We start from the raw sequence: 57,003 nt of genomic DNA on the forward strand, positions 1-57,003 counted from the left end.
GAATCGCATCATCTCGACGTTCCTCCGCGGCGCACCGATTGCCCTCGTCGCGGGCCTCTTCTCGGTGGCCTGCGTGCAGGAGCCGCCGTCCGGAAACCTCTCGCGGCCGTCCCCCGTCATCGACGATCCGACGACGGACTTCGAGAACCAGCCCGGCGTCTTCGCCGGCGACGAGGACAATACCCATAGCCACATGGGCGACCTCGGTGAGGGCGTGTTCAAGGATCCGTTCGAGGTCCTCGCGCAGCGCCAGGAAGAGGGCCCGCCCGAGGTGCGCACGCGCCTGCATTCGTGTCAGAAGCTGCAAAACAATGCGCTTCAGAACGTGCTCACCTCGCTCGGCGTGAACATCGACGCGACCGCGCAGGTGCCCACCGCGGGCCAGCTCTTCAAGGGCGGCGGCGGCGCGCTCGGCGCGGCGAGCTACGACGCGCGCGTCGGCGAGGCGGTCGTGTGGAGCGCGGCCGGCGCGGCCAAGCTCTTCGACATCTTCGTGCAAGCGGCGCCCGAGATCATCGCGAACCTGCCGAACGTCGACCAATGCAAGGTGAACGGCGTCGGGGTCGAGATGTTCGACGCGAACAACCAGTGCAATCGGGACGCCATCGCCTGCATCACGGGTCGCCCCGCGACCGACTCGCACGTCGCGATCTGCAACAAGGTCGTGACGAGCGCCTCCGATGTGGAAAAAGGCAAGCGGATCGCGGTCGGTACGATGATGGCCGCAGCCCATTCGTGCGAGTGACGGAGGAGACCATGGTCGACGAGAAGCTCAAATACCTCCAAGGCAATGCCCGGCGCAACTTCCTGCGCTGGACCACCGCAATGGGCGCCGTCCTCGCCCTCGATCGCGCGAAGGTGCTCGACGTCATCGCAGACTCGGCCGGCACGGCCATGGCCGACGACGCCTGCGCCGCGACGAACCGCTCGGTCCACCTCGTGGCCGGCGACGGCGGATTCGCGTGGTTCCAGCTCCTCTGGCCCCACACGCAGATCGCCAAGGCGAACAACGACAACTTCGCGTTCCACGCCTTCGGCCAGACCGAGGACGCGTCGGACACGGACAAACCGTTCGTCTATGCGCCCGAATCGCCCTGGAAGAAGCTCGACAAGCGCAAGCGCATCTCGGCCTTCATGGCCGGGACGAACCAGACGCACACGCCGACGCCCGGCTCGGCCGCGACGCTCGGCAATGGCGTCAGCATGCTCGCCACGGCGGCCGCCATTCAACGGCAAACCCCGTCGCTCCTGCCGGTCATCGCGATCAACCCGCTGAACTTCGGCGCCGCCCCGGGCGCGCCGGGGGTCGCCACGGTGAACAATGCGGGTGGCATGGTCGATCTCTTCGACAGCGCGGCGTCGCGCGTGACGCTCGCCGTCGAGGAGGACGCGGCGCTGTTCGAGGCCTATTACAAGGCCTTCGTCGGCCTCAATGCGGCGGCCGGCCGCCCGACCTGGGCGCGCCAGCTCCGCGTGGGCAAGACGAGCGCGAACTTCCTCGGGAAAAACCTCTCCGCGCAGCTCGCGCCGACGGCCGACGACCTCACCCGCTACAACATCGGGCAGGGCACGCCGAACCGCCTCGCCGAGATCGGCCGCGCCTTCATCACGACGGCGCGCGCCTTCAAGCTCGGCCTGACGCAGAGCGTGATGATGCCGGCGATGCGCGACGACCCGCACGGGGCGTTCAACGACATGAACAACCTGCGCAATACGGTCGCTCAGCTCGGCAAGATGTTCGACGAGTTCATGAACGACCTCGCGGCCATCCCCGATCCGGTCTGCACGGCGCGCACCCTCGCCGACAACATCGTCATGACGGTGCACGGCGACACGCCGAAGAACCCGCGCGACCGCGGCGGCTGGCCGGACGGGACGCCGAACAACTCGAACTGGCTCTACGTGATGGGCAATGGCTACACGAAGACGGGCTGGTTCGGCGGCGTGCGGGCCGACGGCAGCACGGACGGCTTCGATCCCACGACGGGCGAGAACGTGCCGGGCCAGCAGAGCAATGCGACGAGCGCGGCGGCGGGCGCGGCCGTGGCGTTCGCGGTGGCCAAGGGCGACATGCGCCGGGTGCAGGACTTCTACAGCGGTCCGAGCATCAAGGGCATCGTGAACGAAAATCCGGTGTGACCGGTTGAACGAAAAAGGGGCTCCCGGAAGAACCCGGGGGCCCCTTTTTTCATTTCGTCCGACGCCTTTACGGCATCTTCCCTTTGCTGGTGCTGAGCAGATCGTCGAACGCGAGATCGAAATCGTCGCCGAGGAGCTCCGCGCCGACCGCCTTCGCCTGCTTGGCCGGACCCGGATTCGGCTCCAGCCGGCGAATACGATCCTGCACGCCGCCGCGCGGATCCCGGTAGTTCGGGTCGATCTGCCCGGCGCGCTTGAAGTAATAAAGCGCCTGCTCCGGGTTTTTTCGGGCCTCGTACGCGTCCGCGAGCTCGTACGCGAGCGCGAGCTCCTGCTCCCGGGTCTTCTGCCGCGCCTCGAGCCCGCGCAAGAACGCGTCGATCGCCGCGTCCACGTTGCCGAGCTGCAGGTGGATCATGCCGATCACCGACCGGCACACGCATTCACGCGCGGGGTCACGCGCCGCGACCTCGAATTCGCCGATCGCGTCGGTGTACATACCCATTTCGCGATACGCGACGCCGAGATCGTAATGCGTGGCCGCGTCCGCGTCCGAGATCTGCGCCTGCACGCCAGCCTTGAATTGCTGGAAGATCGTGTCGACGTTGACCCCGGGGAACTCGGGCGGCGCCGCCGCCGCCTCGGGCGCGAACTCGATGTTGTTGATCATGTTCTGGATGTCGGCGAAGCCGTCATCCGCGGGATACTCGCTCTTCTTCGTGAGGATCCCGCTGCCGCCGCCCGGCAGATCCGGCACGTACGACGGCCGGCCCATCTGCTCGAGCTCGGCGCGCTTGTAGAGCAGGAGCGGGTGGTTCGGCAGGAGCGCGAGCTGCTCGTCGAGAAGCGTGCGCGCGTCGTCGAGCATGCCTTGGTTGGCGTAGAAATCGATCTGCTCGAGGACGTCCTCGTCGAGCGTGTGCCCCGTCTGGCTGCGCGTCGGCGCGGGCTGCTGCGGAGGCGGATACGGCTGCGCCGGGTACTGCGGCTGCTGCGCGTAGCCGTGGTGTTGCTGCGCCTGGACACCCGCGAACGGATCGTCGAGCGCGCTGAGCTGCCCGGGCTGCTGTGCGTACGGGTAGCCCTGCTGCTGCGGGTAGACCTGCTGCGGCTGCGGCTGCGGATCCTCGACCTGGTAGCCGAGCGCGCGCAGCATCTGGATCGCCTCGGGCTGCGACGGATCCATGAGCCGGATCTCGTCGAGCAGCTCCGCCGCCCTCCGCACGTCGCCGTCGACGCTCAGGCGCTGCGCGAAGATCAGCATCTGGCGGATCGCGCCTTCCTCGTCGCCGGCCTCCTTGAGCACGTCGACGAGCCGCGATCGCAGCTCGTGCGAGCTCGGCACCATGGCCACGCCGTCGAGCAGGATCGCGATCGCGTTGGCGTAGTCGTACTGGCTCCGGTACGCCTCGGCTTGCTGCAGGATCTGCCGCGCGCGCAGGGCCTCGTCGTCGTGATGCGAGGGCTGGAGCGGGATCGGCGGGACCGACGACTCGGGCGGCAGGTCCTCGTCGTAATCGATCTCGTCGACCTCTTGCACGACGATGACCGAGTCTTCCTCGACCTGCTTGCGCGGCGGCGCGGGCCGCTGCGCCGCGAGCTGCCGGACCGCGTCGTCGTGCGGCGCGCGCGCGAGGAGCGCGTCGACGAGCTCGTTGAACTCGTCGTTTTTCTTCGACTCCTTCGCGAGGCGCGCGGCCTCCTTCAGGACCTCGGTCGCCTTCGGCGCCTGACCGAGTTTGTCGAAGGCCCTCGCGAGCAGGCTCAGCGTCTCGAGGTCCTTCGGGTTTTCCTTGAACGAGATCTGGAGCTTCGCGAGCGCGGTCATCGCGTCGGTCTGCTGCGCGCGCTCCAGGTACATCTTCGCCGCGATCTTGGCGTACTTGCCTTCGGCCTTGATCGTGAGCAGCCGGTCGAGGACCTTCAGCGCGTCGTCGCGCCGGCCCATCTTGACGAGGACGTCCGCCGCTTGTCCGAGCTGCGCGATCGCCGCGGGCGTGTCCTTGAGGCGGCTGTACGCCTCGGCGAGGCGCAGGCGCGGCACGGGGTTGTGCGGGTCGAGGTCGACGACCTTCTTCAGCGGCTCGATCGCCTCGCGATCCTTGTTCGCCTTGTGCAGGCGGTTCGCGATGTCGTCGTACGTCGCGGCCGCGTCGCTCGTCAGGCCGAGCTGCGTGTAGAGCTCCGCGAGGCGCGGCAGCACATAACCGAACCGCTCGAGCAGCTTCGGCGCGCGCTTGTCGATGATCTCCAGGATCTGCCGGTAGACGCGGATCGACTTGAGCGGCTCGGGCGGCTTCTGCTCGATGTAGAGCCGCGCCACGACCTCGTACGTCTCGATGGCCTCGGCGTACTGCTCGATCTTGAGGTGACAGTCGCCGATCTTGAGCAGGACCCGGACGTCCTTCGGATCTTCGGCGATGAGCTTCTGGAACTCGGCGATCGCTTTGTCCCAGCGCTTGCCTTCGACGAACTTCTGCGCTGCTCGGAGCACCTTGTCGCGATCGACCGCCACGGCGATGGGATTCTCCTCGAGAGAGCGACCCGGGGACGACGCAGACGCGACGCTTCGCGCCGCCTCATCCACGATAAATCATCTAACGGAACGACGAGCCGCGCACAAGCGCGGTCACGTGCGAACGGAATATCGACTCGAAAACCGGGTGATCTCGGGCGAGCCGAGATCCCGATTTTTTCAGTTCGGCAGCTTGAAAACCGCGAAGAAGGCGGCGATGACCGCCGACGCCGCGAGGATCGCAGCCATCATAGCAGTCGGGCCGGCGTCCTGCACAGTTCCCCGCGCGAGCTTCTTCGCCCGGCCGCCGATCACGTGGTGGATCCCGATCACCACGAGCGCGAAGAGCAGCTTGGCGTGCATCCAGTGGTGCTCGACGAGGTAGTAGTGCGTGTCCATCAAGAGGCGCGCGACGCCGGTCACGAACGAAAGCACGAACGCAGGCACGCTGAGCAGCCGGTAGATCCGCTCCCCGAGCGCGCCGCGGACCTTCGGGTCCGTCCCACCCGCCGTGAGAGCGAACGCGACCGCGAGGATCGAGCCGATCCAGACGAGGTTGCCCGACACGTGGAGCCACACGAGGGCGATCTGGGGTCCGTTCATCGTGAAACCGCGTTACCGCGTCGCCCGAGCGACGTCGACTTTTCTGCGCCCGAACGCGCACGAACCCGCACGCCGAGGCTGGATTTCCGGGGCTTCGGCTCGACCGACCCAAGGCCGCGCTCTACATTGGTGGCCCGATGACCAGAAGCGCTGCCTATCGTGCCCCGTTCGCGCCGGGCGGAGACAACGAGATCGACGCCGACCTGTGCGGGCGGCTCCTCGCCGTCGCCCTCTCCAAGGGCGGCGAGTACGCCGATCTGTTCTTCGAATACCGCGCCGGCGGCGGCTTCTCCTTCGACGAAGGCATCCTCAAGGCCGCCTCGCGCGGCGTATCCATGGGCGTCGGCGTGCGCGTGCAGCGCGGCGACGCGACGGGCTACGCCTACACCGAGGATCTCTCGTGGGAGTCGATGAAGCGCGCGGCCGAGACCGCCGCGCAGATCGCCACGACCTCGGGCGGCACGACGCACGTCCTGCCGAGGCTGCGCAGCGTGCCGAACCGCTACGATGTGCCGCTCGTCTCGCTCGACGTGCCCGGCATGGAGAAGCGCGCGCTGCTCGAACGCGCGAGCGCCGCGGCCCTCGCCGAGGGCCCGCACATCGTGAAGGCCGAGGCGAGTTTTTCCGAGGAGATCCGCGAGATCCTGCTCGCGACGAGCGACGGCGTGATGGCGCACGACGTGCAGCCGCTCTTCCGCTTCGGCGTGCGCGCGATCGCCGAGCGCGACGGCAAACGTCAGGAAGGATCGAGCGGCGGCGGCGGACGAACCACGCTCGCAGCGTACTTCGCCGATCATTCGCCGGAAATGCATGCGCGGGAAGCGGCGCGCCAAGCGACGACGATGCTCGACGCCGAGGAGGCGCCGGCCGGCGAGATGAACGTGGTGCTCGCGCCCGGCGACAGCGGCATCCTCTTGCACGAGGCCGTGGGCCACGGGCTCGAGGCCGACTTCAACAGAAAGGGCACGTCGAACTACGCCGGCAAGGTCGGCGAGACGGTCGCGAGCCCGCTCTGCACCGTGGTCGACGACGCGACGCTGCTCGCCTCGCGCGGCGCGATCAACGTCGACGACGAGGGCAACGAGCCCGGAAGGAGCGTGCTCATCGAGAACGGCACGCTCGCCGGCTACATGCACGACAGGCTCTCGGCCAAGCACTACAAGCTCGAGCCCACGGGCAACGGTCGGCGCGAGAGCTTCGGCGCCGCGCCCCTGCCGCGCATGACGAACACCATCCTGCTCGCGGGCCCGCACGACCCCGAGGAGATCGTTCGCAGCGTCAAACGCGGCGTCTTCGCCAAGAAGTTCGGCGGCGGCCAGGTCGACATCTCGAACGGCGACTTCGTGTTCTCGTTGACCGAGAGTTACCTGATCGAAGACGGCAAGATCACGCGGCCTTTGAAGGGCGTGAACCTCATCGGCAACGGCCCCGACGTGCTCGGCAAGGTCACGATGCTCGGCACGGACCTCGAGATCTCCGACGGCATCTGGACGTGCGGCAAGGACGGCCAGAGCGTGCCCGTCGGCGTCGGATGCCCGACGATCAAGATCGACAAGATCACCGTGGGCGGCACCAAGATCAGCTGACGGCTCGGCGCGGCAGGCTCACGCTTGCCGCGCCGCAGCATGAGCTTTATAGCGACGCGCGATGTCGCGCCGCTCGTCGTTCATCGTCATCGTCGGGCACGGCCCCGAGCTCGAACGCGAAGAAGGCGCAGCGAGCGTGCTGCGAGGCCTCGGCGCGACGGTGCGCACGCTCGATCTGTGGGACGAACCCACGCGCTGCTTCCAGCGCGAGGACGACGAGGCGCGCGCGATCCTCGTGGAGACGCCGGAGCGGCCGGACCTCGCGGCGTCCGCGCTCCGGGCGCTCCGGCGCGAGGCGCGGCTCGCGGGCGTGCCGGCCATCGCCGCCGTCTCGGTGGCGCAGGTCGCGCGGATGGATCCCGCGAGCGGCTTCGACGATTTCGTCCTCTCGCCGTACGTGCCGGCGGAGCTTTACGCGCGCATCCGCAAGGCCGAGTGGCAGAAGAGCGAGTTCGCCACGGAGGAGCGCGTGAAGGTCGGCGCGCTCGTCGTCGATCGATCGGCGCACGAGGCGTGCATCGACGGCCGCAGCGTGCCGCTCACGGCGAAGGAGTTCGCGCTGCTCTCGTACCTCTGCGAGAAGCGCGGCAAGGTCGTGTCGCGCGAGGAGCTGCTCGTGAAGGTGTGGGGGTCGCGTTATGAAGGGGGTCCGCGCACGGTGGACATCCACGTGCGGAGGCTGCGCTCGAAGCTCGGCGTCGCGCTGCCGCTCGTGACGCTGCGAGGCGCAGGCTACAAGCTCGAAGCGCCGGATACGCCGAACGCGCCCGCGGCCGAGCTGCGGAGGGCGATGCTCGCATGAAGAGGGTGACGATCGCCGTGAGCGTGGGTTGCCCGAGCGGGATCGGGCCCGAGGTCGCGATACACGCGGCGGCGAACGCGGAGGCCGAGGCGCGCTGCGTGCTCGTCGGAGACGCGGAGACGCTTCGGCGCGTGGCGCAGGTGAAGAACATCTGGCCGGCGAGGCTTCGCCTAGTGCACAGCGCGGCCGAGGTAGAGGCGCTCGGGCTCCGCGAGATCGGCCTGTGGGGGCCGAGCACGCAGCTCTCGTCGCCCGCGCGGCCAGGAAAGCCCGATCGCGAGGCGGGCGCGGCGCAGCTCGCCTGGGTGAACGAGGCACTCGCGCTCGTCGAGGAGGGCACGGCCGCGGCGCTCGTGACCGGGCCGGTGTCGAAGCACGCGATCGCCACGAGCGGCGCGCCGGGCGCGGAAGGTTTCTTGGGACATACGGAGCACCTGGCGGCGCGGCTCGGGGCGCGCGAGGTGGTGATGGCGTTTCGCGCGGCGAACATCACGACGGCTCTCGTCACGACGCACCTCCCGCTCGCGGCGGTCCCGGCGGCCGTGACGCCGGAGGCGGTGTCGACGAGCACGTACTGGCTCGTGCGGCTGCTCCAATCGCTCGGCCTGCGGACGCCGAGCGTGGCCGTCGCCGCGCTCAACCCGCACGCGGGCGAAGGCGGGATGCTCGGGACCGAGGAGGAGACGCGCATCCGGCCAGGCATCGAGCTCGCACGCGCGCGGCTCGCGGCGGAGGGGTTTTGCTCGACGGTCGTGGGGCCGATCGGCGCAGAGACTGCGTTCCGCAAGCAAGCGGCGGGGGCCTTCGACGGGGTCGTCGCGATGTACCACGATCAAGCGACGATCCCCTGCAAGCTCGTGGGCTTCGGCGAGGCGGTGAACGTGACGCTCGGCCTGCCCGTGATCCGCACGAGCGTCGATCACGGGACGGGTTACGACATCGCGGGCAGGGGCGAGGCCGATCCCCGCGGGATGAAGAGCGCCCTCGCGCTCGCGGTCCAGCTCGCGAAGGTCGAGGGGCGCGAGGCGCTCACCGCGCGCGTGTCATGACGCGCGGAGCCGCTGCATGAGGTGATCGAGCTGGGGCATGTCGATGCCCTGCTCGCGGCCGAGCTCGCGGATGCTGTCGCCCATGGCGAGGTGCTGGGCGTGGAGCTTCGGTCCGAAGTGACGCTCGACAAAGCGCACGGTCTCGGGCGCGAGGCGGCGCGCGAGGGCCACGCCCGGCTTGATCGTGTACGGCCCGACGAACCGCGTGAGCACGTGCGCCCACGGCGCGACCTTGCCGAGCTTTTTCGCGAGGCCCTCGCACTCCTTGGCGGCCGCGAGCGCGGTTTCGAGGAGGTCCTTGTCGTGCAGCACGCCGTCGATGCCGCGGCCCGCGTCGATCGACGCGATGAGCGGGAAAAACGAGACGGTGCTGGCGGCGTTGAGCGAGGCGACGTCGGGCTCGAAGCGCGTGGGCAAGCCGCCGTTCGTGAGGCGCCGGGCGAGGACTTCGAGCGCGTCGCGGGACATCGAGTGCGCGGGGCCCGAGGCGTCGTCGTCGAGCAACGTCGAGGCGATGCCGGTCGACCAGTACCGAACGACGCCACGATCGTCGACGTCGTCCACGTACCCCGCGACACCCGGCATGGCGCTGACGGCGCGCCGCCCGATCGCCTTCTCCAGCGCGGAGAGCTGCGGCGGCAAGACGGGCGTGAGCACGACGAGCGGCACGCTGGGGCCGCTTCGCAGCGCCTCGGCGAGCGCGTCGTCCTGGTTCTGGCGTAACAGATCGAGCTGATCGAACCGCACCGCGAGCAGCACGAGCGTCGCGTCGGCGGGGATCGTCTCGATGCGGCGCGGCTCTGCGATGACGTCGCGGCGCTTGTCCGCGTTCACCTGCTCGACGACGAACGAGTACGTCTCGGTGAGGCGCGAGGGCCGGACGACGAACGAGACCTGAACGCCCGCCGCGGCGAGGCGTACGCCATAAATGCGCCCGAGCGCGCCCGCTCCGAAGACGATCACGTGCATGGTGAGTCGTTACGTACCGCCGCGGGTCGCACGTGGGAAGACGGTCAAAACAGACGACGCGAATCGACGAGGATCGTGACGGGTCCGTCGTTCTCCACGAAGACCCGCATGTCCGCGCGGAAGCGCCCGGTTTCGACCGGGACGCCGCTCTTGCGAGCGGCCTCGACGAAACGGTCGTAGAGCGCCTCGGCGCCCGCGGGCTCCATCGCGCCGTCGAAGCTCGGGCGTAGGCCGCGGCGCACGTCGCCGAAGACCGTGAACTGGCTGATGACGAGCAGGCCGCCGCCCACGTCGGCGAGCGCGCGGGTCATCTTGCCGCTCGCGTCGGGAAAGACGCGGAGGCCGAGGACCTTGCTCACGACGTAGTCGAGGTCGGCTTGCGCGTCGCCCTTCTCGGCGCCGACGAACGCGACGAGGCCGTGGCCGATGCGGCCCACGACCTCGCCGGAGACCTCGACGCGGGCGGCGAGGGCGCGCTGCACGACGGCGCGCATCGTTCGCTCAGCCGAGGCCGAGCTCGCGCGCGAGGCGGCTCGTGATCGCGAAGTACGTGCTGCGGTCGTAGGGCTTGTTCAGGATGTGGAAGTCTTTCCGGACGAGCCCGACGCAGCCAAAGCAGTACGTGCACTCGGTGCAGTCGACGGAGCGGACCACGTAGGAGCACTGGGTGCAGCGCTCGCACGCGACGCAGTGGTTGCAGCGCACGAGGTCGCGCGAGCTTCGGCAGTGCGTGCTGTCCGAGCAGCGCTGCGAGTCGACGCAGTAGTGGCACCGCGCGAGCGCCTTCGAGTTCTTGCAGAACGTACAATCGACGCAGCGCTCGCAGCCTGTGCACTGCACGCAGCGCTCGTTTTCGGTGCGGGTCTCGTGGGCCTGGAAGAGCTTGCGCAGCTCGGCCTCGAACTCGGCTTTGTTCATTGGGCGGACTGGTTCTGCGTGTCGGGCCTGCCGCTCACTTGCCTGCGGAGCTGGGCGGCGGCGTCGCGGGTGGACTCGTCCTCGGCGAACTCCTCGATGCGGCGCAGGCGCGATTCCAGCACGGCGCGGCGCTTCGGCAGCTCGCCGACGAGGAGCGAGGAGAGCGAGGAGAGCGCCTCGCGCACGCGCGATTCGTCGCTGTGCTCGAGGAGCTTCAGGTGCACGTCCTGGTCGTCGGGGAAGTTGAAGCCGGCGCCGAGGAACTCGTTCGCGGCCTTCGTGATGTGCGGGCGCCCCTCGGCGACGAGGAGCTTCGAGAGGAGCCGCTGCCGCTCCGTGGCGCGCGGATCACTCTGCGGAGGCGGCGCGAGCACGATGCGGCCTGGCTTCGGCGTGGTGTCGCGGCCGTTCTTGCCGTTCTTGCCGCTGTCGGGCTCGGGGTCCCGGCGCGGCGCGAAGAGCGCCTCGAGCGCGGCGCGATGCTCCTTCGCGACACGACTGTCCTGCTGGGTCGTACTGTTCCGGCTCGTGTTGCCGGCCTTCGGCGCCCGCGCGAACGGCGCGAGCTCGGGGTTGTGCCAGACCTTGGTCTCGTCTTTCCGCATCCGCCGCATAAATTCGTCCTTGCTGCCGCCGGAGGGAGATGGCTTGGCAGTGCTCGCGGTTCTTGGTCCCGGGACTGCGTCAGCCCGGAGGCAACGTTCATGCTCGACGTCCGCGCGTCGTTTCGTGCTCGAGCTTCGCTCGCTCACGCGCGGGCTCGCCGTGCGGCGTTGCGCTTGTCTGGTTCTCCAAGAACGCTCGTCTGCTTCGCGCCGACCTTTCCCCCGGTGCGGGCCAACTGCGCGGGCGCCTCGATTGGATTCTGCCCGCCGCCGTCCGAGCGACGGGACGTGCCAGGAACGAGGGCGACGTCCGCGCCATCGAGGCGCGCATGGCGCCGCGATGGGTGCCCCACCTCTACCACAGGCACCCGTGGAAGCCTCAGAAAATTAGGCCCGCGTACCCACCCCATGACACAACGCGAGACACCGGCGTACCCAGCGTCCCCCGCATGGACGGTTGGGCGTCGGTGGAGAGCACGACACATGGTCAGCGGTCGTTACGGTCGGATCAGGCGTAGGGTTGCGTCCACGCTCGCGGCGTTGCTCACGCTCGCGGCGCCCTTCGCCTTCGGCGAGGCGTTCGCGCAGGAAGCGGCGGCGCCGAAGGCGGCGGCGCCCGCGAAGGCGCAGGAGCCCACGAAGACGGAGAAGGCGCCCGAGGAGGCCCAGAAAACCGCCGCTGCGCCGAAGAAACGCAAGAACCGTCGCAAGGCCCCGCCGAAGCGGATGGTGCAAGCCGACACGAAGACGGCCGAGGCCCCGAACAAGGCCGCGTCGACGAAGGCGAAGCCCGAGAGCGCCACGAAGCCCGCCACGCACGAAAAGAGCGCAGGGGCGAGCGCGAAGAAGTCCGAAGGCGCGACCACGACGGCCAGCACGAAGACCGCGTCCGCGAAGAAGACCGAGGCCGCGACGACCACGGCGAGCACGAAGGGCGCGACCACGAAGGGCGCGACCACGACGGCCAGCACGAAGACCACGTCCGCGAAGAAGACCGAGGGCGCGGCGGGCGTGTCGCGCTCGAAGAAGGCGTCCACGCGGACGCCGAGCAAGAAGCGCAAGGGCACGAAGAAGGCGGAAGCCGAGACGGATCGCCCACCCTGCTTCGCGCCGGCGGTGTCGATCGATCGGAACGGCCTCGAAGGCGAGACGTTCTCGCTCGTCGACTGCAAGGGCAAGGTGCTCGACGACGCCCGCGAGAAGCTCAGCGTGCTCGCGCGGCCCTGGGGCACGCCGCGGCCCGAGCTTCCGAAGGTGAAGAAGCCCGATCCGCGCGCGGCGAAGCAGGAGAAGCCGGGCTCGGCCAAGGGCAAGGAGAGCAAGGAGAAGGCGGCGACGCCGGCGCTCGCGGCAGGCGAGATCGCGCCGAACGTGCGGCTGCTCGATCCGGGGCTCCTCGCGCGGGTCGAGGCGATCGCGAAGCACTTCCCGGGCAAGGGGATCTCGCTCGTGAGCGGCTACCGCCCGAAGAGCCGGGGCAGCTTGCACCAGAGCGCGCGCGCGCTCGACATGCGCGTCGCGGGCGTGTCGAACGAGGAGCTCGTCGCGTTCTGCAAGACGATCGCGGACACGGGCTGTGGCTACTACCCGAACAGCTCGTTCGTCCACGTGGACGTGCGCACGCCGGGCACGGGCTCGGTGAGCTGGATCGACGCATCGGGTCCGGGAGAAGCGCCGCGCTACGTGAGCCAGTGGCCGCCGCCGCCGGAGCCCGCGGACGCGCAAGCGACGTCGCCCGTCAACGCAGCAGACGAGGCGATGGAGGAGCAAAGCAAGGAGCAGCCCGCGGCGAAGGAACAGCCGGTCGCGAAGGAACAGCCGGTCGCGAAGGAACAACCGATCGCGAAGGAACAGGCGACTCCGAAGGACCCGCCCACGACGCAGGCGCCGGCGCCCACGAATCCGACGGCGCGACCGCCGGCGGAAAAGGACGAGGATCCCAAGGAAGCCGACCCGAAGGATCCGGTGCCGCCTCCGAAGAAGACGCAGGCGACCCCGCCCGTCGCCGCCGCATCACCGACGGCTCGATAACGCCCAGCCGAGAATGCCGACGGGCACGCGCAGCTTGCCATAAGCCGCCCACACGACCCCGTCGTCCTTGTCCCACCGAACCTGACCTTCGACGCCGAAGAGGCTGAAGCCGAGCGCGAGCTTCGCGCCGGGGCGCGGCTGCACGTCGAGCAGCGCCCCGAGCTGGAGCCACGTGCCCGAGGCGAGCCCGAGCGTCTCGACCTCGATGCCGAAGGTGGCGGGCGAGAAGTCCGAGAGCTCGTAGGTCAGGCCGAGGGCGAGGAAACGAGGCTCCGCGACGGAGCGCTCGTCGACCCGCAGAAAACCTCCACGAACCCGGCCGAAACCCGATAGGTGCACGCGGTCTTCGAAGAGCGCGCCGATGCCGCCCTCGACGTTCGCGTCCCAGGTCCAGAACGGAGCGCGACGCTCGCGTGTGGCGACGTTTCGTCGTTCGGTAGGCGTCGCGTGGGGTTCGTCCGCGTTTGCCGTCGCAACCGCCGAAGCGAGCGCGAGCGTGACGCCCACCCCGACGCACGATCGCTTCATGGCGCGGCCGTCGGAGCCGTCGGAACGAACGCCTCCGACGGGAAGCGGATCTGCGCGAGCACGGCGAGTTTGTCCGCCGCGGCGATACGTTTCCCGCCGAGCGCGCCCCCGACACACGTCGCCTCGACGCCTTTTGTCGCGACCTTGCCGATCGCGCCCTGCTCGACGCGGAACGAGACGCCCACGATCTCGCCGCGCTTTCCGGCTTGCACGATCTCCGGGCAAAGCTCGACGGCCGCGTGCAAGGCCGCGCCGAGCTCCGGGACGAGCGGCGCGATGTCGGTCCCTTTGGACACGGCGACCGCGATTTCATAGTCCGGGATCCCGCGCTTCGTCGCCATCCGGAGGCCGACGGGCTCTCCGTATTCGATCTCGGGCTCCGCCGGCTCCGAGCGACACGCGGAGGCCAAGGCGAACACGAGCGCGAGCCCCACCCACGAGGTTCGGTGTTTCATGCGTGAGCCAATCAGGGCGTCTCGCCGTCGGCGGCGCAGTCGGTCACGCCGCGGTCCGCCACTTTGCAGACGTACACCTTGCGGAGCGCGCCGAAGAGGAAGAGGTCGTTCCGCGTGATCACGACCTTGTCGCCGACCGTCGCGATGCCGCCGTACGAGCAGCCGCCGAGCGCGCTGCCGAGCACGCCGGCCGCCATCAGAAAGCCGAGGGTCTTCTTCATCGCTCTACCTCCACGCGTGGGATGGGCTCGGCGCCGCGCGAGCGGCCGGGCGGATTCGCACATATCACAGACCCCGCGTGTTCAGGCCGAGCGATGTTCGAGGGCAGCGCCGGCCGGAGCGGCGAGCACGTCGGTGAAGGCGCGCTCGAACTCGTCGATCAAGGCGTGCGGCGGCAGGCGCACGATGCGCTCGCGCAGCGCGCGGAAGCCGGCGATTTGCGTGTCGCGGCCGCGGCGGAACATGGGCCAGGGGTCGCCGTGGGTGCTCGCGCAGACGATGATCGATTGGAAGTTGTCGATCTTGTCGGCAATGGTGATGGCCTGGGCGTCCCAGGGGTTCTTCGTGAATTGCTCGAGGTAGCGCTGTTTGCGCTCCTCCCAGGCGAACGACTTCGCCGGCTCGGTCACGGCGAGCACCAGATCGGCGACGCGGCGCCCGAAGAGCCGCGCGATTTCCTCGGCGGTCGCGCCTGTGTCCTCGATGGCGTCGTGCAGCGCGCCCGCCGCGATGACCTCTTCGTCGAAGCCATGCTTGGCGAGGAGGATCGCGACGCCGGCCAGATGGCTCACGTACGGCACGTCGACGCCGGGGTACTTGCGTTTCTGTCCCCGATGCCAAACCGCCGCCTGATCGAGCGCGCGCTTGAGGAGGGGCGTCATGCCTGGAATCTAGTGCCCCCGAGGCGCCTCGGCGAGGGCCGAGCGCGGGTGCCGCGACAACGCCACGCCGCTGTCAAGTCGGGGCGGCTGCTTCGCCCCGTCAGTACATGTGCTGGGTCTGCTGCATCGCGGTGATGCACCCGCGCAGAATCCCCCAGACGAACATGGACAAAAGGGCGAATCCCAGCATTTTCCCGCCCCTCGGGTCGCCTCGAATGATGCGGGTGAGCCCGACGATGGCCGCCGGGCACGAGCAGACGACGATGAGAGCCCAATCCGACCCGCTGAGCTCCGCGCTCTGATTCCACGAAGTCTCCCATTTCTGAACAGGCGGCTCCTTCGGGGGCTCGTACGGGTTCGGCGCGGGCGCATCGTCGGGCATGATGGAACCACTCCAACAGTACGTAAGTAGGCTGTCAAGTTCAGCCTACAGGCGCGTCTTGGACGTAGTTCCGTCAACTCCCATTTCAAACCCGTTGGCAAAGCGGGAACGCGCGTTCGGTTTGTCCTTCCAATCGGGGCCTCGGCGTCGGCGCGCTCCCGCATCAAACCCGTAACAAAATCGCCGCGCACGCTTCCCCCGTCGCCCGGCCGATCGCCGTCGCATAAAGCGACACCTGCCGCCGATACACGGGCCCCGCGCGGTCAATCTCGCGGTCGGTCTTGAAATCCACCACGGTCCAGCCGCTCGGCTCGCGAAACGCGAGGTCGACGATGCCTTCGATCAGCGTCCCGTCCTCGGCCATCAGGCTGAGCGGCGTCTCCCGCCGGCATTCCCCGCGCGCCTCGGCCGCGCGCGCCCTCTCGATGACCGGATGCGCGAGCGCGAGGACCACGGCGCGCACGGCGGCCGCCTCCTCGATCTCGGTCGCGCCGAAGAGCCGCGCCGCGAGCGCCGCCGCCTGCTCCACCATGTCCCGGTCGGCCGAGAGCGGCACCTGCGCGAGCACCGCATGCACGAGCTCGCCGAAACGAGGCCCTCCCGGTCGGCCCACCTCGCGACCGACATCGAGGATCGGCACATCGAGCGCGGGCGCTTCGTTCGACGTCTCGGCCCGCTCGGTGACCGTCTGGACCTTGTAGAGCGGCCGCGCGCCGCGCTCACGATCGGCCGCGCGCTCTCGGACCCAGCGTCGATACGTTTCGAGATCCTCTTCCACGCGACCGACGGGCGCGTCCTTGCGCAGCATGTCCTCGCGGCGCACGCCGAACGCAGGCTCGCGCGCGAGGTCGAGCCGCGTCACGTCCCACCACACGACGTCGTGCCCCTCGGGCAAACGATATCCGCCCGGACGAACCGTCGCCGGCCCGCGTGAAAAACCCTCGGGCCGCGACAAGACCGTATCGTCGCCGAAGGGCGGACAACCCGGCGCCGCGTCGGCGGAAGGCGAGGCGCCGGAAGGTGGCGCGATCGCTGCGTGGATCGGCCCGATCCACGATTGCTCGGGGAAACGCGGATCGTCGCCCACGGCCGGCACGATGACGAGGTCACGCGCGCGTGTCGCGGCCACGTACACGAGCCGCGTGCCTTCGGCCTCGTCGCGGCGCATTTCGAGCGCCTCGTGCTCGACGAGATCCCACGGCGCGACGCTGCCCAAGCGAAGCGCGCAGAGCGAGCGCGACGCATCGACGTAACGACTCACGGCTTGCGCGCCGAGGCGCGCGGTCACGTCGGCGAGCACGACGACCGGGAATTCGAGCCCCTTGGCCCGATGCGCCGTCATGATCCGCACGCCGTCGCCGCCCTCTTCGAGGATCGGCGCCTCGGGCGCGCGACCACGCTCCGCGTCCTCTTCGAGTTGCTCGACGAACGCGCGGAACGACGTACCGCCCGAGGCCTCGTACGCGCGCCCGAGCTCGGCGATGTGCAGCACGTTCGCGAGCGCGCGTTCGCCCGAGGGGCGCAGGGCAAACCCCACGCAGGCGCGCGTCGCGTCGCAGAGCTCGGCGACCGTGGTCTCGATCGGCCGCGCGTTCCGCCCTTCGGAGAGCCGCGCGAGGAGCGAGAGCGCGGCGGCGATCGGCGCGAGGTGCGGCGGAAGCGGGGCCTCGGGGATTCGTTGGGGATGCAACTTCCCGTAGGTGAAGCGGTATTCGAGCAGCGCCTCGTCGCCGACGGCGAAGAGGGATCCGCGCAGCGTCGCGAAGACCGCGAGCTCGTCCTCGGGCCGCTCGATCGCGCGCAGCGCCGCGAGCATCGTCTCGACCTCTTCGCGGGCGTAAAACGACTTTCCGCCGACGAGCACGTGCGGGATGCCGCGGGCTTCGAGGGCCTCGACGTAGGCGCGCGTGACGTCCTCGCCGTGGCTCTCGAAGCGCCGGAAGACCAGACAAACGTGCCGCGGCGCGACCGGGACGAGCTCGCCCGGTTGATCACGCTCGGTCACCTTCCAGCCGCTCTCGTGCAGCAGCCAGTCGAGGTACGCGCCCACCGCGGCCGGCACGCTTTGTTCGACCGCGGCCGAGGTGAGCCGCTGCTTGCCGTACGGCTCGGGCACGGGCACGCACACGATCGACGGCTGTCCCGTGATCGCCTTGCGCGCGGGCCGGAGCGGCACGTACCGCGCGGAGAGCGCCTCGCGATCCCCCACCATCACCGGGGCGAACGCCGTGTTCACGAGCTTCTGGATGCTGGGGACCGATCGGAAGCTCGTGCTGAGCTCCACGAAGAGCGCGCCGCGCCGGACGAGCAGCTCCTTGACCTCCTCGTAGACCGAGAGATCAGCCCGGCGAAACCGGTAGATCGCCTGCTTCGGATCTCCGACGAGGAAGAGCTTCCCGGGCACGGGCCGCACGTCGCGATACGCGCGGACGCTCGGATCGTCGGCCGCGAGCAGCATGAGGATCTCGGCCTGGAGCGGGTCCGTGTCCTGGAACTCGTCGACGAAGATGCAGCGGTAACGCTCCTGAAAGCCGCGACGCACCTCGCCTTGCTCACGCACGAGATCACGCGTGCAGACGAGCAGATCCTCGAAGTCGAGCGCGCCCACCTCGGCCTTGCGCGCCTGGTACGTCGCGACGAGCGCGCCGAGCTCGTCCTGCAAGAGCGCCGCGAGATCGCCGTCGGCCTCACGCTGGAATCGTTCGAGCGAGGCCACGAGCGCCGCGTGCGCCGCGAGCAGATCGGCCCGCGTCGTGTGCGCGCCGTAGCGGGATCCGGCGCCGCGGCGCGGGCGCATGAAGTCGCGCTGCCTACTGAGCGCGCAGAGCTCGGCCTCGATCTCGTCGCGGTCCCAGCGCGGCTCGCCCTCGGCGCGCAGGCGCATGACGAGCGCGCGGGCCGGCTCGGTATCGCGGTGCAGCGGATCATTCGCGTGGAGCGCGCCCTCGCTCGCCTCCGCGAAGGCCGACATCTCCGCGATGATCGCATCGATGGAGCGATCCCGATCGAACGGAGGCCGCTGCCAGCGCGCAGTGAAATGTCGCCAGGCGATGAGCTCCTGTCCGGCGCGGCGAAGCCGCTCGATCGGCCCGGGTCCGTGCTCGCGCCGCCGCAAGAGCCTTCGAACGCCCTCGGGCGGGCGGCCGAGGATCTGTTCGAGCCATCGGTTGAACGCTTCGCCGTAGCGTCGATCCGCCTCGGCCTCGGTCATCACGCGGAACGCCGGATCGACGCCCGCCTCCACGGGGCGCTCGCGCAAGAGGTCCGCGCAGAACCCGTGGATCGTGCTGATCCGCGCCTCTTCCAGGTGCGCGAGCGCCCGCTCCAGGTTCGCGCGTTGCGCCTCGTCCGGGGCGAGCCTCCGTGCGCGCTCGATTCCACTTCGCAGCCGCAGCTTCAGCTCGCCGGCTGCTTTTTCGGTGAACGTGACCGCGACGATCTCCTCGATCTCCGCGCGCCCCTCGGCGAGCACGGCGACCATGCGCAGCACGAGCTCGGTCGTCTTGCCCGTGCCGGCCGCGGCCTCGACGATCATCGTGCTCCCGAGCGCGCCGCGGATGAGCGCGCGCGCCTCCGCGTCGGCGAGCCCCTCGCCTTGCGGCGCTTCGAACGCGATCGTGCCCTCGATCACGGCTCACCTCGGAGCATCCGCAGCCGCATGAACAGCGCGCCGCCGTCGAGCGAGGTCTCGTCCTTGCGCGCCGCGCGCCTCTCTTCGTGCGGCCCGCACACGAGCCTGTAACCACACGTGTCACACGCCCCTGGCCTCGGCGCGGGTGGGAAAAACCCTTTGTCGATCGCGTCATCCACGAGCGAGAGAACCTCGACGGCCTTCACGCGTGCCGCCTCGTCGAGCTCGATCACGTGTTCGACATACCCACCACGCGAGGTGCAGAACGACAAACTTGCGTCCGCCACCGGCTCCTTCCACACCGCCTCGTACGCGAGGCCGTAGAGCACCGGCTGCAGCACCTCGCCGCCGTCGATCACGAGCCCCGGCCGCGCGAAGTTCGCTCCCGTCTTCACGTCGGTCACGCGCGCGTGCCCCGTCGCCGCGTGCCGCTCGACCACGTCGATCGCGCCGTGCAACAAGAACTGACCTTCGATCACCGCAGCCTCGGCCACGCTGCGTGGATCTTCGTGCTCGTGCGGCGGCAGCCCGAACGCGAGATCGTACCGCACCGGCCACACGAGCCAGCTCTGATCGGCCACGCGCGCGAGCCACGCATGAAGCTCCACCCGCGCTCGCTCGATCTCGTCGCGGAACACGCTCTCCACCGGCGGCAGCGTACGCTCCTCGTGCTCACGCGCCGCCGCGTCGAGCCGCTCGTCGAGCACCGCCTCGGCCCGCGACAAACCTTCCGGGCCGAACGGCAACGCCCCTTCCCGCTCCAGCGCCGCGAGCGTCTCGGCTTGCACGCGGTGGAACAACACGCCGCGCGAGATCGGATCGAGCCTGTCCGGCGAGCCACGCCTTTCGCGCGCCGGCAACCGATGGATCGCCGCCAGCAAGAATCGATACGGACACGCCGCGAATTTCTCGAGCGCCGTCACCGCATACGGCCGCACGCGCAGCCGGTTCGCCGCGAGCACGGCCGCCGTGGCCGCGGTCTTTCGCACGATGCCATCGTGATGCGTCACGGGTTTGTCCCACCGCGCCGACCGCGCGCGGAGCGACCGCGCGAGATGCGGATTCAGGTCGAGCAAGTACTGCGCGCGCCCCGCCGCCTCGGCCTCCTCGCCGCCGTGCAAGAGCCGCCCCAGCATCGCGAGGTCGTGCTCGGCATCGTCGATCGCATCCTCGGGCTCCGCCGGCGCGGGCCACGCGAGCCGCGCGCCCGCCGCGCTCGCCGCGTCTCGCTCGAGCGCGTCGTGATCGGGCAGCGTCCCCGTCGTCGCACGCGTGACGTCGAGCCCGTAAAACGAAGGCACGCGCGGCCGTCCTGCCGCCACCTCGACGCGTGGATACGAAAGATGCACCCGCTCCCGCGCGGCCCCCACGGACAAACGCAGCAGCAGCCTCTCGTTGCGGCTCCGATCCGCCTGCGTCCGCAGCGCCTTCGAGATCACACGCCGGTCCGCATCGAGCAGGATCGGATCCTCGCGCGGCGCCTCCGGGAACAGCCGCTCCGCGAGGCCGGGGACGAACACCACCGCGAACGATCGACCCCGCGCGAGCTCCGGCGTCCCGACGAACACCGCGCCGTACCGCCTCCCCGACGGCGGCGTCACGCGTGACCCGAGCCGACCTTCGAGCACGCGCCGCACCTCGTCGAACGACACCGCCGGCAGCTCCGCCATCGGCGCGAGCTCGCTCAGCGCGGAGAGCACGTCCTCCGGCTGCTCCAGCGCCATCCGCGCGAGCCTGCCGAGCTCCTCGATCCACACGCCCCAGCTGCCGTGATCGGGCAGCGCCGCGAGCGCATCCACGAGCGGCAGCGCGAACCGCGTGAGCTCGGAGAGGGCCTCGATCTCGCGCTCCACCGTCTCGATCCGCGGCGAGCTCGGATCCCGCCGTCGCAAGAGCGCGAGCTCTCGCTCGAACGCCTTTCCGAGCGCCGCGAGCCGCTCGGCCCAGCGCTCCTTGCGCCCCACGATCGAGGCCTTCGTGAGCAGCCGCTCCCATCCGATCGGCGCGCTCCGCGCGGGCACACGCGCGCCCTCGCTCGCTGCCGCTTGCTCCCGACGAATCCGCTTCGCCGTCGGCTCACCTTCGAGCAGCGCGCCGAAGAGATCGGCCCGCGGGAGCAAGGGCCGCGGCGCCGCCTCCACCGCGACGATCTCCTTCGGCATCGGCGCGAGCGACAGGTATTCCGCGAAGCGCCGCGGAGAAAGATCCTCCGCACGACACGCGAGCAGCGCGAGGAACGCGCGTCCCGAAGGATCCGGCCGCGCAGCCCCGATCGCGAAATGCGCCGGGATCTTCGCGCGACGCAGCGCGCTCTCGAGCAGCGACGCGTACGTGTCCGGCGCCCGCAAGAACACCGCGATGTCGTCGAACGGCACCCCGCGCCGCGCCTCCACGAGAATCCGCCGCGTGATCTCCACGCACTCGCGCCCTTCGCCCGGCGCCGAGAAAAACGACACGTCGTCGCCCGCCTCCGCGGCCGGAAGCTCCGCCGCGGCGAACAGGTATTGATGCAGCCGCGAGAGCGACGAATGCGAGCGCTCGCTCCGATCCGTCACGACCTCCGAAGCCAGCGCCGCGAGCGCCTCGACCGCGCGATCGTCCCCCGTCGGCGCCGTCGCAAACGCGACCTCCGCCGCGGCCGCGAGCTCCGCGACGAACCTTTCTTCGAGCCGCGACGTGATCGGCACGTCGAGCAAGAGCAGCCGCGCCCTTCGAATCTCCTCCGCCTCGCGCACGGCCACCGTCGCCGCCGCGAGCACCTCCGCGCGATCGGCGATCCGCGCCCGCTCCCGCTGCTCGTCGTAACGACGCGCGAGCTCACGCAGATCCCGACTCCTCGGATCGTCCCCTCGAATCTCGGCGGGCCCGATGCCCTCGATGCGCAGCTCACCGAGCGTCGCCGCGAGCGTGCTCGCGAAGCTCGGCGTCCGCGCGACCGGCGCGAAATATCCGAGCGCGCCCGCTTCGAGCGCGCTCGCCACCGCGCGCGCCACCACCGCCTCCACGCCGAGCGGCGTCGCCGGCGCGAGCCTCCTCCGCGCGAGCTCCGGCGCGGCGAGGCGCGCCGCGAGTTGCCCGAGCGTCAGACGATGCAGCCCGAAGATCGCGCCTCGCGACGATCCCACCCGCGCCGCGAGATCGAGCGCTGCTCCGCGGGACGGACCCACCAAAAGCGCGACGGCGTCGGCCTTCCCCTCCCCGAGGAAAACCTCCGCGGCCCGGAGCCGCTCCTCGCTTCGGGGGGACACGAGCAGACGCAGCACGTGCCCGTCATGCCCGGGGACGGCCGCTTTGTCGAGCGTTCCCTTGCATGCCGTGCCCGAGCGCCTGCCCGCTCGCTCCTACCGCCTCGTCCCTTCGACTTCGATCACACACTCTTCCGCACTGCGCTCATCCATTCGCACCTTCGTTCCCAGGAAGGTCCGGATCACCTCGACTTGCGTCCGCGTGTGCCCCGACGGCGCGATCGTACGAAACGCCCCGCCCTCGCCGAGCGCCATAGGCAAGAGCAGTTGATCCGCGAGATGCTCGCCGACGGGCACACCTGCTTCGAGGTATCGCTTCACCTCCTTCGCGAGCTTCGAAGCCACCTCTTCCGCGCGCACGCCTCGCTCGCCAAACGCCGTAAACACCTCGGTCACGTGCTCGCTCTCCACGTCGGCCACGAGCGCGTTTCCCGGCCCCGGGCTGTTCTTCACGACCTCGGGCCGCGCGCACGAACGATCCCACGGCACCTCCGCGAGGAACGCGTCGACCTCACGCACCCCGACCATGCCCGGGATCTGCGACACGAGCGCGCGAAGCTGCGTCCGTCGTACCTCGCCTCGATCGAGCAGCGAGAGCGAAGCGAGCCGCGGACAGCCCTCCACGTTCACCTCCACGCGACCTCCGCCGGCCGGGTAAAACCCGTACGACACGAGCCGCGCGGAGACGCTCGCGCCCATACGACGCACGATCGGCAAGAACGCGCGCTCCACGAAATCGTAGGGCGGCGCCATCGGGTTGTGCGTCCCGCCCTCGAACACGAGCGACGAGCTGCCGGCCGTCGCGAGCAGCGCCGGCAGCACCGTCTGGAGCACGAGCGTCGCGCTCCCCGCGCTCCCGATCGCGAACCGATACGCCCCGTGCTTCACCGCGCCCGGCCTGAACACGAGCTCGCGCGAGCCGATCTCGTCCCCCGCGACCACCGCGTCACTCACCTCCGCGGCCGCGCGCACGGCCGCGAGGTGTTGACGCATGAGCCCCGGCTTCGACCGCTTCGCGCGGATCGAGTGCACCCGGAACGCCTGACCCGTCACCATCGACAAGGCGAGCGAGGAGCGCAGGATCTGCCCTCCACCCTCGCCCGTCGCGCCATCCAGCGTCAGCATCGCCTCACCCCTTCACGCACACCACTTGTCGCAGCGTGCGCACGACCTCGACGAGGTCGCGCTGCGCTTGCATCACGTCGTCGATCGACTTGTACGCGCCGGGCGTCTCGTCGATCACGTCCTCGTCCTTGCGGCACTCGATCCCGGCCGTCATGCGCGCGTGGTCCTCGAGCGAGAACACCCGCTTCGCCGCCGAGCGCGACATCTTTCGACCCGCGCCGTGGCTACACGAGCAGAACGACTCGCGGTTTCCCAAACCGCGGACGATGAAACTCTTCGCGCCCATGCTCCCGGGGATGATCCCGAGCTCGCCCTCGCCTGCGCGCACCGCGCCCTTGCGCGTCACCCACACGTCCTTGCCGTAGTGGTGCTCCTTCGACACGTAGTTGTGGTGGCAGTTCACGGCCTCGTTCACGAGCTCGAACGCCGGCAAAAGCCCCGTCTTTCGCACAGCCATGATCGTCGCCTCCATCATGAGCGCGCGGTTCGTCCGCGCGAACTCCTGCGCCCACGCGAGCGCGCGCCAGTACTGGCCGAACGTCTCGCTTCCATCGGGGATGTAGGCGAGATCCGCGTCCGGCAAGTTGATGAACCACCGCTTCATGTCCTTCTTCGCGAGGTCGATGAAGTGGCTCCCGATGCGGTTTCCCACGCCGCGCGAACCCGAGTGCAGCATGAACCACACGTGGTCGTGCTCATCGAGGCAGACCTCGATGAAGTGGTTGCCCGTCCCGAGCGTCCCGAGATGACCGATCGACGTCCCGCGCCCGATCGTCGGGTTTTCCTTCACGATCGCCTCGTAGCCCGGCGCGAGCGTTGACCACGCCTTCTGCACGCGCTCGGGCGCATCACCCCACGCGCCGCGGTCGCCGGGCCCGCCGTTGTTCGTGCGCCCGTGCGGCACGGCCGCCTCGATCGCGCTGCGGATCCCCTTCAGATCGTCGGGGAGCTGCGAGGCCGTGAGCGTCGTCTCGACCGCGATCATCCCGCAGCCGATGTCCACGCCCACCGCCGCCGGGACGATCGCGCCGTTCGTCGCGATCACGCTCCCGACCGTCGCGCCCTTCCCGGCGTGCACGTCGGGCATCACGGCGACCCACTTGTGGAGGAAGGGCAGGGTCGCCACGCGCCGGAGCTGCGCTTCGGCCTCGGTCTCGAACGGCACGCCGCGCGTCCAGGCCTTGATCGGCACGCCGTCGGTCTCGAACGTCTGGTGGGTCGTCTCGTTCATGGTCGCCTTGCCTTTCACGTCACGGGTGGACGCGGACCGGAAGAGCACGCCGCGTGCCTGGCTCTCGGGGCCTTTTTCGGGCCCACACATAGACGCCTGGATAAATTCCGATACAGGGGACGAAGAACGTGCTATTCCGTCGCCCACCTTACCATGTCCTCCCGACCTCTCGTCGTGTTCGGCCTCCTTGGCACCTCGCTCGACGCGGGCAAAGGCCCGGCGCGGTGGGAGCGCTGGCGGCCCACGGTCTCGCTTTGCCAGCACGAGGATTTGCTCGTGAGCCGCCTCGTCTTGCTCGCGGAGCCCAGATTCGGCGAGCTCGCCACGCAGATCGAGGAGGACGTCCGCCACGCCTCGCCCGATACGATCGTCGAGCGAATCGCGGTCACCTGGAAAGACGCCTGGGATTTCGAGGAGGTTTATGCGGGCCTGCACGACATCGCGCGCGCCTATCCTTGGAAACCCGAGCGCGAGGATTACCTCGTCCACCTCACGACGGGCACCCACGTCGCGCAGATCTGCCTCTTCCTCCTGACGGAAGCCCGTTATTTCCCGGGCCGCGTCATTCAGACCTCGCCGCCGCGCAAGGAGGGCCGCAGCGGACCCGGCGCGTATACGATCGTCGACCTCGACCTCTCGCGTTACGACCGCATTGCCTCGCGCTTCTCCCGCGAGCGCCACGAAGGCCAGAGCTTCCTCAAGGCCGGCATCGACACCAAGAATGCCTCCTTCAATCGCCTGATCGAGCGCGTCGAGGAGGTCGCCAAGGCCTCGCGCGCCCCGATGCTCCTCATGGGCCCCACGGGCGCCGGCAAGAGCCAGCTCGCCGTGCGCATTTACGAACTCAAAAAAGCGCGACGCCAGATCCAGGGCGAGTTCGTCCCGGTCAACTGCGCCACGCTGCGCGGCGACGCGGCCATGGCCACGCTCTTCGGCCACAAGAAGGGCGCGTATACCGGCGCCGTCGCCGATCGTCCGGGCCTTTTGCGCAAGGCCGACGGCGGACTCCTCTTCCTCGACGAAATCGGCGAGCTCGGCCTCGACGAGCAGGCCATGCTCCTCCGCGCGATCGAGCAAAAGGCATTTTATCCGGTCGGCGCGGACCAGGAGGTCAAGAGTGATTTCCTCCTCATCGCCGGCACGAACCGCGACCTCGGCGCCCGGGCCGCGCGCGGAGATTTTCGCGAAGATCTATACGCCCGTATCAACCTCTGGACCTTCCGTCTCCCGGCCTTGCGCGAGCGCCCCGAGGACATCGAGCCGAACCTCGATTACGAGCTCGAGCTCGCCTCGCGCCTCCTCGGCGTGAACGTCACCATGAACCGCGCCGCCCGCGAGGCCTTCCTCGAATTCGCCGTCTCCCCGCGCGCCCTCTGGAGCGGCAATTTCCGCGACCTCAACGCCTCGGTCACCCGCATGGCCACGCTCGCGCACGGCGGCCGCATCACGAAGGAGATCGTCGCCGAGGAAATCGAGCGATTGGAGCTCTCCTGGACGAGCGGACGCATTCACCTCCAGAATGGCTCTTCCACCGGCGGCGCGGACATCCTCGCCGAGGTCCTCGGTCCCGAGGCGGGGGCGAAGCTCGATCGATTCGACCGCGCCCAGCTCGAAGAGGTCTTGCGTATCTGCCGCGCCTCGCGCACCCTCAGCGAGGCGGGCCGCACGCTCTTCGCCGAATCGCGCAAGGAGCGCACCACGGTCAACGACGCCGATCGATTGCGCAAATACCTCGCCCGCTTCGGCCTCGACTGGCACACCGCGAGCGGACGCTCTTCCTGAATCCGACCCGAGGACCCTTTCATGCCGCTCGTCTCCCAGGACCTCGGTTTTTCCGGCCAGAACCCGCTCGCGCTCGCGGCCCTCTTCACCGTGGGCTTCGTGGCCTCGTCAATCAACGCCGTCGCCGGCGGCGGCTCCCTCCTCTCCTTCCCGCTCCTCGTCGCCTTCGGCGTCCCCCCGCTCGCGGCGAATGCCACGAATTCGGTCGCCCTCTGGCCCGGCTCGCTCGCCAGCGCGTTCGGCTTCCGCGACCAGCTCGCGCGCACGAAGCGCCATTTGCGCTACCTTACGCTCCCCACGATCACGGGCGCGCTCTTCGGTGCCTGGCTCCTCACGCACACGCCCGAGCGCCTCTTCGATTTCGTCGTCCCGCTCCTCGTCCTGCTCGCCACGCTCCTCCTCGCCTTCCAGTCGCGGATCCGCAAGGCCGTGCTCGGCAAGAAGGCGCGCGTCCCCGTGGCGCTCGGAATCGCTCTTCAATTCCTGGTCAGCGTCTACGGCGGGTATTTCGGGGCCGGGATGGGCATCGTCATGCTCGCCGTCTTTGGCCTCTTCATCGAGGGCACGCTGCACGAGCTCAATGCGATGAAGGCCTGGCTCGGCGTGGCGATCAACCTCGTCGCCTCGATGTTTTTCCTCCGCGAGGGCCTGCTCTGGCTCGTCCCCGGCTTCGCCGTCATGGCCGGCGCCATCGCGGGCGGGTATTTTTCCGCGCGCCTCTCGCAGCGCCTCGACCCTGACAAACTGCGCCGGGCCATCGTGGTGCTGGGAATCGCGATGACGGCCTGGTTTTTCCGGGCCGCCTTCTTTCGCTGATCAGGGCGCCTCGGCGGGCCTGCGCACGAGCCTGCGTTCGAGGTGTGAGCCCAGCCCGAGGCCCTCGGCCCCCACGCCGAGTTCCTCCTGATCGAAGAGCAAGACCACGTCGCCGCCCTCGGCCCACGCGACCGACAGCGCAAAATCACTCCCGGATCCGCCGAACGCCTTCGCCGAGCGCACCTCTCCCTCGGGCGACAGCACCGAAAGCCACGCGTCGAGGGTGATCCCGTCGAACGACACTCCATGCTGCCACGTGCGGCGAATCCGCTTCGCCCGGAGGGTCGTCCCGGAGACCTTCATCTCGGCCTCGAATGTCCCGAAAACCGCGATACGTCCGCTCGTGTCCACATCGAGGGCCGCCACCTCGTCATTCTTCTGGCTGCCGAAGGACGTCGCCCACAGGGCCGCGCCATTCCGATCGAGCTTGGCGATCATTGCGTCGTTGCCGCCGTTCGACCGGAGGGCCTTTCCCGCGAGCTTGATTCCGCCGGCGAACCGCCCGCCCACGACGAGCTCGCCGCCCGTCGTCGTCCGGAGCACTTCGATACGCGCCTTGCCTTCGATCGGCATCTCCCACGCCTGCCGTCCGAACGGCGCGAACGAGACGATCCGCGTCGCGCCTGAATCCGCCATTTTCATCTCATCGAGCCCGCCCGCGACGTACGCGACGTGGACCGCCGACGACCCCTCCACCGCAATCCGAGGATCGCGCTCGTCGGTCGAACCTCCCAGCCGGAGCGCCTCGATCGGCTTGCCCTCGGGCGAAATGCGCGCGACGAACACGTCCTGCCCGCCCGCGCTTGCGAGATTCTGGTTCCCTGCCTTCAAGACCCCCGTGAACGTGCCCACGACATAGATGTCCCCGGCCACGTCCACCGCGACGTCCGTCGCCTTCGATTCGCCTCCGAAATCGAACGTCCAAAGCGGGTTGCCCGACGCCCCGCGCTTCTCGACGTGGGCACACCATCGGTTCATTTTCTGCCCGACGGCCACGATATCGTACGCCGCGTCGAATGCGACGGCATTTGCGATCACGTCGTCCCCTGCCAGGTCCCACGCCTTTCGCCCCTCGCGATCGAGCCGCCCGAGCCAGGCATCCCCGGCCCCCACCACGGCCACGCCCCCGCCCTTGTCGAGCGCGATTGCGCGCGGCGACGCGCGGTAGAGATGGCCCTCGCCGAGGGGCCGATCGTAACGCGCGGCCGCGTCGCTGAACGAGGCCGCGACCCAGCGCTGCCGATCGAACGGCAAGACGCAAGGCATGCGCCCGGTGCACGGCCCGGAAAAACCATCGAACCGCGACCCCGGATGCGGGTGCCCGACGATCCGTATGGCCGCGCCTTTCCCCATCACGTCCAGGCAATCGACCCCGCAGCCCTCCTTCAGCATCGAGACCCGCATCTCGCCGCTCCCGATGCCGTTCGTCACGGCAATCAGCGCGGGGGCGGACGGGACCGCCGGCGCGGCACAACCCGCCGCGAGCGCGAGCCATCCCCCGAGGAGCGCGACGCGCTTCATTGCAATGCCCGCACGAGCGCCGCGGCCCGCCCCCGCACGTCTTCGTTCGGATCGTCCTCCGCCATCGGCTCGGCGATCCCGGCGAATTCGCGCCACCGCGCCTGCTCCATCGCGTAAATCGCCGCTCGCCGGACACCCGCCTCCCGGTGATTCGCGAGATCTCCGAAGCAGCCGAAGAGCTCCGGGTCGAACGTGGGCCCGGCCGTCACCGCGAGCTTGTATGCCGCCCAGATCCCCTCGGCCTCGGTCCGCGCCTCGCTGCAAAGCGTGAGGATCTCGGCGCGCTCGTACACCGGCAGGCTCCGCCGGATGAGATCGATCACGGGCTCGCACCGCGGCCCCTCCACGTCGAACCACTTGAGCCCGAGCCGATGATCGTCCACGTATCGGATCCGGCAATCACTCGCGGGCGTCGCCCACTCGTAGACGAGCGGCTGATGATCGAGCGGCTCGATCCGGTTCCACAAAAACCAGTTCCCCTGCGCGAGCTGCCGGACCGCCTCCGTCTGTACCCCGTCCTTGAGCAGAAGCCGCCTCGCCTGCATCCGAATCGCCTCCGAGTGCCGATGGTACAGGCCACACCCCGGACGTCAATCCCGTCGCGGACAGGACGGGCCCACCCAGACGAGACCCCACCCGCGCCGCCCGATTTGTGTTCGTAATGCACTTGACGCCCGAGGCCTATCGGTGCGATTGTTATCGTCTCCTCATGGCACCCGGTGCCGGATCGATCGTCGTCGAGCGTGTCGCCGCAGCGTCCACGGTCGTCAGCGCGCGCGCCTCGGCGCCGCTCAAGGTCCTCGTCCCGCGTCCGCGCGGACCGTCCGTCTGGGCCTATGCGTCGACCTTCGGCGGCGGCCTGCTCGAAGACGACGCCATCACGCTCGATGTCCGCGTCGGCCCGGGCGCGGCGGCGCTCTGCGCCACGCAGGCCTCCACGAAGGTTTACAAGAGCGAACACGGTGGTTGTTCTCGCCAAACCTTGTCGGCCTCGGTCGGCGAGGACGCCCTCTTCGCCGTGCTCCCCGATCCGGTTTGTCCTTTTGCCGGCGCCGTCTATCAGCAGCGCCAGCGTATCGAGCTCGCGCCCGGCGCCTCCCTCGTCCTCGTCGACGGCCTCGTCTCGGGCCGCGCGGCGCGGGGCGAGCGTTATCGATTCGCCTCGTATCGGACCCTCACCGAGGTTGTCCGGGAAAACCAACTGCTCATGCTCGACGCGCTCACGCTCGAGGACCTGCCCGAATCCTCGATCGCCGACCGCATGGGGCGGTTCGACGTGTACACCACGGCCATCCTCCTCGGCCCCCGGGTCGAGGCGGCCGCGGCTGTCCTCGTCGAAAGCATCGGCCGCATGCCCCTCCGCCCGCCGGATCAGGTCCGAAGCCGCCTGCTCGCGACCGCGAGCCCCCGGCCCGGAGGCGCCGTGCTCCGCGTGGCAGGCGAGGAGCCCGAGGACGTCGCCGCATTCCTCCGCGCCTCCCTCGCTTTCCTCGTCCCGCTCCTCGGCGACGATCCCTGGGCGAGAAAATGGTAGCCTTCGAAGAACGCCCTTGACGCGACGCGTCGATATGGTGTAATCGGGGAGAGCAAGGGGGCTCCTCGGTGGATGTATGCACCTCTCTCCTCGCGAGCTCGATAAGCTGCTCCTTCACAATGCTGGCTTTCTGGCCCAGAAGCGCCTCGCCCGCGGGGTGCGGCTCAACGTGCCGGAGAGCGTCGCGCTCATCGCCACGCAGCTCCTCGAATTCATTCGAGACGGGCGGCGCGTCGAGGAGCTCATGGACCTCGGACGCAAGCTGCTCGGCCGAAATCAGGTCATGGAGGGCGTGCCGGAGCTCGTGACCGAAGTCCAGGTCGAGGGCACGTTCCCCGACGGAACGAAGCTCGTCACGGTTCACCACCCCATTGCCGCCGAGCACGGCGACCTGGGCCTCGCCCTTTACGGCAGTTTTCTCCCCGTGCCCGATCGTTCGCGCTTCGCCGCGGCGCCGAGCGGGCCCACGCCGGGGGAGATCCTGCCCGTGGAGGGGACGATCGTGCTCAACGAGGGCCGCTCCTCGATTTCGATCCGGGTCACGAACCTGGCCGACCGCCCGATCCAGGTGGGCAGCCACTACCATTTCATCGAGACGAACCCGTACCTGCGCTTCGACCGCGAAAAAGCCTATGGCCGGCGGCTCGACATCCCGGCGGGCACCGCCGTGCGCTTCGAGCCGGGCGAGACGAAGACGGTCTCGCTCGTGGAGATCGCCGGCGAGCGGGTCATTCGTGGTGGAAATGCCCTCGCCGACGGCCCCGTGAGCCCCGAAGGCCTCGCCCGCGCGATGGAGCGCGTCCGCGCGCTCGGCTTCGCCCACGAACCCGAAGGCTGACTCGATTCGATCGGAGGACGCCATGCCCCGCACCATCGACCGACGCACCTACGCCGAGATCTTCGGCCCGACCACCCGAGACCGCGTCCGGCTCGGCGACACCGATCTGATCATCGAGATCGAAAAAGACTTTACCGTCTACGGCGACGAATGCAAGTTCGGCGGCGGCAAGGTTCTTCGCGACGGAATGGGCCAGCGCGCGGGCGCTGCCCAGCGTGACGCCCTCGATTGCGTCATCACGAACGTCGTCGTCATCGACTGGACGGGCATTTACAAGGCCGACATCGGCATCAAGGACGGCCTCATCGCGGGGATCGGGAAAGCGGGCAACCCCGACGTCATGGCCGGCGTCACGCCGGGGATGGTGTTTGGCCCGACGACCGAGGCCATCGCGGGCGAGGGGCTCATCGTGACGGCGGGCGGGGTCGACACGCACATCCATTTCATCTGCCCGCAGCAATGCGACGAGGCGATCGCGTCGGGGATCACCACGATGATCGGCGGCGGCACCGGCCCCGCGACGGGGACGAACGCGACGACGTGCACCCCGGGCGCGCATCACCTCCGCATGATGCTGGAAGCGACCGACGGGCTGCCGCTGAATTTCGGGTTCACCGGAAAAGGCAATTCGTCCAAGCCCGAGGGCCTGCACGAGCAGATCCAGGCCGGCGCGATCGGGCTCAAGCTGCACGAGGACTGGGGCACGACGCCCGCGGCCATCGATTCCTGCCTCTCCGTGGCCGAGCAATACGACGTACAGGTCACGATTCACACCGATACGCTCAACGAGAGCGCAGCCGTCGAACACTCGATTGCAGCATTCAAGGGTCGCTCGATCCACACGTACCACAGCGAGGGCGCGGGCGGCGGGCACGCCCCGGACATCCTGCGTGTTTGCAGCGAGCCGAACGTGCTCCCGTCGTCGACGAACCCCACGCGCCCCTTCACGGTGAACACGCTCGACGAGCACCTCGACATGCTCATGGTCTGTCACCACCTCGACCGGAGCATCCCCGAGGACGTGGCCTTCGCGGAATCGCGTATTCGCGGCGAGACGATCGCGGCGGAGGACATTCTCCACGACATCGGCGCGATCTCGATCGTGTCCTCCGATTCCCAAGCGATGGGCCGCGTCGGCGAGACCATCACGCGCACCTGGCAAACGGCCGACAAGATGCGCAAGCAGCGCGGGCGGCTCGCGGAGGAGCGCGGCGAGAGCGATAACCTCCGCGTGAAGAGGTACGTCGCCAAATACACCATCAACCCGGCCATCGCCCACGGCGCCTCGCACCTCATCGGCTCGATCGAGGTCGGCAAGCTCGCGGACCTCGTCCTCTGGCGGCCGGCGTTCTTCGGGGCCAAACCCGAGATCGTGATCAAGGGCGGCGTCATCGCGTGGGCGCAGATGGGCGATCCGAATGCCTCGATCCCCACGCCGCAACCGGTGCGCATGCGGCCGATGTTCGCGAGCTTCGGCCGCGCGCCGGGCCGCGCTTCCATTGCCTTCGTGAGCCGCGCGTCGATCGAATCCGGCGTGGCGGCCTCGTATGGCCTCGGCAAACGTATCGAGGCCGTGCGCGGATGCCGCGCGCTCGGCAAGAAGGACATGCGATTGAACGACGCCATGCCACGCATCACCGTGGATCCGGAGACGTACGTGGTGACGGCGGACGGCGTGCGCCTCACGTGCGAGCCCGCGAAGGTCTTGCCGCTCGCGCAAAAGTTTTTCCTGTTCTGAGCGTTCGCGCGCCATGGCCCTCTCGCTCCTCGTCCTCCAGCTCGCCGACTCGGCCTTTCCGACGGGCGGATTCGCGCATTCCGGCGGGCTCGAGGCGGCGGCGCAGCTCGGGGAAATCCATGGGCCTTCGAGCCTCGAACGATTCCTCCTGCACAACCTGGAGCAAGCGGGCGCCGGCGTGCTGCCGATCGTCACGGCCGCGCACGCCACCCCGGAAAGGCTCTCCGATCTCGATCGACGCCACGATGCGTTTTTGACGAACCACGTGGCGAACCGGGCGAGCCGCGCGCAAGGGCGGGCGTGGCTCGCGGCGGCGGCGCATTCGTTCGGAAACACGTCCCTCCGGGAGCTCCGCGCGCGCGCTCGTGAGGACGAATCGTTCTGCGGGCATTTCGCGCCCGTCTTCGGCGCGATCTCGGCGCGGCTCGGGCTCGAACGTGGCGAGGCCCAGCGGCTGTTTCTATTCTTGCACCTGCGGGGCCTCGTCTCGAGCGCCGTGCGCTTGAGCCTCGTTGGCCCGCTGGAGGCGCAGGCGCTGCAACATCGCCTCGCGGGCTCGGTTCTCACGGTCCTCTCTCGGCACGAAAAACGCGGGGAGGACGACCTCACGACGACCGCGCCGCTCGTCGACCTTTTCCAGGGCCACCAGGATCGTCTCTATTCGCGTCTATTTTCGAGCTGAATTCCGGAGAGAAACATGCACGGCCATTCACACGGACATGGACACGATCACGGGCACACGCACGAGCCCATGGCACACCCGGGGCATTTTGACGAGCGCGACCGCCCGCTCACGCGCGCCTTCAACGAGCGCGCCTTCACGGTCGGAATTGGCGGCCCGGTCGGCAGCGGCAAGACGGCGCTCGTGCTCGCGCTCTGCCGCGCCCTCCGCGATCGAATGAGCCTGGCCGTCGTCACGAACGACATTTTCACCCGCGAGGACGGCGAATTCCTCATTCGCAACAACGCGCTGCCGACGGATCGCATCCGTGCCGTGGAGACGGGCGGATGTCCGCACGCGGCGATCCGCGAGGACATCACCGCGAACCTCCTCGCCCTCGAAGAGCTCTCGGCGCGGCACAAGCCGGAGCTTTTGATCCTCGAGTCCGGCGGCGACAACCTCGCGGCGAACTTCAGCCGGGAGCTCGCCGACTACATCATCTACGTGATCGACGTCGCGGGCGGCGACAAGGTGCCGCGCAAGGGCGGCCCCGGAATCACGCAATCGGACCTGCTCGTCATCAACAAGACGGACCTCGCGAGCGCGGTGGGCGCCGACCTCGGCGTGATGGAGCGTGACGCCAAGGCGATCCGAGGCGGCGGGCCCATGGTCTTCGCGCAAGCGACGAAGGGCGTCGGGGTCGAGGCGATCGTGAACCACATCGTCCACGCGTACCAGCATGCGCGTGGCATCGATCACTGAGCCCTCTCGCCGTCTGAGCTCCGGGGATAGGCTTTATCCTGCTGGATAAGCACTCCTTTGTCTGCCGGGCCGTCCGCGGTAAATTCGCTCACCAAATCAGGCCCAAACCCGGCCCTCATGGCGTCCTGGCGGGCTTGGCACGCTGCCTGCTTCAAGGGGGAACACGAAGACGCTAGGATAGCTCAGTGGTAGAGCACGTAAAAATACCTTGGCCGGTATTCTCCGGTGACGGCAGTGATGGCCAGGGTTACTTCCATTAAAGGACGTGGTCGCGGGTTCGAATCCCGCTCCTAGCTCCGCGAAAGGTTCGGGTTCCCCCTCGTTCCCTTCGCGCGCAAGCTCCTCGGGCAGTGAGGTTCGCGGTTCCTTCGTTTTGGGTACGAAAAAGACCCCGCGGCCAGTTTTCTCCCGAGGAGCGAGCGTTTTCTCGACGATGGACGATAGATGCCAGGATAGCTCAGGGGATAGAGCGCGAAAAACACCTTGGTCGGTATTCTCCGGCGACGGCAGTGATGATCAGGGTTACTCCACTGTTCATGGCGAGGCCGCGGGTTCGAGTCCCGCTCCTGGCGCTTGGAAGGCTCGGAAGGAGCTTTCTGCCCGATCCCCGTATTGGGGATCGGGCTTTTTCCGTTTACGGCTTCCTTGAACGCATCAAGCCGCGGCACGGCCGAGCGCCGATTGCAGCGCTGCGGTGAGCGCGTCGGGATCCCGGCTACCCTCGTAGCGCATGCCCTGGATGAACAGCGTCGGCGTACCGTTCACGCCGCTGCGCACGCCCGAATTGAAATCACGCTCGATCTTGCCGAGGTGCGCGTGCGTCGCGAGATCGGCCTGGAAGCGCCCTTGGTCGAGCCCGAGCGCCGCGGCATAGCCGTAAAGGTCGGTGAGCCCGAGCGCGGCCTGGTTCTCGTAGAGCAGGTCGTGCATGTCCCAGAACCGCCCCTGCGCCCCTGCCGCCTCCGCCGCTTCCGCCGCCTGAAGCGCGTGCCGGTGCATCTCCGTGAGCGGGAAATGGCGATAGACGAAGCGCACGGAAGAGCCCATGCGGCGCAAGGCATCGAGGATCGCTGGATGCGCGCGACCGCAGTACGGGCACTCGTAGTCACCATATTCGATCAGGGTCACGGGCGCATCCGTGTTTCCTCGAACATGGTCGTCCGGCCCCGGCAGTTTCAGCCTGTTCATGATGTACCTTCCCGGATGCTGGCAGCGATGCAGGCCGCGCCTCGTGCGAGGGGTTTGGCGAGGCTGACTGCGAGGTGCGGCCGGATGGAGCTTCCCTTCACAGCCGCGTCGTGGCGATCGGCCCGCGGAGCGCGCTCCCCGCGCTGAGACCGATCAAGATCATCGACGTCCCGCCGAGCAGCAAATCGATTCCGACGAGCATACCGAGGGCCCAGGCGGCCGTGCTCGGCCAACCGACGGCGATCAGTACGCCGAGCGCCAGGGAGATGAGTCCATCGAAGAAGAGCCAGCCCCAGGCGGGAATTCGGCGGTTCTGCACGGCCCGGATGAGCTTGACCACGCCATTGGCCGCGAAAAAGGCCGCGAGCGTCAGCGTCAGGGTGAGCGTGCCCGTCAGCGGAAAGGCCGCGACGAGCGCGCCGGCGATCACGAGCAGCACCGAGCCCACGAGCGACCAGCCCGCGCCTCTCCAGCCGTGATTACGGACCGCGTGAAACCCCTGGAAAATGCCGGCGATCACCATGACCCAGCCGAGCACGAACGCCGTGGCCACCGAGGCGATCACGGGCATCAGGAGCAAGATAACGCCGAGCACCATGAAAGCGACGCCGAGCCCGAAAAACCAAGCCCGGTTTTTCCGCACTACGTCCTCGACCTGCCCGACGACCGTTATGCGGGTCGTGTCGACCGGCCCTTCCGGAGGTTGTGTCATGGGAGTACCCTCCTTTTCCTGCGCGGAACAGGGTGCCACCCTCGGCGGGTGTCAAGGAGGTCGCCGCGCATGAGGCGGCCCGGACGATTCCAATGGCGTGCAGACGATCGCGAGGCGAGCCGGCTCAGGGCCCCGGAGGCGGGCCGCCGCCCGGGCCTCCCATTCCACCCGGCGCCTGACACAACGCATCCGCGAGCGAGGATCGAATGACGAGCGTCTTCCACGCGAGCAGCGCTCCGTCCGACATCTTCTTCGTCTGCAACGTGTAATCGGCGGCGGCGTCGGCCGCGATCACCGTGTCGTTCTCGTTCGTCGTGTCGCGCGCGCCGCGGTCCTTGTAAATCGGCTGCGTCGCGACGATCTCGTCGCTCAGCTCGTCTGGGAAGAAGAGCTGGGACGTGACGTATTCGCTCCCTCCGACGCGGACCGTGAAGTGGATGTGGATCGTCCGGCTCGAATACCAGCCCGGGAAGCATGAATCGAAGTCGACCCGGCCATTCGCGTCCGTGGTCTGCACGCCGCGGAACCAGCGGGCCGCGAGGGCCTCCGCGTCGTTGCCCGTGCACATCTCGACCGAGTCGTCGCCCGAATAGAGGCCCGCGGCGGACGTATGCCAGACGTCGACCTCCGCGCCCTCGACGGGCTTGCACGACGCGTCGACGACGCGTAATGCGAGTCGCATCGGCAGGCCGGCCGAGCCCTCGCTGATGTCTTTCCGGACGACCGTCTCGGCATAACAAGGCCCGAGCGTCATCGCGCAAACGAGGGCACACGTCGCGCCCGGGTCGTCGGTGAACGGATCCGGGTAATCGCCGGACATCGAGGCCGTGCCGCCCGTTGCCCATTCGCCGTTTCCAGCGCCGCCCGTGCCGCCGCTGCCGCCCGCGCCGCCGCTGCCGCCCGAACCGCCGCTGCCGCCCGCGCCGCCCGCGCCGCCGGAGCCCGTGTTTCCGTTCGTTCCTCCGCAACCGACGAACGCCGCGAGCGGCGCGGCGCAAAGGGCCGTGCCAATGCCGCGGAGAGCGGCTCGGCGCGTGATGGTTTCCTGAGAGCGGTCCTTCTTCGTGTGGCGAGGCATGCGCGTTCCTCCTGGACTCTTATGTAGATCCGAAATCTTACGAATTCCTTACGCGCCGGGACACGCGCTCCGTCCTCGGCTACGATGGGGCTCGCGTCGCGGGCGAAAGCGATCCAAAAAGAGGAACCATGGGAAAGAAGGTGCTCGTCATCGAGGACGATCAAGAGCTCGGCGCGCAGATCGTCAAGCGCCTCTGCGACGCCGGCTACGAGCCGACCTGGTGGAAAGAAGGGCGGCGTTTGTCCCGAGAGACCTTGCCCGATGTCGACCTCGTCGTGCTCGATCTGATGCTGCCCGGAACGTACGGAATGGACATCCTGAAGGATCTGCGCGTGTTCTCCGAGGTGCCGGTGCTCGTGCTCAGCGCGCGCAACGACACGGCCGACAAGGTCCGCGCGCTCCGGCTCGGCGCCGACGACTACATGACGAAACCTTTCTGGCCCGAGGAGCTCGTCGAGCGCGTGCGCGCGCGCCTGCGCAGGCCCACGCTCGGGCGCGGGGACGTCGTCGAGGTCGGCGCGCTCCGGATCGATCGCGGGCGGCGCGAGGTCTCGGTGCGCGGCGAGCGCGTGGAGCTCACGCGGCTCGAATTCGAGTTCCTCGCGGCGCTCGCCGAGCGGCCGGGCGAGGCCATGACGCGCAGCTCGCTCGCCGAACGCGTGCTCGATCCGGAGCGCGACGGGACCGAGCGGACGCTCGACGTGCACGTCTCGAGGTTACGCAAGAAACTCGGGCGCGGCGCGTTCGTCGAGACGGTGTGGGGGATCGGTTATCGGCTGGGCGACGGGCGCGACGAATGAAGCTCCGCGCGCGGCTCGCGGTCGCTACCATTCTGGTGATGGTCCCCATGACGTTCGCGCTGTTCTGGTACGACGGGGCGGCGAGGCATCGGGCCGCGGAGCAGAACCTCACCGAATTCGTGTTCGGGCAAATGCCCACGTCGCGTGAAGCGTGCGAGGCGGCCCCGTCGTCGTTCGGGGGCGAGCTCAGGCCGAGCCGACCTCCGGGGCCTCCGCGCGGCAATCACCCTCCGCCCGGAGATCCTCCGCCTCCGCCTCCGCCGGGACGGCCAGGGCCTCCGCGGCCCCGCGGCGCGCGGCCGGCGGTCGTGCATGCCTACGACGAATCGCTTCATTCGGCGAACCCCGACGCGCCCGTGATCCCCGAGGCGCTCGCGCGCGCCATCCGGGAGCAAGACGTCGCCATTGCCTCGTATGTCTTGCCAACCTCGTCCGTCGAGATCCTCGCGCGTATGCCCTGGGGCACGGGCCCGTGCGCGTACGTGCTCGCCCGCGGGACGACGGATCCGACCTGGGGCGCGGTGCTGCCCGAATCGAACATTTGGCTCCTGCCCACGGTGGCCGTCTTCGCGGCGATGCTCCTCGCCCTGGGCCCGGTGGTCCGGCGTATTCGCAAGCTCACGGAGGCCGTCGAGCGTTCGGCCTCGGCCACGTACGCGGACGCCGTCCTGATGGAGGGCGACGACGAGATCGGCGTGCTCGCGCGGGCCTTCAATGCGGCGGGCCGCGAGATTCGATCCCAGCTCGAAGAGAAGGATCGGCGCGAGCAGGCGCTCCGCCATTTCCTGGCCAACACGACGCACGACGTGATGATCCCGCTGACGGTGCTGCAGGGTCACCTCGCGACGCTGCGCGAGGACGCGGCCGCGGGAAAACCCGTCGATGTCGGCGCGCTCGTGTCGGCGATGGACGAGGCGCATTACATGGCCTCGCTCGTGCACAACCTCGCGGCCACGGCCCGGCTCGAAGCGGCCGACGTGAAACTCCAGCGTTGCGAGGTCGATCTCGAAGCGCTCGTGAAGCGGGTCGTCGGCCGGCACAAGCCCATTGCGAAGCAGCTCGGTGTGTCGATCGAGACCGCCGTCCCCGGAGAGCCCGTCACCGTCTCGGCCGACGTGACGCTCCTCGAACAGGCGATCAGCAACGTCACGTACAACGCCGTTCGTTACAATCGCCCCGGGGGCCACGTCGCGGTCATCCTGGAGCGCGTCACGAAAGAGTCTTTTCGTCTGCGCGTGGTCGACGACGGCCCCGGCATCCCGGAAGCCGAGCTCTCACGCCTCGCGGAGCGCGGCTTTCGTGGCAACGAGGCGCGCTCGCGTGCGCCGGACGGACAGGGGCTCGGGCTCCACATCACGCTCCGCGCCGCGGAGCTGCACGGCTTCCGGCTGACGCTCCGGCCGTCGGAGTACGGCGGCCTCGAGGTCGAGCTCGAAGGAAAGCTCGACGCTCCCATCGGATAACTGCTTATCCTCCCGTCTACGCTCGATCCTCCACTTCCCTCCCCGAGCGGCCACATCCCCGCGAAACCCGCACGAACGCCGGCCTTTCCCGGCCTCGCGAGGCGCTGGCACGCCCGCTGCAATGCCCTCTCCCCGAGCACCCTCCTCGCGAGGGCCGCTCCCCCGAGCCCCGGGCAGTGAGGGCGGCGGTTCCTTCGATTCCAACGAAACCAACCCGCCGCCCATGGTTCTCCCGGGCTCCTCGGGCGTTTTCATATCCGTGCGGCGCGTGCCGCGCGGGGAACCGGTAGGTTCGTCATGGCGTTTTTCAGCTTCATCAAGAAGGAAAAGGCTCGCGCGAAGGCGGCGTCCCAGACGCCCCCGGCCTCGGGACACTTGAATTTCATGGCCGGCGTTTCGTACGACATCTCGTCGCCGATCCTGCGCCTGCGCCTCGCGGCGTCGACGTGCTTCTTCGGCGAGCCGATGTATTACCACCGTGACGAGAAGGACGCGCGGCCGGTGAAGGCCGCGGCAAACGCGTGCCGGCTGTCGAACAAGGAGGTCGATTACCTGCGCGCGACGCTCGACGCGGTCGACCCGCAGGCGTGGCGCAAGATGTCGCCCGCGGAGCTCATCGAGAGCGCGATCGACGAGGCGCTCGCTCACGACGCCGAGGCGACGCTGGAGGAGGCGGCGCGATTGCGCAATGACGAGCATATCCGCACGACGCCGCAGGTCATCCTCGTGCGCGCGGCGAACCATAACGCCGTGAAGGGCACGGGCCTCGTGCGCAAGTATGCGCCGCGCATCGTGAAGCGCGCAGACGAGCCGGCCGTCGGCCTCGCGTACCAGATGTTCCGGTATGGCAAGCCGATCCCGAATGCGCTGAAGAAGGCGTGGCGCGACGCGATCACGCGCTTCGATACGTACGGGCTCGCGAAGTACCGGCTCGAGGACCACGCGGCGAAGACCGTGGACGTCGTGAACCTCGTGCACCCGAAGAGCGAGGCGGTCCATAAGCTCGTGAAGGGCGAGGCGAAGAACACGGGTCGCACGTGGGAGGCGATCGTGAGCGCGCGTGGGTCGAACCGCACGGCGTGGAAGAAGGCAATGGCGGTCATGGGCCACATGGCGATGCTGCGCAACCTTCGCAACATGCTGGAGGCGGGTATCAAGGCGGACGAGATCGTCCCGTCGCTCCTCGCGGGCGCGAAGGACGGCAAGCAATTGCCTTTCCGCTACTTCTCGGCCTACAAGGCCGTGGAGGAGAAGGCGCCGGGGCCCTTGCTCGACGCAATCGAGAAGTGCCTCGTCACGTCGCTCGGCGAGCTGCCGTATTTCCGCGGTCGCGTGATGGTGCTCGCGGACAACAGCGGCTCGGCGCAGGGGACGACGACGAGCGCGATGGGCACGATGAAGGTCTCGACGATCGGCAACCTGACGGGCGTGCTCGCGGGGATGCGCGCGGACGAGGGCCATCTCGGCGTATTCGGGGACAAGCTGGAGACGTTCGCGATCCGCAAGGGCGCGTCGATCTTCGAGCAATTGAAGCGCGCCGAAGGGCTCGCGAAGGACATCGGTCAGTCGACGGAGAATGGGATCTGGCTCTTCCTCGACCGGGCGATCCGGATGAAGGAGCACTGGGACTCGATCTTCGTGATGAGCGACATGCAGGCGGGCCACGGCGGGTTGTACGGGACGAACCAGGCGCAGTACCGCGAGTACGGCTGGGGCTCGGGCGGGCAATACATCGACGTGGCGAAGCTCGTGTCGACGTATCGCAAGCGCGTGAACCCGAACGTGAAGGTGTTCCTGGTGCAGATTGCCGGGTACAAGGACACGCTCGTGCCGGAGTTCTACGACCGTACGTACATCCTCGGCGGCTGGGGCGAGGGCCTGCTCCGCTTCGCCGCGGAGATGGAGAAGGCGACGTCCGGGCAGGCGGCGTAATCGAGGGGGCGGGGCGCATCTTGTGCCCCGCTCCCCGATCTGCTCTCCTCGGGCGCATGGCTCCTCCGCAGGATCGAAGCTGCTACGTCCTCGAGCTTTCTGTCGGGCCCGGCGGTTCTCGCTGGGCCGAGCTCCACACCTATACGAGTCTCGATCACCTCCGCGCGTGCCTCGACGTCTTCCTCGAGAATGGCGGCGGGACGAGCGCGTACCACGCAATCTATTATGGCGCGACGCTCGGCGTCTGGACGGTCCAGGGCGGCGACGTCGTGGGATTCGTCGACCTGCATCCCTTCATCCAGGTGCGTCACCTCGACAAACCGCCCGTGGCGCTCACGGACGAGGCGGGTACGAGCGCCCTCGTGTACGCGAGGCGCAAGGAGCTGTATGAGAAGGACCGCGAGGGGGCGGACGCCGAGGACGAGGAGGACGAGATCCCCGGCCCGAACGAGTGGGACGATTCCGATCTGATCACGTACGAAGAGATGACGATGGCGGTCGATTGGAGCGGCGTCCTCGCGCGCCTGCCCGCGCTCGAACCGCCGCTCCTCGCCCCCGGCGAGCGCGCGAAGGTCCGTTACGATCGCTGGACGAAATCGCCCCGGGCCATGTACGCCAGCAACAAGAGCGTCAGGTTCGGCTCGCACGATGTCGAGGGCGGCGAGAAGCTCGACCCCCCGTTCGAGATCGAGATGCCCGCGTCGGACGACGAGGACGAGGACGAGGACGACGAATTCGACGATTGAGCGTCACTCCTCGCAGCGCGTCTGCTCCACGGAGGCGCATTTGCCGCCGATGCAGACGAGCGAGGCGCACGCGAGGGTCATGCCGTCGACGGCGCAAGGCTCGCCCGCGGCCGCAGGCAGCACGCAGGTGTAATCGGCGAGGATGTCGCAGAGGCCCTCGGCGCAGGCGAACGGGGTGATGTTCGCGAGCATTTGCTCCTGGCAGCTCGCGCCGAGGCCCGGCGCGGGCAGGCAGCGCTTTTCGGTGCAGCCCTCGTTGTCGCAGGTGCAGGCCGTGCCGAGCGGGCAGACGCCGCTCTCGACGCAGCTCTGGCCCTCTTCGAGCAGCGGGAGCTCGGCGACGATCGGCGCCTCGCCGGCGCATTTGCCGTCGACGCATTCGAGCGGATGCTGGCAGGCGCCGAGCGAATCTCCGCACACGGCGCCGAGCCCGCCGCGCTTCGAGCAGCGGCCCTCGTCGTCGAAGTTGCAATAAAGTCCATCGGCGCAGTCGTAGGCCATGTTGCAGGCCTCGCCCTCGGCGCGCGCGGGCCGGCAGGCATAATCGGCTTCGCTCGCGCAATTCGCAGGGTCCGCGCAGAGGCAGGCCGCGCCTTCGCCGCACGCTTGGACGTGCGCTCCGGCGCACGCCGCGCCCGCGTCGAGGTCGGCCACGCAGACGGAGCCCTCGCAATGGGCGCCGGCCACGCAGGGGTCGTCGCGCAGGTTCTCGAAATCGACCGCCGCCTCGTCACACGCCTCGCCGATCGCCGCGCGATCCTGGCAGGTGCCATCCGAGGCGCAGAATGCATTCGGGCCGCACGAGCCCTCGCTGCAGGGCTCGGGCGCACGCGTACAGGTGCCCGGGCACGTCTCGCCCTCGAACACGCAGGAGAGGCCCGCCGCGCAATCGGAGACGATGCCGCCGCGGCAGCTCTCGCCCTCGGCGCGCGTGCCGACGACGTAATGCGCGCAGGAGGGATCGATGCCGAGGCCCTGCGCGGCGAGCGCCCCGCAGCTCGCGGACTCGATCGCCGCAGCGCATTTCTCGACGGCTTCGGGGTCGACCACGACGTCGGGAGAGGTGAGCACTTCGGCGACCGATTCGCAGCGTTGCGCTTCGAGGCAAGCCTCGACGTCGCCCGGCGTGTTGTTGAGGAAAGGATGCCCGCACGCGACCTGCCGCTCACACGCGGCGCGCATGAGGTCACAGACGAGCGCCACAGGCGCATCAGGTTTGTCAGGACCACCATCCGGGTTGGGCTCGCTGGGCCCAGGGCCCGAGCAGGCGGGGAGGAACGACGCGAGGAAAAGGAAAGCAAGAGAAGATCGCACGAGTTTGGCTCCGCGAAAGGGTTCGTCCCGCCGCATTGCAAAGGGAGGGCCAGGGTGGAATCACCGGCGCGCTTCGGCATTCGAGGCCTCGGTTGTGCCAGGGCTGCTCGACTTGCGCAGGGGTGGCGCCGTCGTTTCGTTCACAGTCCCCGGGCGGGCCCGGATCCACCTCCCCGGCGCCCCGGACGAAGGCCCGCGCGATCTCGCGAGGCGCCTGTAAGGTTCGCGGGGCGCCTCCGTTTCCTCGGGCGAAACGCCACTCGGAGGAACTTCTGCCATGTTGCGCTCCCGCCCCGTCGTCGCCCTCGTCGCCCTCGTCACCCTCGCCCAGACCCTCGCCGGTTGTGGTGCCAGTTCCGCCTCGTCGGGAGGCGCCGCCGAGCCGAAGGCCACCGCGACGGCGGACAGCGATTCCTCCTACCCGCAGCAATACCCGGCCGGCGACACGGCCGCCGCGCCGGCCGAGGTCGAGGCTGCGCCCGTGGCGGCCGGCGCCGCCGCGCCGATGGCGCAACAGCCCGTGAATCCCGCGCCCACCATGATGGTGCCGGCGCCGCCCCCGCCCCCGCCGGGCACGCCCAAGAGGGCCGAAGCGAGCAAGTCGGAGGCCGAGCGCAAGGTCGCCGTCGTCACGCAAAAGCCGTCGCCGCAGCAGCCCGCGCCGATCGCGGTCGCGCCGCCGGAGCCGAAGGGCACCGAGGATTACAAGGATTACGGCGTGAACCCGGTCGTCGACCCGGCGAAGGATCGGCTCTCGACGTTCGCCATCGACGTCGACACGGCGTCGTATTCGATCGCGCGCCGGAAGATCATGGAGGGCACGCTCCCGCCGTTCGCCTCCGTCCGCGCCGAGGAGTTTTTGAATTATTTCGATTACAACTACGAGGCCCCGAAGAGCGGGCCGTTCGCGGTCCACTTCGCCGCCGCGCCGTCGCCGTTCACGAAGGGCCATCACCTCGTGCGCGTCGCCGTGCAAGGCAAGCGCGTGCCGGAGAGCGCGCGCAAGCCCGTGCACCTCGTGTATCTCGTCGATACGAGTGGCTCGATGGAGGCTGCCGACAAGATCCCGCTCGCCAAGCGGAGCCTGAAGCTGCTCACGAATTCGCTGAAGAAGGGCGACACCGTGGCGCTCTGCACGTACGCCGGCAACGTGCGCGAGGTGCTCGCGCCGACCGGGATCGAGGAGAAGGACAAGATTTTCCGCGCGATCGACGACCTCAACGCCTCGGGATCGACGGCGATGGCGAGCGGAATCGAGCTCGCGTACAAGCTCGCCGAGCGGACGCTCGTGAAGGGCCACGTCAATCGCGTCATCGTGCTCTCGGACGGCGACGCGAACGTGGGGCCGACGTCGCACGAGCAGATCCTCGACATGATCGGCCGCTACAAGGAGAAGGGCATCACGCTGAGCACGGTTGGCTTCGGGACCGGCAATTACAAGGACACGATGATGGAGCGCCTCGCCGACAAGGGCGACGGGAATTACGCGTACATCGACAGCGAGGTGCAGGCGAAGCGCGTGTTCCAGGATCAGCTCTCCGGCATGCTGGAGGTCATCGCGCGCGACGTGAAGATCCAGGTGGAGTTCGACCCGAAGGTGGTGAAGGAGTACCGGCTCATCGGTTACGAGAACCGGGACATCGCGGACAAGGATTTCCGCAATGACAAGGTCGACGCCGGCGAGATCGGCAACGGCCACGCGGTGACGGCGATCTACGACGTGGTCCTCAAGGACACGAAGGCCTCGCCGATCGTGCTGCGCCTGCGCCACAAGCCGGCGCTCGCCGGCGATACGGCGACGGAGAGCGAGTTCAAGATGGATCCGGCGGCGATCGCGGCCTCGTTCGACGCGGCGGGGCGCGATTTCCGGTTCGCCGCGACGGTCGCGGCGTTCGCCGAGGTGCTGCGGCAGAGCCCGCACGCGCGTGATTGGTCGATGAAGGACATCGCGCGGCTCGCCGATCAGGCCGCGACGACGCAATCCGATCAGCAGGAGTTCGTGAGCCTCGTGCACCGCGCCGAGAGGCTCGCGACGGGCAATCAGGGGCCGGCCGTGGCGCGCTGAAAAAGAACGCCCGGACCTCGACGAACGCCTTCGATCCTCCTATTCTGGCGCGGCTCCGATGTCGCGCCTCGCCCTCCCCCTCGCCGCCTCGATCCTCGCCCTCGCCTGCTCTCCCCACGAACCGGCCCCGCAGACGCCCGCGCCCGCGCAAACGCCCGCGCAGCCGATCGCCGCGGCGCCGCCCATCGAGATCGTCGAGACCCCGCCGACCGAGACCACGCTCGATCACCCCGACGTGCCGAACGCCGCCGATGTGTGGCTCGCGATGATCCAGAGCGCGAAACGGTCGATCGACATCGAGCATTTCTACATCAGCAATGCGCCCGGCGGAAAACTGGAGCCGGTGCTCGCGGCGATCGAGGAGGCCGCCTCGCGTGGGGTGCGCGTGCGGCTCCTCGTCGACATGAAGTTTTACCAGCGATACCCCGAATCCGTCGATCGGCTGGCCTCGCGCAAGGTCATCGTCCGCAAGATGGATCTCCGGGCGCGCGACGGCGTGCAGCACGCGAAATACATGGTCGTCGACGAGGCGGACGCATACGTCGGCAGCCAGAACATGGATTACCGCTCCCTCGAGCACATCCAGGAAATCGGGGCACGGGTGCGCGTGCCCGAGGTCGTCGCGGCGTTCGCGCGGGTATTCGAGCTGGATTGGCGGGCCTCCGGCGAAGACAGCAATGCGGAGCCGCTGAAAACGACGCCGCTCCAGATCCCCGCGCGGGTGACGCTCGGCGGCGAGGAGGCGCGGATCCTGCCCACGGCGAGCCCCAAGGATCTCCTGCCCGCAGGCGTGCCGTGGGAGCTGCCCGAGTTGCTCGCGCGAATCGACCGCGCCGAGCGTACCATCGACGTGCAGGTCCTGACGTACCGCACGAAGATGCGAAACGGCGCGCCGTGGACGGACCTCGACGACGCGCTCCGAAGAGCGGCGAAGCGCGGCGTGCGCGTGCGTCTGCTCGTCTCGGATTGGAGCAAGCGCGAGGCGTCGCTCGAAGGGCTGCGCGAGCTTTCGCGCGTGCCGGGCATCTCCATCAAGTTCATCGTGATCCCGCAGAGCTCGACCGGCTTCATCCCGTTCGCCCGCGTGGCCCACGCGAAATACATGGTCGTCGACGGCAAGAGCGCCTGGATCGGCACGAGCAACTGGGAGGGCGACTATTTCACGGTGAGCCGCAACGTCGGCCTGTTCATCGACGGCAAGACGATCGCCGAGCGGCTCGGGCGCATCTTCGAGGACGGGTTCGGCAGCACGTACACCGAGGTGCTCGATCCCGATCGGAAGTACGAGCCGCCGCGCATCGAATGAGATTGACGGGCGAGGCATTTCGTTTTCTCATCGGCGCGTGCACGACCTCCGCCGCGTAGTCCCGCTCCTTCCCCTCGTCCTCGTCGCCGCGTGTGACCGCGGGTCGAGCGACATCACGCCCACCCCGACTCCCACGCCCTCGGCCGCTGTCGCGGCCTCGGGGGCATCCCCGGCTGGATCCACCACGCCCGCCGTCGCCGCCGCGACGGGCACGGGCGCGCCGATCAAGCCGCCGGAGGGCCCGCCCGCATGCAAGGTGGGCGAAAAAAAGGTGTGGGGCGCAGGCGCGAACAAGCTGACGGGCCTTTCGGTCGTGGACCTCGGCGAAGGTCGGCACGGCGTGGGCCTGGCGATGGGCTACGACCCGTATGTGCTCGTCGTCGACAAATCGGGCGAGGGCCGGCTCGTGAAGGTCGCCGTGGGCAAAGGCTCGCCCCTCGCAAAGCCGCCGAAGGCCGAGGAAGGGACTCGCAAGGTCATGCGCGTGACGCCGTCGAAGGTCGACGGCGAGAAAGTCTACGCGTTCGTCGATTACCACGACGAATACAAGGACAAGCGCCGCCGCGTCGCCTGCGGCCCGGCCGATACGAGCGACGCCTGGAACCATTTCGACGGTACGCCCTGGCTCGATCGTCCGGAAAAACCGACGGGCGAGGAGCGGGCGAAGCTTTTGAAGGGCCACGATTACGATCGAGGCCACGCCGAGGACGACGCGAAAGCCAAGGTTGACGAGGCCGAGGACGAGAAGGGGTATCACGAGCTGCGTGATTGCCGCACGTTCTCGGACGGCAGCGGCAAGGCGTGGATCGTGGGCTCCGAGCTCGAAGCGGACGAGAAGGCCGAAGGCGCGCTCGAATGGAAGAGCACGCTGATGGTGGACACGGGGAACAAGGAGAACGAGGTCCACCTGCACGAGATCGTGCTCAAGGGGGATCCGCCCGCGCTCGCCTCGTTCGAGGTGCCGATTTCGCACGCGTTCGACGACGGCTCGCTCCTGCTCGCGACGCGGTTCAGCTCGACGCTCCGCGTGGGCATTCTCGGGAAAAACAAGCGCCTGAAGAGCAAGCTTTTGAGTTATCCGGGCTTCCCGACGATCCCGTACGCCGCGGAGGACGGCGAGGATCTCGTGATCGTGACGTCCGTGGCCAAGGAGAAGGGCCATTTCGCGCTGCGCGCGCTGCGGGTGCCGAAGAGCCTGGAGCTGCCGAAGAAGCTCGTCGCGATCGACACGCACATGGGCGATGCGGGCCACGACCACGCGCACGGGCACGACGACGAGGCCGACCACCACGACCATTCCGAGACGGATCCGACCTTCCTGCGCGACACGCAGGGGCGGCGCTGGCTCGCGTTCATCGAGGGCAAGCGCGGCAGCGGCGACCTCGAGCTCGTGCCGATCGACGAGAAGTTCCAGGCGATCGGCAAGCGCTTCTCGCTGCTCGACGACAAGGCCCTCGCCTCGGAGGTGCGCCTCCTGCCGCTTCCCGACGGGAAGATCCTCGTGGTCTCGCTGCGCGAGGGCACGGGCGGCACGGAGCTCGTCTCCGAGGAGCTGACGTGCGATATCGTGAAGGAGTGAGCGGCTAACAGCCGGCTTGCTTCTGTTCGAGCTCTTCCCACCGCGCGAGCAAGGTCGCGGCGCGGGTCTTGGCCTCTTCGAGGCGTTTGCCGAGCACCGGGACCTCCGCGCCGCGTGACGAATACAGCGCCGGATCCGCGAGCTCTTTTTCGAGCGTCGCGACCTCGCCCTCCGCCTCCTCGATCCGGCCCATGATCCCCTCGAGCTCGCGCTGCTCGGACCAGGTGAGCCCCTTCGATTTCGCGGCGGTCGGCTTCGCGGCGGCGGGTTTGTCCTTGCTGGTCACTTTCGCGGCCGCCGCCGCGGCCTTCGCCGCCTCCTCCTTCGCGGATTCCGCGGCCGCTTTTTGCACGAGGTAATCCTGGTGCCCGCCGGCATACCGCACGACGCGGCCGTCGCCCTCGAATACGAGGAGCGAGGTCGCGACCCGGTCGAGGAACCACCGATCGTGCGTCACGACGAGCGCGCTGCCGCCATATTCGGTGAGCATCTCCTCCAGCGCCGAGAGCGTGGGCAGGTCGAGGTCGTTCGTGGGCTCGTCGAGGATGAGCAGGCTATGGCTCTGCGATAACATCTTCGCCAGCACGACGCGCGCCCGCTCGCCGCCGGAGAGGGATTTCACGGGTTGCCGCTGCGCGTGTCCGTCGAAGAGGAACCGTTCGAGGAACGAGCGGACCTCGATCGGCTGGCCGCCGAGCTCGATCTTGTTCCCCGCCGCGGCGACGTTGTCGTAGATCGATTTGTCCTCGTCGAGCCCGCTCCGGTGCTGATCGAAATACCCCACGCGGGTGTTTTTCCCGACGACCACCTCGCCGCGCGCCGGCGCGACGTCGCCCAGGATCGACCGGAGAAGCGTGGTTTTTCCGGTGCCGTTCCGGCCCACGATGCCCACGCGCTCGCCGGCCGCGAGCACGAAATCGAGGTCCTTCACGAGCGTGCGGCCCCCCATTTCGAGGGTGAGCTTGCGCAATTCGAGGACGGTTTTCCCCGTAAAACTCGACTCCGCCACGAGCTTCGCGGTCTGCTCGGCGCGCGCGGGGACGGCCGACTTCGCGGCCTCGGCCCGCTGGATCCGCGCCTTCTGCTTCGTCGTGCGCGCCTTCGGCTGGCGCCGCAGCCATTCGAGCTCGGTCCGCAGCAAATTCTGCCGGTTTTGCTCGGTGCGCGCCTCGAGCGCGAGCCGCTCCGCCTTCGCTTCGAGGTAGTCCTCGTAGCCGCCCTCGTACGAATACACCTTGCCGCGGTGGAGCTCGATCGTCCGATCGACGACGCGGTCGAGCAAATACCGATCGTGCGTGACGATGAGCAGCGCGCCCTTGTACTCCTCGACGAGCCAGCCTTCGAGCCAGTCGATCGTCTCGGTGTCGAGGTGGTTCGAAGGTTCGTCGAGCACGAGGAGCGACGGCGGCGCGATGAGCAAGCAAGCGAGCGCGACGCGACGTTTGTCCCCGCCCGAGAGCTCGGACGTGGGCGCGTCGGGGCGCGTGACGCCGACGTGGCCGAGGATCTCGTCGACCTTGTGGAGCTGATCCCAGCCGCCGAGCCGCTCGATCTGCGCGGCCGCCTCCGCCTGCTCGGCGAGCAGGGCCTCCTGATCGCCGTCGCCATGGCCGAGGCGCGCCGAGATCGCCTCGTATCGCGCCTTCGCCGCGGCCCACGGGCCGAGGCCGAGCAAGACGAGCTCGCGGCCCGTTTTCCCCGGGTCGAGCGCGGGCTCCTGCGCGAGATACGCGACGTCCGCGCCGCGCCGCTGCGCGACCGTGCCCGTGTCGGGCTTGTCGAGGCCTGCGAGGATACGCGCGAGCGTGCTCTTGCCGCTCCCATTGGCTCCGACGAGCCCCACGCGTTCTCCGCTGTGGATGGAAAGCGAGACGCCATCGAGGATGCGCCTCTCACCAAACGACTTCGTTAACTCCTGCGCGACGAGGACGGGCACGGAGCCGAGCGTAGCACTGCGGCGAACCTCTGGTGCGATGGGAACGACAGACCTTCCGTCATGGAGCCTCGAACGGCGCGTTGACGGCGCGAGGGACCATCGGCTAGAGTCGGGAAAATCCTCATGTCGCACCGCCTCATCGCCGGCAAATACGAGCTCGTGCGGCAGATCGGGCGCGGGGCCATGGGCTACATCTGGGAGGCGCTCGATCTCCATCTGCGCCGGCGTGTGGCGCTCAAGCTCATGTCCCCGGATCACGTGGCCTCGCCCACGGCGCGGACCCGGTTCGACCGGGAAGCGAAGGCGATTGCACAGCTCCGGAATCAGCACGTGGTGCAGATCTACGATTACGGCATTGACGAGGGTTCGCCGTACATCGTGATGGAGCTGCTCGAAGGCGAGGACTTCGAGAGCCGACTCGAACGGATCGAGCGTATCCCGCTCGGCGCGCTCGTGCCAATCGTGACGCAGGCGGCGATCGGCCTCGCCGCCGCGCACGCGAAGGGCATCGTGCACCGCGATTTCAAGCCCGCGAACGTGTTCATGGCGCGCGGCGAGGGCGACGAGACGGTCAAGATCCTCGATTTCGGCGTCGTGTCGATGCTGACGAGCGAGGATGATACGACGGAGGACGAGCTTCAGCTCACCACGGCGGGCAGCATCGTGGGGACGCCGCTCTACATGAGCCCCGAGCAGATCCGCTGCGGCGCCGTGGATCTGCGGAGCGATCTGTGGTCGCTCGCGGTCCTCGCCTACCGGGCCCTGACGGGGCAACACCCGTTCCCGGGGCAATGGCTGGGCATGCTGATGGTGCGTATTTGCACCGATCCGTTCCCGCCGCCGTCGACCTATCTGAAAGAGCTGCCGCCGGAGGTGGATCGATTCTTCGAGCGGGCGCTGGCGAAGGACCCGGACAAGCGTTTCCGCTCGGCGCGGGAGTTCGCCAACGCATTCGCGGCGCTCGCCGAGCGAAAGCCGTCCGGGACAGCGAAGATCCTCGTCGTCGACGACGAGCCCGACGTCCCGCACCTCATCAACCAGCGTTTTCGACAGCAGATCAAAAAGTCGCTGTACAAATTCGTCTTCGCGACGAACGGCGAGAGCGCGCTCGAGGAGCTGCACAAGCACGGGGACATCGACGTCGTCCTGACCGACATCAACATGCCGGGCATGGACGGGCTCACGTTCCTTTCACGCGTGGGCGACGTGAACCCGCTCGTCCGGACGATCATCGTCTCGGCCTACGGCGACATGAGCAACATCCGCACCGCGATGAACCGCGGCGCGTTCGATTTCCTGGTCAAACCGATCGATTTCAAGGATCTCGAGGTCACGATCGAGAAGACGCTGAAGCACGTGACGGAGCTCCGGTCGAACGCCCGTTCGACCGAGGAAAACAGCGTGCTGCGCATGTTCGTGAGCCCGAGCCTGGTCGACAGGCTGCGCTCGTCGTCGCCGTTCGGCGCGATCGATACCTGGCAAGGCACGGTCGTGTTCATCGACGTCGCGGGCTTCCACGCGAGCTCGAAGGAGCAGGAGCCGAGCGAGCGCGTGCGCACGCTGAACGCGAATTTCGAGGTGATCGTGCCGGCCGTGACGAACCGCGGCGGCGTGGTCGACAAGTTCCTCGGCGACGCGGTGATGGCGACGTTCCGGGGCGACCATCACGTGACGCGCGCGCTCGAAGCGAGCCTCGACGTGCGCATGCAGCTCCGGACGCTGGCATTACGCGCCGGGCAAGATTCGCCGTTCGCCCTCGGCGTGTCGATCGGCGTGGCGACGGGCGACATGCTCTCCGGCGAGATCGGGTCGAAGGCGTTCGGCCGCCTCGATTACACGATCCTCGGCGAGGTGCCGCGATCGGCTGCGATACTGCAGGCCGCGGCCACGAAGAATCAGATTTTGATGAATCGCGGCGCATTCGACGTCGCGCGAGATTCGTTCGATTGCGTGCCCGTGCACCCGACCACGACCGAGCCCATCGAAGCGTTCGAGCTCGTGCGTCGGGCGGGCGGGGAGATGATCGGCGGCAGGGGCGGGCCGAATTCGATGGCCGAGACGATCGACCTGACGGGCGGCCCGCCGGGCGGCAATCCGCCGACCGGCGGCGGATCGCCGATCATCTGATTCACGGATTCACGGGTGCTCGCCGCGCGCCGCCTCGCGCTCCTGGCGCATGCGGCGGTGCTTGAGCTCGGGCGACTCGGCGACGGCCATGCCGATGAGGCGGAAGGCCTCGAGGAAATGCTTGAGGCCGATCCGGATGAGCTCGGGGCTCACCTCGCCGACGTCGGGATACCCGCGCCCCTCGGCGTCGGGCTGGACCTTGCCCCAGTTCGCGAAGAGCCGACCCCACTCGCTCGCGAGCACGCGCTGCACGTTCTTCTGCGCGTACATCGGGTACCAGAACGCATCGTGGTACGTGACGGACGCGACGTAGGCCCACGGCGCGAGCCACGTCTTCAGCGACCACTCGATCGGCTTCTTGAGCGGGCCCCAGTAGATCCGGTGCTGGTTGCGCGAGGCGAAGGTCATGTTCTTGAACGGACCCTCGAAGTTCCACTTGTCGTTCAGCGCGTCGACGTCGCCGACGATCTCGATGTCGCGCACGTCGCCGCAGCCGAGGCCGAGGTCGTGCGCGAGGCGGACGAACTTGAGGTCGCGCAGCGGGTCGAAGCCCATGAGCTTGCCCGCGACCGCGTCGATCGCGACCTGATCGGCCGACGCGAGGATCACGTTCTTCACGTGCGGGATCATGCAACGCGGCCCGGGGCCGTCGCCGGCGAAGGTCCCGTCCATCACGGCGAAGACGCCGCGGTGGATCTTCTTCTGGATCATCAGAAGATCGACGAGCGTCTCGTGGATGACCGGGTGCGTCCAGTGGCGGTGCTCGTTCAAGAGGCCGCCGAACGCGTTCTTCATCGCGCCCGTGGTCGTCGTGAAGATGTGCGTCTTCACCGTGGGCAGGTGGATGATGTTCTCGCCGATGAAGCGCTTCGGGATGCTGAAGCCCTTCGGGTAGACCTCGTTCAGGCAGAGGAACTTCTTCGTCAGGTCACCGACGGCGTCACGCACGTCGATCCACTCCTCGCCCTCGTAGAGGTGGACGTTACGCAGGCCGTGGGCCTCCACGACGTCGATCTGCTTGTTCTCGCGCTCGCCGAGGTGCGCGTCGATCACGACGGTGCGGTTGTGGCAGGCGTGGATCAGATCCTTCGCGTAGCCGTCCCGCTGCATCGCGCGGATGACGCCCTCGAGCTGCCAGGGCACGGTGGACGAGCCCGGGAAGAAGAAATGCCAGGAGATGTTGACCTTGAGGGCAGTGTCCGCGTCCTTGGCGACGACGTCCTGGTAGCCCGCCAGGTTCATCAAGCGGTGGTAGTCCTCGAGGACGGTCGCGGGGGACGTCCGCAGGATCGCGACTTTCGACTTGCTCATCTAGACCTCGGCGCTTTCGGGGCGTGCATATAGCATGGGGGGCGCCGAGGGCCGCCGATGCCGCCTCGGGCGTTGCAGATCGCCGGAAGGGTGAGTAGAGTCCGGGTCCAAGACGAGCCGAAGTGGCGGAATGGCAAACGCGGTGGATTCAAAATCCACTGTCCTCACGGGCTTGTGGGTTCGAGTCCCACCTTCGGTACCGAGTTCGTCGCTGCGAAGCAGGCTGTAGCGACACGAAGAGGCGACGTTGAAGCGGGGAAGAGGGCGTTCGGGGATGGAGCCGCTCATGGCGGTGCTCGCCCGGGAGCAGGGGATCACGCCGCCGTCGGACACGTCGCGTTCGCCCGTCCCCGCGCGGGACTGGGAGGCCGCCGTGGGCTCGCGCATCGCGGCGCGCGCGCGGCCGGTCAAGCTGGAGCGCGGGGTGCTTCACGTGCGCGCCGCGAGCTCGACGTGGGCGCAGGAGCTCTCGATGCTGTGCGAGCCGATCCTCGCGCAGCTCAAGGCGCGCGGCATCGCGGTCGAGTCGCTTCGCTTCCGCGTGGGGCCCGTGGACCCGCCCGAGCGCGCGAAGACGCGCGGCGACGTGCGCACCGCGCCGCCGGCCGTGAAGCTGCCCGAAGCGCTCGCGGCGCAGATCGAGCACGTGGCCGATGAAGCGCTGCGCGAGGCGATCCGACGCGCGGCGGCGAAGAACCTCGGATGGCAGCGCATGCGCGCGAGCCGCAAGAGGACGGCCCCGCCGGAGGCCGAGACGGCTACGACGACGCGAGCCGCTCGAGGCCCTCGACCCGTTGCACCAGAAAACGCTCCGCAGGACCGAGCTGGGGCGCAATCTTCTGCAGCTCCGCGACGTACGCGCGGATCAACTTGATGTCGTAGCCCTTGGCCTTGCGCACGATCGTGTAGAGCTCGTCGATCACGGAGCCGGGCAAGGGCGCGCTGATCGTCGTGTAGAGATCGAAGACGTAGTCGATCCACGAGCCCTTCGTCGTCGCCGCGGCGAGGCGCGCGGCGTAGAGCGCGGCGTACTCGGCGACGCCGCCCTTCGGACGCTGGCCCGTCTTGGCGCGCTTCAAGATGCCCTGCAGGAGCGAGGCGAGGATGCGCTCGGCCTCGTCGGCGCGGCCCATCGCGAGCGCCTTGTCCGCGACGCCGCAGAGCAGGCGCACCGACTGGAAACGTCGCGACGTCTCCGATCGACCGCCGAGCCGGATGTCGACCTCGCCCTTCGAGTCGATCGCCGCAGCCTCGATGGAGGCATGGATCTCGGCGACCTGCATGCCGCCGATCGTCTGCATTGCGCGGCGATGTTCTTCGTCCGCGTACGGGCTCGAGCGCGGCTCGTCGGTCTTGTAGATGATGATCTCCTGGTTGCCGATGCGGATCTTGTCGCCCGGCACGAGCTCGCGCGGGCCGTCGATGCGCACGCCGTTGACGAGCACGCCGTTGCGGCTGCCGAGGTCCTTCGCGACGACGCCGTTCGAGCCCACGACGAGCGCGGCGTGCTTGCGCGACACCAGCGGATCATCGACCGCGAGCTGGCACTCGGGCCCGCGCCCGACGACGAACTCCCCGAACGGGAGCTCGAGATCATGCGCGAGGTAGCGGATCCTGAACGGCATGTCGCAACCTCACTTGAGCCCACCGAGGCGCTCGAGGCCCTCGAGTCGTTGCTGCACGAACCGCTCGCTCGGACCGAAGCTCGAAGAGCGGCTCCGAAGCGACTCGGTGTACGCCCGCATCTTTCCCATGTCGAGCGTCTTGACCTTGCGCACCGCCGAGTAGAGCTCGTCGACGACCGTGCCCGGCACGAGCTGATCGATGCGCGTGTAGAGATCGAAGATGTAGTCGATCCAGATGCCCTTGCCCGTCGCCGACGCGAGCTTCGCCGCGTAGATGGCGGCCGTCGACGCGAGGTCGAGCGGCGGCGCATGACCGTCGCGCGCCTTCTGCAGCACGTCGTTCAACGAGCGCAGGAGGATGCGCTCGGCCTCTTCGGCGCGGCCCATCGCGAGCGCCTTGTCCGCGACGCTGCCGATGAGCGAGAGCGCGTTGACGTGCCGATCGGGCTGCGCGTTCACGGCGGCAGCAGCGGCGGCGAGGTTCGCGCTGTTCACGCTCGGCGTCGGAGACGTGTTCTGCTGCGAGGAGACGCCGGGCGTCGTGTAGTCGCTCCAGAAGTCCTCGCGCGTGTCGAAGCTGCCCTCGTGGCCCGCCACGGTCGGCATGCGCGCCGAGCGCGCGACGCTGCGCGGATGGCCGAACGCGATCGACTCGGGCACACTCGCGAGGCCCTCCTCGGGGATGTTCTCGAGCACCATCTCCTGACCGCCGATGGTGATGTGATCACCGTGCGCGAGCTTCTGCGGTCCGTCGATCTTCGTGCCGTTCAAGCTCACGCCGTTGCGGCTGCCGAGATCCTCGATCGTCACGCTGTCGCCGCGCACGGTGAGGAGCGCGTGCCTGCGTGAGACCAGCGGATCGTCGAGGGCGAGCTGGCAGTCGGCGCTGCGGCCGATCACGAACTGGCCCAGCGGCACTTCGAGCTCGTGCGACAGATACCGCAGTCGGACCGCCATGTTCGAGCCATACCAATGGCGTAGAACGCCGTCAAAGCGGCTCTTTTCGGTCCGACCGGCCGAGGCCCGAAAGACGGCCTACCCCCGGCCCGGGCCTTCCTCGGACAGAACCCGCAAAAGGAAGAGGAGCAGCCGCGGATGCGAGAGGAGCCCATAGATCGTGAGCTTCTCGTTCGCCATCGCACGCGCGACATCCCACAATGTCCCACCGCCCTCCGGCGTACGCATGAATACTTTGGGGAGGCGTAACCAGCGGGACAGGCCGACGTTCGCGAGGCGCCGCAGGGCAGCTTCGTCGCCGCAGAGGGTCACCGAGGGGATGCCAACGGTGCCGTCGTGGATCGTCAGCCGGCCGTGATCGAAGCGCATCGTGAGCGTCTGCGTGGTGTCCTGCGCCACGATGAGCACGGAGCCACGGAGCGCCCGGAAGTCCTGCATTTTCCGGGCGGAGTGGGCGACGTTTTGCCGGATCCGATCGGCGAGCAGGATCGCGAGGGTGTTTTCTTCCGTGCCTTCG

At 68.6% G+C, this 57,003-nt stretch carries 48 protein-coding genes and 3 tRNA genes (2 of these 51 only partly in view); 25 read left to right on the forward strand and 26 right to left on the reverse strand.

Annotation, left to right across the window (positions count from 1 at the left end):
• Both QHF84_RS16120 and QHF84_RS16125 read left to right on the forward strand, forming a co-directional pair.
• A protein-coding gene (locus QHF84_RS16120) for a hypothetical protein (protein ID WP_281314189.1) crosses the window boundary here: on the forward strand, positions 1–745 show its 3' portion. Its footprint begins 2 nt before the window's first position; 745 of the gene's 747 nt are visible here — the last part of the coding sequence; its start codon straddles the left edge of the window (only 1 of its three bases is visible, at position 1); it ends in the stop codon at positions 743–745.
• A gap of 11 nt (positions 746–756) precedes the next feature.
• Positions 757–2,139: a hypothetical protein gene (locus QHF84_RS16125; RefSeq protein ID WP_281314190.1), complete on the forward strand. Its 1,383-nt coding sequence runs from the start codon at positions 757–759 to the stop codon at positions 2,137–2,139.
• Between the two features lie 67 nt (positions 2,140–2,206).
• On the opposite strand, the gene QHF84_RS16130 is transcribed toward QHF84_RS16125, so the two are convergent.
• Both QHF84_RS16130 and QHF84_RS16135 read right to left on the reverse strand, forming a co-directional pair.
• Positions 2,207–4,654 carry a tetratricopeptide repeat protein gene (locus tag QHF84_RS16130; RefSeq protein ID WP_281314191.1) on the reverse strand — a complete coding sequence of 816 codons (2,448 nt, stop codon included), beginning with the start codon at positions 4,652–4,654 and terminating at the stop codon, positions 2,207–2,209.
• A gap of 180 nt (positions 4,655–4,834) precedes the next feature.
• Positions 4,835–5,257: a CopD family protein gene (locus tag QHF84_RS16135; RefSeq protein ID WP_281314192.1), complete on the reverse strand. Its 423-nt coding sequence runs from the start codon at positions 5,255–5,257 to the stop codon at positions 4,835–4,837.
• Positions 5,258–5,394: 137 nt separating this feature from the next.
• Here QHF84_RS16135 and QHF84_RS16140 point away from each other — a divergent pair, with 137 nt between their 5' ends.
• From QHF84_RS16140 to pdxA, 3 genes are all read left to right on the forward strand, one after another.
• Entirely contained in the window at positions 5,395–6,843 is a 1,449-nt protein-coding gene (locus QHF84_RS16140) for a metallopeptidase TldD-related protein (protein WP_281314193.1), read from the forward strand.
• 61 nt (positions 6,844–6,904) lie between these two features.
• Positions 6,905–7,645, forward strand: a complete 741-nt coding sequence (locus tag QHF84_RS16145; protein ID WP_281314194.1) for a response regulator transcription factor — start codon at positions 6,905–6,907, stop codon at positions 7,643–7,645.
• On the forward strand, positions 7,642–8,694 hold the full coding sequence (pdxA, locus tag QHF84_RS16150) for a 4-hydroxythreonine-4-phosphate dehydrogenase PdxA (RefSeq protein WP_281314195.1): 1,053 nt from the start codon (positions 7,642–7,644) through the stop codon (positions 8,692–8,694). The genes QHF84_RS16145 and pdxA overlap by 4 nt, the downstream gene beginning before the upstream one ends.
• Here pdxA and QHF84_RS16155 read toward each other — a convergent pair.
• The 4 genes from QHF84_RS16155 to QHF84_RS16170 are packed head-to-tail and all read right to left on the reverse strand — an operon-like array spanning position 8,689 to position 11,186.
• Entirely contained in the window at positions 8,689–9,663 is a 975-nt protein-coding gene (locus QHF84_RS16155; RefSeq protein WP_281314196.1) for a 2-dehydropantoate 2-reductase N-terminal domain-containing protein, read from the reverse strand. The two genes, pdxA and QHF84_RS16155, sit on opposite strands and share 6 nt — an antisense overlap.
• 44 nt (positions 9,664–9,707) lie before the next feature.
• Positions 9,708–10,157: a D-aminoacyl-tRNA deacylase gene (gene dtd / locus QHF84_RS16160; RefSeq protein ID WP_281314197.1), complete on the reverse strand. Its 450-nt coding sequence runs from the start codon at positions 10,155–10,157 to the stop codon at positions 9,708–9,710.
• A gap of 7 nt (positions 10,158–10,164) precedes the next feature.
• Positions 10,165–10,581 (reverse strand): hypothetical protein, encoded by a 417-nt coding sequence (locus QHF84_RS16165; protein WP_272417122.1) that lies wholly within the window; start codon positions 10,579–10,581, stop codon positions 10,165–10,167.
• Positions 10,578–11,186: a hypothetical protein gene (locus tag QHF84_RS16170; protein WP_281314198.1), complete on the reverse strand. Its 609-nt coding sequence runs from the start codon at positions 11,184–11,186 to the stop codon at positions 10,578–10,580. Before QHF84_RS16170 ends, QHF84_RS16165 begins: the two co-directional genes overlap by 4 nt.
• A 483-nt stretch (positions 11,187–11,669) precedes the next feature.
• Between QHF84_RS16170 and QHF84_RS16175 the strand changes: the two genes are divergently transcribed.
• Positions 11,670–13,217, forward strand: coding sequence for a D-Ala-D-Ala carboxypeptidase family metallohydrolase (locus QHF84_RS16175; protein ID WP_281314199.1), 1,548 nt, complete (start codon positions 11,670–11,672; stop codon positions 13,215–13,217).
• Here QHF84_RS16175 and QHF84_RS16180 read toward each other — a convergent pair.
• From QHF84_RS16180 to QHF84_RS16220, 9 genes are all read right to left on the reverse strand, one after another.
• Positions 13,200–13,745, reverse strand: coding sequence for a hypothetical protein (locus tag QHF84_RS16180; RefSeq protein ID WP_281314200.1), 546 nt, complete (start codon positions 13,743–13,745; stop codon positions 13,200–13,202). The genes QHF84_RS16175 and QHF84_RS16180 overlap by 18 nt on opposite strands.
• Complete coding sequence (locus tag QHF84_RS16185; protein ID WP_281314201.1) at positions 13,742–14,200, reverse strand: hypothetical protein; 459 nt, start codon at positions 14,198–14,200, stop codon at positions 13,742–13,744. The genes QHF84_RS16180 and QHF84_RS16185 overlap by 4 nt, the downstream gene beginning before the upstream one ends.
• An 11-nt stretch (positions 14,201–14,211) precedes the next feature.
• Complete coding sequence (locus QHF84_RS16190) at positions 14,212–14,421, reverse strand: hypothetical protein (protein WP_281314202.1); 210 nt, start codon at positions 14,419–14,421, stop codon at positions 14,212–14,214.
• 81 nt (positions 14,422–14,502) lie between these two features.
• The gene (locus tag QHF84_RS16195; protein WP_281314203.1) at positions 14,503–15,081 is read right to left on the reverse strand and encodes an HD domain-containing protein; all 579 of its coding nucleotides are present in this window, start codon (positions 15,079–15,081) and stop codon (positions 14,503–14,505) included.
• Positions 15,082–15,181: 100 nt separating this feature from the next.
• Positions 15,182–15,463, reverse strand: coding sequence for a hypothetical protein (locus QHF84_RS16200; protein WP_281314204.1), 282 nt, complete (start codon positions 15,461–15,463; stop codon positions 15,182–15,184).
• Positions 15,464–15,626: 163 nt separating this feature from the next.
• Complete coding sequence (locus QHF84_RS16205; RefSeq protein WP_281314205.1) at positions 15,627–19,094, reverse strand: UvrD-helicase domain-containing protein; 3,468 nt, start codon at positions 19,092–19,094, stop codon at positions 15,627–15,629.
• Positions 19,091–22,342, reverse strand: a complete 3,252-nt coding sequence (locus tag QHF84_RS16210; RefSeq protein ID WP_281314206.1) for a PD-(D/E)XK nuclease family protein — start codon at positions 22,340–22,342, stop codon at positions 19,091–19,093. Before QHF84_RS16210 ends, QHF84_RS16205 begins: the two co-directional genes overlap by 4 nt.
• Positions 22,343–22,435: 93 nt before the next feature.
• Positions 22,436–23,464 carry an RNA 3'-terminal phosphate cyclase gene (gene rtcA, locus QHF84_RS16215; protein ID WP_281314207.1) on the reverse strand — a complete coding sequence of 343 codons (1,029 nt, stop codon included), beginning with the start codon at positions 23,462–23,464 and terminating at the stop codon, positions 22,436–22,438.
• Between the two features lie 4 nt (positions 23,465–23,468).
• Positions 23,469–24,695 (reverse strand): RtcB family protein, encoded by a 1,227-nt coding sequence (locus tag QHF84_RS16220; protein WP_281314208.1) that lies wholly within the window; start codon positions 24,693–24,695, stop codon positions 23,469–23,471.
• A gap of 153 nt (positions 24,696–24,848) precedes the next feature.
• On the opposite strand from QHF84_RS16220, the gene rtcR reads away from it, so the two are divergent.
• Both rtcR and QHF84_RS16230 read left to right on the forward strand, forming a co-directional pair.
• Complete coding sequence (rtcR, locus tag QHF84_RS16225) at positions 24,849–26,477, forward strand: RNA repair transcriptional activator RtcR (protein WP_281314209.1); 1,629 nt, start codon at positions 24,849–24,851, stop codon at positions 26,475–26,477.
• 21 nt (positions 26,478–26,498) lie between these two features.
• Positions 26,499–27,293 (forward strand): sulfite exporter TauE/SafE family protein, encoded by a 795-nt coding sequence (locus tag QHF84_RS16230; protein ID WP_281314210.1) that lies wholly within the window; start codon positions 26,499–26,501, stop codon positions 27,291–27,293.
• Here QHF84_RS16230 and QHF84_RS16235 read toward each other — a convergent pair whose 3' ends face one another.
• Positions 27,294–28,814 carry a hypothetical protein gene (locus tag QHF84_RS16235; RefSeq protein WP_281314211.1) on the reverse strand — a complete coding sequence of 507 codons (1,521 nt, stop codon included), beginning with the start codon at positions 28,812–28,814 and terminating at the stop codon, positions 27,294–27,296.
• Positions 28,811–29,359, reverse strand: a complete 549-nt coding sequence (locus QHF84_RS16240) for a hypothetical protein (RefSeq protein WP_281314212.1) — start codon at positions 29,357–29,359, stop codon at positions 28,811–28,813. Before QHF84_RS16240 ends, QHF84_RS16235 begins: the two co-directional genes overlap by 4 nt.
• A gap of 164 nt (positions 29,360–29,523) precedes the next feature.
• Here QHF84_RS16240 and QHF84_RS16245 point away from each other — a divergent pair, with 164 nt between their 5' ends.
• The 7 genes from QHF84_RS16245 (at position 29,524) to QHF84_RS16275 (ending at position 34,919) form a co-directional block, all read left to right on the forward strand.
• On the forward strand, positions 29,524–30,348 hold the full coding sequence (locus tag QHF84_RS16245; protein ID WP_281314213.1) for an urease accessory protein UreD: 825 nt from the start codon (positions 29,524–29,526) through the stop codon (positions 30,346–30,348).
• Between the two features lie 76 nt (positions 30,349–30,424).
• The gene (gene ureB / locus QHF84_RS16250; protein WP_281314214.1) at positions 30,425–31,186 is read left to right on the forward strand and encodes an urease subunit beta; all 762 of its coding nucleotides are present in this window, start codon (positions 30,425–30,427) and stop codon (positions 31,184–31,186) included.
• 22 nt (positions 31,187–31,208) lie between these two features.
• Positions 31,209–32,924: an urease subunit alpha gene (gene ureC / locus QHF84_RS16255; protein WP_281314215.1), complete on the forward strand. Its 1,716-nt coding sequence runs from the start codon at positions 31,209–31,211 to the stop codon at positions 32,922–32,924.
• A gap of 13 nt (positions 32,925–32,937) precedes the next feature.
• On the forward strand, positions 32,938–33,606 hold the full coding sequence (locus QHF84_RS16260; RefSeq protein WP_281314216.1) for an urease accessory UreF family protein: 669 nt from the start codon (positions 32,938–32,940) through the stop codon (positions 33,604–33,606).
• A 15-nt stretch (positions 33,607–33,621) separates the two neighbouring features.
• Complete coding sequence (ureG, locus tag QHF84_RS16265; protein WP_348652859.1) at positions 33,622–34,347, forward strand: urease accessory protein UreG; 726 nt, start codon at positions 33,622–33,624, stop codon at positions 34,345–34,347.
• Positions 34,348–34,518: 171 nt separating this feature from the next.
• A tRNA-OTHER gene (locus QHF84_RS16270) sits at positions 34,519–34,643 on the forward strand.
• A gap of 150 nt (positions 34,644–34,793) precedes the next feature.
• Positions 34,794–34,919 (forward strand) — tRNA-OTHER (locus QHF84_RS16275).
• An 82-nt stretch (positions 34,920–35,001) separates the two neighbouring features.
• Here QHF84_RS16275 and QHF84_RS16280 read toward each other — a convergent pair.
• The 3 genes from QHF84_RS16280 to QHF84_RS16290 all read right to left on the reverse strand — a co-directional run bounded on the left by QHF84_RS16280 (position 35,002) and on the right by QHF84_RS16290 (position 37,325).
• The gene (locus tag QHF84_RS16280; RefSeq protein ID WP_281314218.1) at positions 35,002–35,535 is read right to left on the reverse strand and encodes a thioredoxin domain-containing protein; all 534 of its coding nucleotides are present in this window, start codon (positions 35,533–35,535) and stop codon (positions 35,002–35,004) included.
• 97 nt (positions 35,536–35,632) lie between these two features.
• Positions 35,633–36,247 carry a DUF308 domain-containing protein gene (locus QHF84_RS16285; protein ID WP_281314219.1) on the reverse strand — a complete coding sequence of 205 codons (615 nt, stop codon included), beginning with the start codon at positions 36,245–36,247 and terminating at the stop codon, positions 35,633–35,635.
• Positions 36,248–36,371: 124 nt separating this feature from the next.
• The gene (locus QHF84_RS16290) at positions 36,372–37,325 is read right to left on the reverse strand and encodes a hypothetical protein (protein WP_281314220.1); all 954 of its coding nucleotides are present in this window, start codon (positions 37,323–37,325) and stop codon (positions 36,372–36,374) included.
• 128 nt (positions 37,326–37,453) lie between these two features.
• Here QHF84_RS16290 and QHF84_RS16295 point away from each other — a divergent pair, with 128 nt between their 5' ends.
• The 4 genes from QHF84_RS16295 to QHF84_RS16310 all read left to right on the forward strand — a co-directional run bounded on the left by QHF84_RS16295 (position 37,454) and on the right by QHF84_RS16310 (position 42,266).
• Positions 37,454–38,125, forward strand: a complete 672-nt coding sequence (locus QHF84_RS16295; protein ID WP_281314221.1) for a response regulator transcription factor — start codon at positions 37,454–37,456, stop codon at positions 38,123–38,125.
• The gene (locus QHF84_RS16300; protein ID WP_281314222.1) at positions 38,122–39,588 is read left to right on the forward strand and encodes a HAMP domain-containing sensor histidine kinase; all 1,467 of its coding nucleotides are present in this window, start codon (positions 38,122–38,124) and stop codon (positions 39,586–39,588) included. The genes QHF84_RS16295 and QHF84_RS16300 overlap by 4 nt, the downstream gene beginning before the upstream one ends.
• Positions 39,589–39,885: 297 nt before the next feature.
• Positions 39,886–41,520, forward strand: a complete 1,635-nt coding sequence (locus QHF84_RS16305) for a TROVE domain-containing protein (protein WP_281314223.1) — start codon at positions 39,886–39,888, stop codon at positions 41,518–41,520.
• Positions 41,521–41,576: 56 nt separating this feature from the next.
• Complete coding sequence (locus tag QHF84_RS16310) at positions 41,577–42,266, forward strand: hypothetical protein (RefSeq protein WP_281314224.1); 690 nt, start codon at positions 41,577–41,579, stop codon at positions 42,264–42,266.
• A gap of 3 nt (positions 42,267–42,269) precedes the next feature.
• On the opposite strand, the gene QHF84_RS16315 is transcribed toward QHF84_RS16310, so the two are convergent.
• Entirely contained in the window at positions 42,270–43,469 is a 1,200-nt protein-coding gene (locus QHF84_RS16315) for a hypothetical protein (protein ID WP_281314225.1), read from the reverse strand.
• A 388-nt stretch (positions 43,470–43,857) separates the two neighbouring features.
• On the opposite strand from QHF84_RS16315, the gene QHF84_RS16320 reads away from it, so the two are divergent.
• Genes QHF84_RS16320 through QHF84_RS16330 form a run of 3 tightly spaced genes read left to right on the forward strand, consistent with a single transcriptional unit; the run spans position 43,858 to position 48,530 of the window.
• Entirely contained in the window at positions 43,858–45,645 is a 1,788-nt protein-coding gene (locus QHF84_RS16320) for a VWA domain-containing protein (RefSeq protein ID WP_281314226.1), read from the forward strand.
• Between the two features lie 58 nt (positions 45,646–45,703).
• Positions 45,704–46,951: a phospholipase D-like domain-containing protein gene (locus tag QHF84_RS16325; protein ID WP_281314227.1), complete on the forward strand. Its 1,248-nt coding sequence runs from the start codon at positions 45,704–45,706 to the stop codon at positions 46,949–46,951.
• Positions 46,952–46,988: 37 nt separating this feature from the next.
• A complete protein-coding gene (locus QHF84_RS16330; protein ID WP_281314228.1) occupies positions 46,989–48,530 on the forward strand; it encodes a hypothetical protein in 1,542 nt (513 codons plus the stop codon).
• A gap of 4 nt (positions 48,531–48,534) precedes the next feature.
• Here QHF84_RS16330 and QHF84_RS16335 read toward each other — a convergent pair whose 3' ends face one another.
• Entirely contained in the window at positions 48,535–50,466 is a 1,932-nt protein-coding gene (locus QHF84_RS16335) for an ABC-F family ATP-binding cassette domain-containing protein (protein WP_281314229.1), read from the reverse strand.
• A 123-nt stretch (positions 50,467–50,589) separates the two neighbouring features.
• Here QHF84_RS16335 and QHF84_RS16340 point away from each other — a divergent pair, with 123 nt between their 5' ends.
• Positions 50,590–52,593 (forward strand): protein kinase, encoded by a 2,004-nt coding sequence (locus QHF84_RS16340; protein ID WP_281314230.1) that lies wholly within the window; start codon positions 50,590–50,592, stop codon positions 52,591–52,593.
• A gap of 9 nt (positions 52,594–52,602) precedes the next feature.
• On the opposite strand, the gene QHF84_RS16345 is transcribed toward QHF84_RS16340, so the two are convergent.
• Positions 52,603–53,904, reverse strand: a complete 1,302-nt coding sequence (locus QHF84_RS16345; protein WP_281314231.1) for a DUF362 domain-containing protein — start codon at positions 53,902–53,904, stop codon at positions 52,603–52,605.
• A 116-nt stretch (positions 53,905–54,020) separates the two neighbouring features.
• On the opposite strand from QHF84_RS16345, the gene QHF84_RS16350 reads away from it, so the two are divergent.
• A tRNA-Leu gene (locus tag QHF84_RS16350) sits at positions 54,021–54,103 on the forward strand.
• Positions 54,104–54,190: 87 nt separating this feature from the next.
• On the forward strand, positions 54,191–54,778 hold the full coding sequence (locus tag QHF84_RS16355) for a DUF721 domain-containing protein (protein WP_281314232.1): 588 nt from the start codon (positions 54,191–54,193) through the stop codon (positions 54,776–54,778).
• Here the strand turns inward: QHF84_RS16355 and QHF84_RS16360 are convergent.
• The 3 genes from QHF84_RS16360 to QHF84_RS16370 all read right to left on the reverse strand — a co-directional run.
• Complete coding sequence (locus QHF84_RS16360) at positions 54,663–55,529, reverse strand: FHA domain-containing protein (protein ID WP_281314233.1); 867 nt, start codon at positions 55,527–55,529, stop codon at positions 54,663–54,665. The genes QHF84_RS16355 and QHF84_RS16360 overlap by 116 nt on opposite strands.
• A 9-nt stretch (positions 55,530–55,538) precedes the next feature.
• Positions 55,539–56,486, reverse strand: a complete 948-nt coding sequence (locus tag QHF84_RS16365) for an FHA domain-containing protein (protein WP_281314234.1) — start codon at positions 56,484–56,486, stop codon at positions 55,539–55,541.
• A gap of 78 nt (positions 56,487–56,564) precedes the next feature.
• Positions 56,565–57,003: the 3' portion of a hypothetical protein gene (locus QHF84_RS16370; protein ID WP_281314235.1), read on the reverse strand. Its footprint extends 23 nt past the window's final position; 439 of the gene's 462 nt are visible here — the last part of the coding sequence; its start codon lies beyond the right edge, outside the window; its stop codon occupies positions 56,565–56,567.

The organism is Polyangium sp. y55x31, from assembly GCF_029946505.1.
Taxonomy (GTDB): Bacteria; Myxococcota_A; Polyangia; order Polyangiales; family Polyangiaceae; genus Polyangium.

Excerpts from the sequence above, each read along its gene's own strand:
- rtcR (WP_281314209.1), top strand. The coding sequence starts at position 24,849 with ATGTCCTCCCGACCTCTCGTCGTGTTCGGCCTCCTTGGCACCTCGCTC.
- QHF84_RS16190 (WP_281314202.1), bottom strand. The coding sequence starts at position 14,421 with ATGAAGAAGACCCTCGGCTTTCTGATGGCGGCCGGCGTGCTCGGCAGC.
- QHF84_RS16280 (WP_281314218.1), bottom strand. The coding sequence starts at position 35,535 with ATGAACAGGCTGAAACTGCCGGGGCCGGACGACCATGTTCGAGGAAAC.
- QHF84_RS16300 (WP_281314222.1), top strand. The coding sequence starts at position 38,122 with ATGAAGCTCCGCGCGCGGCTCGCGGTCGCTACCATTCTGGTGATGGTC.
- QHF84_RS16260 (WP_281314216.1), top strand. The coding sequence starts at position 32,938 with ATGGCCCTCTCGCTCCTCGTCCTCCAGCTCGCCGACTCGGCCTTTCCG.
- QHF84_RS16245 (WP_281314213.1), top strand. The coding sequence starts at position 29,524 with ATGGCACCCGGTGCCGGATCGATCGTCGTCGAGCGTGTCGCCGCAGCG.
- QHF84_RS16200 (WP_281314204.1), bottom strand. The coding sequence starts at position 15,463 with ATGCCCGACGATGCGCCCGCGCCGAACCCGTACGAGCCCCCGAAGGAG.
- QHF84_RS16235 (WP_281314211.1), bottom strand. The coding sequence starts at position 28,814 with ATGAAGCGCGTCGCGCTCCTCGGGGGATGGCTCGCGCTCGCGGCGGGT.
- QHF84_RS16295 (WP_281314221.1), top strand. The coding sequence starts at position 37,454 with ATGGGAAAGAAGGTGCTCGTCATCGAGGACGATCAAGAGCTCGGCGCG.
- QHF84_RS16145 (WP_281314194.1), top strand. The coding sequence starts at position 6,905 with ATGTCGCGCCGCTCGTCGTTCATCGTCATCGTCGGGCACGGCCCCGAG.
- rtcA (WP_281314207.1), bottom strand. The coding sequence starts at position 23,464 with ATGCTGACGCTGGATGGCGCGACGGGCGAGGGTGGAGGGCAGATCCTG.
- QHF84_RS16155 (WP_281314196.1), bottom strand. The coding sequence starts at position 9,663 with ATGCACGTGATCGTCTTCGGAGCGGGCGCGCTCGGGCGCATTTATGGC.
- QHF84_RS16165 (WP_272417122.1), bottom strand. The coding sequence starts at position 10,581 with ATGAACAAAGCCGAGTTCGAGGCCGAGCTGCGCAAGCTCTTCCAGGCC.
- QHF84_RS16195 (WP_281314203.1), bottom strand. The coding sequence starts at position 15,081 with ATGACGCCCCTCCTCAAGCGCGCGCTCGATCAGGCGGCGGTTTGGCAT.
- QHF84_RS16320 (WP_281314226.1), top strand. The coding sequence starts at position 43,858 with ATGTTGCGCTCCCGCCCCGTCGTCGCCCTCGTCGCCCTCGTCACCCTC.
- QHF84_RS16340 (WP_281314230.1), top strand. The coding sequence starts at position 50,590 with ATGTCGCACCGCCTCATCGCCGGCAAATACGAGCTCGTGCGGCAGATC.
- ureG (WP_348652859.1), top strand. The coding sequence starts at position 33,622 with ATGCACGGCCATTCACACGGACATGGACACGATCACGGGCACACGCAC.
- QHF84_RS16180 (WP_281314200.1), bottom strand. The coding sequence starts at position 13,745 with ATGAAGCGATCGTGCGTCGGGGTGGGCGTCACGCTCGCGCTCGCTTCG.
- QHF84_RS16170 (WP_281314198.1), bottom strand. The coding sequence starts at position 11,186 with ATGCGGAAAGACGAGACCAAGGTCTGGCACAACCCCGAGCTCGCGCCG.
- ureB (WP_281314214.1), top strand. The coding sequence starts at position 30,425 with ATGCACCTCTCTCCTCGCGAGCTCGATAAGCTGCTCCTTCACAATGCT.
- QHF84_RS16365 (WP_281314234.1), bottom strand. The coding sequence starts at position 56,486 with ATGGCGGTCCGACTGCGGTATCTGTCGCACGAGCTCGAAGTGCCGCTG.
- dtd (WP_281314197.1), bottom strand. The coding sequence starts at position 10,157 with ATGCGCGCCGTCGTGCAGCGCGCCCTCGCCGCCCGCGTCGAGGTCTCC.
- QHF84_RS16290 (WP_281314220.1), bottom strand. The coding sequence starts at position 37,325 with ATGCCTCGCCACACGAAGAAGGACCGCTCTCAGGAAACCATCACGCGC.
- QHF84_RS16220 (WP_281314208.1), bottom strand. The coding sequence starts at position 24,695 with ATGAACGAGACGACCCACCAGACGTTCGAGACCGACGGCGTGCCGATC.
- QHF84_RS16140 (WP_281314193.1), top strand. The coding sequence starts at position 5,395 with ATGACCAGAAGCGCTGCCTATCGTGCCCCGTTCGCGCCGGGCGGAGAC.
- QHF84_RS16185 (WP_281314201.1), bottom strand. The coding sequence starts at position 14,200 with ATGAAACACCGAACCTCGTGGGTGGGGCTCGCGCTCGTGTTCGCCTTG.
- QHF84_RS16355 (WP_281314232.1), top strand. The coding sequence starts at position 54,191 with ATGGCGGTGCTCGCCCGGGAGCAGGGGATCACGCCGCCGTCGGACACG.
- QHF84_RS16135 (WP_281314192.1), bottom strand. The coding sequence starts at position 5,257 with ATGAACGGACCCCAGATCGCCCTCGTGTGGCTCCACGTGTCGGGCAAC.
- QHF84_RS16175 (WP_281314199.1), top strand. The coding sequence starts at position 11,670 with ATGGTCAGCGGTCGTTACGGTCGGATCAGGCGTAGGGTTGCGTCCACG.
- QHF84_RS16240 (WP_281314212.1), bottom strand. The coding sequence starts at position 29,359 with ATGCAGGCGAGGCGGCTTCTGCTCAAGGACGGGGTACAGACGGAGGCG.
- ureC (WP_281314215.1), top strand. The coding sequence starts at position 31,209 with ATGCCCCGCACCATCGACCGACGCACCTACGCCGAGATCTTCGGCCCG.
- QHF84_RS16325 (WP_281314227.1), top strand. The coding sequence starts at position 45,704 with ATGTCGCGCCTCGCCCTCCCCCTCGCCGCCTCGATCCTCGCCCTCGCC.
- QHF84_RS16305 (WP_281314223.1), top strand. The coding sequence starts at position 39,886 with ATGGCGTTTTTCAGCTTCATCAAGAAGGAAAAGGCTCGCGCGAAGGCG.
- QHF84_RS16360 (WP_281314233.1), bottom strand. The coding sequence starts at position 55,529 with ATGCCGTTCAGGATCCGCTACCTCGCGCATGATCTCGAGCTCCCGTTC.
- QHF84_RS16310 (WP_281314224.1), top strand. The coding sequence starts at position 41,577 with ATGGCTCCTCCGCAGGATCGAAGCTGCTACGTCCTCGAGCTTTCTGTC.
- QHF84_RS16345 (WP_281314231.1), bottom strand. The coding sequence starts at position 53,904 with ATGAGCAAGTCGAAAGTCGCGATCCTGCGGACGTCCCCCGCGACCGTC.
- QHF84_RS16285 (WP_281314219.1), bottom strand. The coding sequence starts at position 36,247 with ATGACACAACCTCCGGAAGGGCCGGTCGACACGACCCGCATAACGGTC.
- pdxA (WP_281314195.1), top strand. The coding sequence starts at position 7,642 with ATGAAGAGGGTGACGATCGCCGTGAGCGTGGGTTGCCCGAGCGGGATC.
- QHF84_RS16230 (WP_281314210.1), top strand. The coding sequence starts at position 26,499 with ATGCCGCTCGTCTCCCAGGACCTCGGTTTTTCCGGCCAGAACCCGCTC.
- QHF84_RS16125 (WP_281314190.1), top strand. The coding sequence starts at position 757 with ATGGTCGACGAGAAGCTCAAATACCTCCAAGGCAATGCCCGGCGCAAC.